The 54,282-nt window shown below is 70.7% G+C and carries 56 protein-coding genes, 1 tRNA gene and 1 riboswitch (2 of these 58 only partly in view); of the genes, 35 read left to right on the top strand and 22 right to left on the bottom strand.

All coding sequences use genetic code 11. The annotated features are described in order from the left end of the window. The 3 genes from ACK4TT_RS03745 to ACK4TT_RS03735 form a co-directional block, all read right to left on the bottom strand. A tRNA-Val gene (locus ACK4TT_RS03745) sits at nt 1–15 on the bottom strand; it reaches 60 nt to the left of the window's first position. Nucleotides 16–72: 57 nt separating this feature from the next. Continuing rightward, nucleotides 73–768 carry a phosphoglycolate phosphatase gene (gph, locus tag ACK4TT_RS03740; protein WP_410212473.1) on the bottom strand — a complete coding sequence of 232 codons (696 nt, stop codon included), beginning with the start codon at nt 766–768 and terminating at the stop codon, nt 73–75. After that, a complete protein-coding gene (locus tag ACK4TT_RS03735; protein WP_409641516.1) occupies nt 758–3,022 on the bottom strand; it encodes a transferrin receptor-like dimerization domain-containing protein in 2,265 nt (754 codons plus the stop codon). Before ACK4TT_RS03735 ends, gph begins: the two co-directional genes overlap by 11 nt. Before the next feature lie 109 nt (nt 3,023–3,131). Here ACK4TT_RS03735 and glmU point away from each other — a divergent pair, with 109 nt between their 5' ends. The 6 genes from glmU (at nt 3,132) to ACK4TT_RS03705 (ending at nt 10,761) form a co-directional block, all read left to right on the top strand. Continuing rightward, complete coding sequence (gene glmU / locus ACK4TT_RS03730; protein WP_409641513.1) at nt 3,132–4,490, top strand: bifunctional UDP-N-acetylglucosamine diphosphorylase/glucosamine-1-phosphate N-acetyltransferase GlmU; 1,359 nt, start codon at nt 3,132–3,134, stop codon at nt 4,488–4,490. After that, nucleotides 4,487–5,173, top strand: a complete 687-nt coding sequence (gene rpiA / locus ACK4TT_RS03725; protein ID WP_409641509.1) for a ribose-5-phosphate isomerase RpiA — start codon at nt 4,487–4,489, stop codon at nt 5,171–5,173. Before glmU ends, rpiA begins: the two co-directional genes overlap by 4 nt. Before the next feature lie 15 nt (nt 5,174–5,188). Then, nucleotides 5,189–6,574 carry a glutathione-disulfide reductase gene (gene gor / locus ACK4TT_RS03720; RefSeq protein ID WP_410212472.1) on the top strand — a complete coding sequence of 462 codons (1,386 nt, stop codon included), beginning with the start codon at nt 5,189–5,191 and terminating at the stop codon, nt 6,572–6,574. A gap of 56 nt (nt 6,575–6,630) precedes the next feature. Further along, nucleotides 6,631–7,848: an O-antigen ligase family protein gene (locus tag ACK4TT_RS03715; protein WP_410212471.1), complete on the top strand. Its 1,218-nt coding sequence runs from the start codon at nt 6,631–6,633 to the stop codon at nt 7,846–7,848. A 51-nt stretch (nt 7,849–7,899) separates the two neighbouring features. Continuing rightward, on the top strand, nt 7,900–9,285 hold the full coding sequence (locus ACK4TT_RS03710; protein WP_409641501.1) for a class II 3-deoxy-7-phosphoheptulonate synthase: 1,386 nt from the start codon (nt 7,900–7,902) through the stop codon (nt 9,283–9,285). A gap of 120 nt (nt 9,286–9,405) precedes the next feature. Further along, nucleotides 9,406–10,761: an MATE family efflux transporter gene (locus tag ACK4TT_RS03705; protein ID WP_409641498.1), complete on the top strand. Its 1,356-nt coding sequence runs from the start codon at nt 9,406–9,408 to the stop codon at nt 10,759–10,761. A gap of 152 nt (nt 10,762–10,913) precedes the next feature. Here the strand turns inward: ACK4TT_RS03705 and ACK4TT_RS03700 are convergent, their stop codons facing one another. Together ACK4TT_RS03700 and ACK4TT_RS03695 are read right to left on the bottom strand one after the other, a co-directional pair. Then, nucleotides 10,914–11,816 carry a cobalamin biosynthesis protein CbiG gene (locus ACK4TT_RS03700; protein WP_409641495.1) on the bottom strand — a complete coding sequence of 301 codons (903 nt, stop codon included), beginning with the start codon at nt 11,814–11,816 and terminating at the stop codon, nt 10,914–10,916. 64 nt (nt 11,817–11,880) lie between these two features. Further along, nucleotides 11,881–12,882 (bottom strand): NADP-dependent oxidoreductase, encoded by a 1,002-nt coding sequence (locus tag ACK4TT_RS03695; RefSeq protein ID WP_410212470.1) that lies wholly within the window; start codon nt 12,880–12,882, stop codon nt 11,881–11,883. A gap of 107 nt (nt 12,883–12,989) precedes the next feature. Between ACK4TT_RS03695 and ACK4TT_RS03690 the strand changes: the two genes are divergently transcribed. Beyond that, nucleotides 12,990–13,913 (top strand): Gfo/Idh/MocA family protein, encoded by a 924-nt coding sequence (locus ACK4TT_RS03690; RefSeq protein WP_409641489.1) that lies wholly within the window; start codon nt 12,990–12,992, stop codon nt 13,911–13,913. A 38-nt stretch (nt 13,914–13,951) separates the two neighbouring features. Beyond that, a complete protein-coding gene (locus tag ACK4TT_RS03685; protein WP_410212469.1) occupies nt 13,952–14,353 on the top strand; it encodes a globin in 402 nt (133 codons plus the stop codon). A 69-nt stretch (nt 14,354–14,422) separates the two neighbouring features. Here ACK4TT_RS03685 and ACK4TT_RS03680 read toward each other — a convergent pair whose 3' ends face one another. Next, on the bottom strand, nt 14,423–17,119 hold the full coding sequence (locus ACK4TT_RS03680; protein ID WP_410212468.1) for a TonB-dependent receptor: 2,697 nt from the start codon (nt 17,117–17,119) through the stop codon (nt 14,423–14,425). Between the two features lie 473 nt (nt 17,120–17,592). On the opposite strand from ACK4TT_RS03680, the gene ACK4TT_RS03675 reads away from it, so the two are divergent. Continuing rightward, nucleotides 17,593–18,282, top strand: a complete 690-nt coding sequence (locus ACK4TT_RS03675; RefSeq protein ID WP_410212467.1) for an aspartate/glutamate racemase family protein — start codon at nt 17,593–17,595, stop codon at nt 18,280–18,282. A gap of 8 nt (nt 18,283–18,290) precedes the next feature. Here the strand turns inward: ACK4TT_RS03675 and ACK4TT_RS03670 are convergent, their stop codons facing one another. Genes ACK4TT_RS03670 through xth form a run of 3 tightly spaced genes read right to left on the bottom strand, consistent with a single transcriptional unit; the run spans nt 18,291 to nt 20,572 of the window. Further along, complete coding sequence (locus tag ACK4TT_RS03670) at nt 18,291–18,983, bottom strand: NnrU family protein (RefSeq protein WP_409641476.1); 693 nt, start codon at nt 18,981–18,983, stop codon at nt 18,291–18,293. 47 nt (nt 18,984–19,030) lie between these two features. Beyond that, on the bottom strand, nt 19,031–19,747 hold the full coding sequence (locus ACK4TT_RS03665) for a hypothetical protein (RefSeq protein ID WP_409641473.1): 717 nt from the start codon (nt 19,745–19,747) through the stop codon (nt 19,031–19,033). Nucleotides 19,748–19,792: 45 nt separating this feature from the next. Then, the gene (gene xth / locus ACK4TT_RS03660; RefSeq protein ID WP_409641470.1) at nt 19,793–20,572 is read right to left on the bottom strand and encodes an exodeoxyribonuclease III; all 780 of its coding nucleotides are present in this window, start codon (nt 20,570–20,572) and stop codon (nt 19,793–19,795) included. Between the two features lie 117 nt (nt 20,573–20,689). On the opposite strand from xth, the gene ACK4TT_RS03655 reads away from it, so the two are divergent. The 3 genes from ACK4TT_RS03655 to ACK4TT_RS03645 are packed head-to-tail and all read left to right on the top strand — an operon-like array spanning nt 20,690 to nt 22,121. Beyond that, on the top strand, nt 20,690–21,343 hold the full coding sequence (locus ACK4TT_RS03655; protein ID WP_410212466.1) for a glutathione S-transferase family protein: 654 nt from the start codon (nt 20,690–20,692) through the stop codon (nt 21,341–21,343). Beyond that, nucleotides 21,340–21,669, top strand: a complete 330-nt coding sequence (locus ACK4TT_RS03650) for an ArsR/SmtB family transcription factor (RefSeq protein WP_409641464.1) — start codon at nt 21,340–21,342, stop codon at nt 21,667–21,669. The genes ACK4TT_RS03655 and ACK4TT_RS03650 overlap by 4 nt, the downstream gene beginning before the upstream one ends. Beyond that, nucleotides 21,666–22,121 (top strand): SRPBCC family protein, encoded by a 456-nt coding sequence (locus ACK4TT_RS03645; RefSeq protein WP_410212465.1) that lies wholly within the window; start codon nt 21,666–21,668, stop codon nt 22,119–22,121. The genes ACK4TT_RS03650 and ACK4TT_RS03645 overlap by 4 nt, the downstream gene beginning before the upstream one ends. Before the next feature lie 22 nt (nt 22,122–22,143). Here the strand turns inward: ACK4TT_RS03645 and ACK4TT_RS03640 are convergent, their stop codons facing one another. Next, nucleotides 22,144–22,806, bottom strand: a complete 663-nt coding sequence (locus ACK4TT_RS03640) for a PAS domain-containing protein (RefSeq protein ID WP_409641458.1) — start codon at nt 22,804–22,806, stop codon at nt 22,144–22,146. Between the two features lie 130 nt (nt 22,807–22,936). Further along, a complete protein-coding gene (erpA, locus tag ACK4TT_RS03635) occupies nt 22,937–23,269 on the bottom strand; it encodes an iron-sulfur cluster insertion protein ErpA (protein WP_409641455.1) in 333 nt (110 codons plus the stop codon). 83 nt (nt 23,270–23,352) lie between these two features. Between erpA and ACK4TT_RS03630 the strand changes: the two genes are divergently transcribed. The 12 genes from ACK4TT_RS03630 to ACK4TT_RS03575 all read left to right on the top strand — a co-directional run bounded on the left by ACK4TT_RS03630 (nt 23,353) and on the right by ACK4TT_RS03575 (nt 34,078). Beyond that, nucleotides 23,353–24,546 carry a deoxyguanosinetriphosphate triphosphohydrolase gene (locus ACK4TT_RS03630; RefSeq protein ID WP_409641452.1) on the top strand — a complete coding sequence of 398 codons (1,194 nt, stop codon included), beginning with the start codon at nt 23,353–23,355 and terminating at the stop codon, nt 24,544–24,546. A gap of 143 nt (nt 24,547–24,689) precedes the next feature. Continuing rightward, nucleotides 24,690–25,529, top strand: coding sequence for an SPOR domain-containing protein (locus tag ACK4TT_RS03625; RefSeq protein WP_409641449.1), 840 nt, complete (start codon nt 24,690–24,692; stop codon nt 25,527–25,529). Beyond that, nucleotides 25,526–26,542: a beta-N-acetylhexosaminidase gene (gene nagZ / locus ACK4TT_RS03620; protein WP_409641445.1), complete on the top strand. Its 1,017-nt coding sequence runs from the start codon at nt 25,526–25,528 to the stop codon at nt 26,540–26,542. The genes ACK4TT_RS03625 and nagZ overlap by 4 nt, the downstream gene beginning before the upstream one ends. Continuing rightward, nucleotides 26,539–27,360: a segregation and condensation protein A gene (locus ACK4TT_RS03615; RefSeq protein ID WP_409641442.1), complete on the top strand. Its 822-nt coding sequence runs from the start codon at nt 26,539–26,541 to the stop codon at nt 27,358–27,360. Before nagZ ends, ACK4TT_RS03615 begins: the two co-directional genes overlap by 4 nt. Continuing rightward, nucleotides 27,353–28,003 carry an SMC-Scp complex subunit ScpB gene (scpB, locus tag ACK4TT_RS03610; protein ID WP_409641439.1) on the top strand — a complete coding sequence of 217 codons (651 nt, stop codon included), beginning with the start codon at nt 27,353–27,355 and terminating at the stop codon, nt 28,001–28,003. Before ACK4TT_RS03615 ends, scpB begins: the two co-directional genes overlap by 8 nt. A gap of 89 nt (nt 28,004–28,092) precedes the next feature. Next, nucleotides 28,093–28,305, top strand: coding sequence for a twin-arginine translocase TatA/TatE family subunit (locus tag ACK4TT_RS03605; protein ID WP_410212464.1), 213 nt, complete (start codon nt 28,093–28,095; stop codon nt 28,303–28,305). Between the two features lie 74 nt (nt 28,306–28,379). After that, nucleotides 28,380–28,871 (top strand): Sec-independent protein translocase protein TatB, encoded by a 492-nt coding sequence (tatB, locus tag ACK4TT_RS03600; protein ID WP_410212463.1) that lies wholly within the window; start codon nt 28,380–28,382, stop codon nt 28,869–28,871. Next, a complete protein-coding gene (gene tatC, locus ACK4TT_RS03595) occupies nt 28,868–29,767 on the top strand; it encodes a twin-arginine translocase subunit TatC (RefSeq protein WP_409641430.1) in 900 nt (299 codons plus the stop codon). Before tatB ends, tatC begins: the two co-directional genes overlap by 4 nt. A 63-nt stretch (nt 29,768–29,830) precedes the next feature. After that, nucleotides 29,831–31,111, top strand: coding sequence for a serine--tRNA ligase (gene serS / locus ACK4TT_RS03590; RefSeq protein ID WP_410212462.1), 1,281 nt, complete (start codon nt 29,831–29,833; stop codon nt 31,109–31,111). After that, nucleotides 31,108–31,881, top strand: a complete 774-nt coding sequence (gene surE / locus ACK4TT_RS03585) for a 5'/3'-nucleotidase SurE (RefSeq protein WP_410212461.1) — start codon at nt 31,108–31,110, stop codon at nt 31,879–31,881. Before serS ends, surE begins: the two co-directional genes overlap by 4 nt. Before the next feature lie 3 nt (nt 31,882–31,884). After that, the gene (locus ACK4TT_RS03580; RefSeq protein ID WP_409641422.1) at nt 31,885–32,538 is read left to right on the top strand and encodes a protein-L-isoaspartate(D-aspartate) O-methyltransferase; all 654 of its coding nucleotides are present in this window, start codon (nt 31,885–31,887) and stop codon (nt 32,536–32,538) included. Nucleotides 32,539–32,650: 112 nt separating this feature from the next. Beyond that, a complete protein-coding gene (locus tag ACK4TT_RS03575) occupies nt 32,651–34,078 on the top strand; it encodes a peptidoglycan DD-metalloendopeptidase family protein (protein WP_410212460.1) in 1,428 nt (475 codons plus the stop codon). A gap of 143 nt (nt 34,079–34,221) precedes the next feature. On the opposite strand, the gene ACK4TT_RS03570 is transcribed toward ACK4TT_RS03575, so the two are convergent. Further along, on the bottom strand, nt 34,222–35,061 hold the full coding sequence (locus ACK4TT_RS03570) for an ATP-binding protein (protein ID WP_410212459.1): 840 nt from the start codon (nt 35,059–35,061) through the stop codon (nt 34,222–34,224). A 117-nt stretch (nt 35,062–35,178) separates the two neighbouring features. Here ACK4TT_RS03570 and yajC point away from each other — a divergent pair, with 117 nt between their 5' ends. From yajC to ACK4TT_RS03540, 6 genes are all read left to right on the top strand, one after another. Beyond that, complete coding sequence (gene yajC, locus ACK4TT_RS03565) at nt 35,179–35,526, top strand: preprotein translocase subunit YajC (protein WP_409642384.1); 348 nt, start codon at nt 35,179–35,181, stop codon at nt 35,524–35,526. 18 nt (nt 35,527–35,544) lie between these two features. Next, complete coding sequence (secD, locus tag ACK4TT_RS03560) at nt 35,545–37,149, top strand: protein translocase subunit SecD (protein ID WP_409642381.1); 1,605 nt, start codon at nt 35,545–35,547, stop codon at nt 37,147–37,149. A gap of 12 nt (nt 37,150–37,161) precedes the next feature. Further along, complete coding sequence (gene secF / locus ACK4TT_RS03555) at nt 37,162–38,124, top strand: protein translocase subunit SecF (RefSeq protein ID WP_409642378.1); 963 nt, start codon at nt 37,162–37,164, stop codon at nt 38,122–38,124. 18 nt (nt 38,125–38,142) lie between these two features. Next, entirely contained in the window at nt 38,143–38,502 is a 360-nt protein-coding gene (locus tag ACK4TT_RS03550; protein WP_409642375.1) for an Mth938-like domain-containing protein, read from the top strand. A 91-nt stretch (nt 38,503–38,593) separates the two neighbouring features. Beyond that, on the top strand, nt 38,594–39,199 hold the full coding sequence (locus ACK4TT_RS03545) for a urate hydroxylase PuuD (RefSeq protein WP_409642372.1): 606 nt from the start codon (nt 38,594–38,596) through the stop codon (nt 39,197–39,199). Between the two features lie 64 nt (nt 39,200–39,263). Next, nucleotides 39,264–39,926 carry a squalene/phytoene synthase family protein gene (locus tag ACK4TT_RS03540; RefSeq protein WP_409642369.1) on the top strand — a complete coding sequence of 221 codons (663 nt, stop codon included), beginning with the start codon at nt 39,264–39,266 and terminating at the stop codon, nt 39,924–39,926. A 156-nt stretch (nt 39,927–40,082) separates the two neighbouring features. On the opposite strand, the gene trmFO is transcribed toward ACK4TT_RS03540, so the two are convergent. Then, entirely contained in the window at nt 40,083–41,483 is a 1,401-nt protein-coding gene (gene trmFO, locus ACK4TT_RS03535; protein WP_409642366.1) for a methylenetetrahydrofolate--tRNA-(uracil(54)-C(5))-methyltransferase (FADH(2)-oxidizing) TrmFO, read from the bottom strand. Nucleotides 41,484–41,614: 131 nt separating this feature from the next. Here trmFO and ACK4TT_RS03530 point away from each other — a divergent pair, with 131 nt between their 5' ends. After that, nucleotides 41,615–42,520, top strand: coding sequence for a hypothetical protein (locus ACK4TT_RS03530; RefSeq protein WP_410212458.1), 906 nt, complete (start codon nt 41,615–41,617; stop codon nt 42,518–42,520). Here ACK4TT_RS03530 and ACK4TT_RS03525 read toward each other — a convergent pair. Together ACK4TT_RS03525 and uvrA are read right to left on the bottom strand one after the other, a co-directional pair. Then, nucleotides 42,517–43,128 carry a glutathione S-transferase family protein gene (locus ACK4TT_RS03525; protein WP_409642360.1) on the bottom strand — a complete coding sequence of 204 codons (612 nt, stop codon included), beginning with the start codon at nt 43,126–43,128 and terminating at the stop codon, nt 42,517–42,519. The genes ACK4TT_RS03530 and ACK4TT_RS03525 overlap by 4 nt on opposite strands. A 40-nt stretch (nt 43,129–43,168) precedes the next feature. Further along, the gene (gene uvrA, locus ACK4TT_RS03520; protein ID WP_410212457.1) at nt 43,169–46,069 is read right to left on the bottom strand and encodes an excinuclease ABC subunit UvrA; all 2,901 of its coding nucleotides are present in this window, start codon (nt 46,067–46,069) and stop codon (nt 43,169–43,171) included. A 217-nt stretch (nt 46,070–46,286) separates the two neighbouring features. On the opposite strand from uvrA, the gene ACK4TT_RS03515 reads away from it, so the two are divergent. The 3 genes from ACK4TT_RS03515 (at nt 46,287) to ACK4TT_RS03505 (ending at nt 49,339) form a co-directional block, all read left to right on the top strand. Continuing rightward, nucleotides 46,287–46,937 carry a hypothetical protein gene (locus tag ACK4TT_RS03515; RefSeq protein WP_410212456.1) on the top strand — a complete coding sequence of 217 codons (651 nt, stop codon included), beginning with the start codon at nt 46,287–46,289 and terminating at the stop codon, nt 46,935–46,937. A 78-nt stretch (nt 46,938–47,015) separates the two neighbouring features. After that, nucleotides 47,016–48,272, top strand: coding sequence for a hypothetical protein (locus tag ACK4TT_RS03510; protein ID WP_410212455.1), 1,257 nt, complete (start codon nt 47,016–47,018; stop codon nt 48,270–48,272). Nucleotides 48,273–48,274: 2 nt separating this feature from the next. Next, the gene (locus ACK4TT_RS03505) at nt 48,275–49,339 is read left to right on the top strand and encodes a hypothetical protein (protein ID WP_410212454.1); all 1,065 of its coding nucleotides are present in this window, start codon (nt 48,275–48,277) and stop codon (nt 49,337–49,339) included. Nucleotides 49,340–49,349: 10 nt separating this feature from the next. On the opposite strand, the gene ACK4TT_RS03500 is transcribed toward ACK4TT_RS03505, so the two are convergent. The 3 genes from ACK4TT_RS03500 to ACK4TT_RS03490 all read right to left on the bottom strand — a co-directional run bounded on the left by ACK4TT_RS03500 (nt 49,350) and on the right by ACK4TT_RS03490 (nt 50,907). After that, nucleotides 49,350–49,655 carry a hypothetical protein gene (locus ACK4TT_RS03500; RefSeq protein WP_409642344.1) on the bottom strand — a complete coding sequence of 102 codons (306 nt, stop codon included), beginning with the start codon at nt 49,653–49,655 and terminating at the stop codon, nt 49,350–49,352. Nucleotides 49,656–49,719: 64 nt separating this feature from the next. Continuing rightward, complete coding sequence (locus ACK4TT_RS03495) at nt 49,720–50,190, bottom strand: DUF1203 domain-containing protein (protein WP_410212453.1); 471 nt, start codon at nt 50,188–50,190, stop codon at nt 49,720–49,722. Between the two features lie 27 nt (nt 50,191–50,217). Further along, complete coding sequence (locus tag ACK4TT_RS03490) at nt 50,218–50,907, bottom strand: 2OG-Fe(II) oxygenase (protein WP_410212452.1); 690 nt, start codon at nt 50,905–50,907, stop codon at nt 50,218–50,220. A gap of 191 nt (nt 50,908–51,098) precedes the next feature. Here ACK4TT_RS03490 and ACK4TT_RS03485 point away from each other — a divergent pair, with 191 nt between their 5' ends. Beyond that, nucleotides 51,099–52,679: an ABC-F family ATP-binding cassette domain-containing protein gene (locus tag ACK4TT_RS03485; RefSeq protein ID WP_410212451.1), complete on the top strand. Its 1,581-nt coding sequence runs from the start codon at nt 51,099–51,101 to the stop codon at nt 52,677–52,679. Here the strand turns inward: ACK4TT_RS03485 and ACK4TT_RS03480 are convergent. The 4 genes from ACK4TT_RS03480 to ACK4TT_RS03465 all read right to left on the bottom strand — a co-directional run. Continuing rightward, the gene (locus tag ACK4TT_RS03480; protein WP_410212450.1) at nt 52,676–52,963 is read right to left on the bottom strand and encodes a DUF1330 domain-containing protein; all 288 of its coding nucleotides are present in this window, start codon (nt 52,961–52,963) and stop codon (nt 52,676–52,678) included. The genes ACK4TT_RS03485 and ACK4TT_RS03480 overlap by 4 nt on opposite strands. After that, the gene (locus ACK4TT_RS03475; protein WP_409641275.1) at nt 52,960–53,382 is read right to left on the bottom strand and encodes a PaaI family thioesterase; all 423 of its coding nucleotides are present in this window, start codon (nt 53,380–53,382) and stop codon (nt 52,960–52,962) included. Before ACK4TT_RS03475 ends, ACK4TT_RS03480 begins: the two co-directional genes overlap by 4 nt. Next, complete coding sequence (locus tag ACK4TT_RS03470) at nt 53,382–53,888, bottom strand: 6,7-dimethyl-8-ribityllumazine synthase (protein ID WP_409641272.1); 507 nt, start codon at nt 53,886–53,888, stop codon at nt 53,382–53,384. The genes ACK4TT_RS03475 and ACK4TT_RS03470 overlap by 1 nt, the downstream gene beginning before the upstream one ends. A gap of 86 nt (nt 53,889–53,974) precedes the next feature. Continuing rightward, nucleotides 53,975–54,147, bottom strand: a riboswitch (FMN riboswitch). Between the two features lie 68 nt (nt 54,148–54,215). Then, nucleotides 54,216–54,282, bottom strand: partial view of a hypothetical protein gene (locus ACK4TT_RS03465; protein WP_410212449.1) — the 3' portion only. The gene runs 116 nt beyond the window's last position; only the last 67 of its 183 coding nucleotides appear in the window; its start codon lies beyond the right edge, outside the window; the stop codon is at nt 54,216–54,218.

Raw genomic sequence — 54,282 nt, 5'->3', positions numbered from 1 at the left:
CTGAGCTACGCATCCGCCGGAAGGCGCGTCCCGAAGGTCGCGCGGGAAGGACGCGGCGTATAGCCGGAAGGCTCACGCGCCGCAAGCGCCGAGGAGCCTGGAAACGGCCTCGGGCAGTTCGTCGAAGTGGTGGATCAGGACGTCCGGGTCGAGCTCGGCCGCGGGAACCTCGGTGTAGCCGAAGCTGACCAGGATCAGGCCCGCGCCGGCCGCCCGGGCGGCGCCGGCGTCGGTGGCCGCATCGCCCACCAGGACCGTGCGGCCCATCTCCCCCCCCACGGCGTCCACGGCGGCGGCCAGATGGCGGGGATCGGGCTTGATGGCGGGCGCCGCGTCGGCCCCCACGATCACCTCGAACCGGTCGGCGAGGCCCAGCGCGCCCAGCAGCGAGGCCGAGAGGCCGGTGAGCTTGTTGGTGCAGACCGCCAGCTTGGCGCCGGCGTCCTTAAGGGCGTCCAGGGCCTCGACGCAGCCGGGGAAGGGCCGGCTCTCGTCGGCGATGTGCTCCAGGTAGCGGGCGATGAACCGGTCGAAGAGGGCCGGGACCTGCTCGGGCGCCAGCGGCGCGCCGGCCTCGGCGAAGCCGCGCTCGATCAGCCAGCGCGCGCCCTTGCCGATGAAGGGCCTCGCCTGATCGAGCGGGAACGGCTGCACCCCTTCCTCGGCCAGCAGCACGTTGAGCGTGCCGATCAGGTCGGGGGCGGTGTCGACCAGGGTGCCGTCGAGATCGAACGCGACGACGGCGCCTTGCAGGGAACTATCGGCCATTGATCACCGCGGTCGCCTCATCCAGTCCGGCCGAATAGTCGTTCAAAGCCTCGGCCGTGAGCCCGATATAGGTGGTCGCGTCGGCGAAGCGACGTTCCTCGATGGCCTCGCGCACGCCCGGCAGGGTCTTGGCCCCGTAGCCGGTGAAGCGGCCAGGCGCGTAGATCATGTTCTTGTACCAGGGCCGGAAGGGCAGGCCCTTCTCGCGCAGCAGCCGCTGCTCGAGGGTGAGCAGCACGGCGTCCAGGCGGGCCTTCTGGGCGGAGGACAGCGTCGCGCCCTTGGCCGCCAGGGCCTGGTCGAAGCCGCCGGCCGAGGTCTTGAGCCGGGCCGTCGCCGCGTCCAGCGGGCCGAAGTCCAGGGCGGGCGACGGGGCCAGCGGCGCCGGGTCCGCGCGGGGCAGGGTGGGGTCGTCGGCCAGCTTGTAGGCGCCGGCGGCCAGCAGGCGTCCTTGCGTCTGCGCCTCGGCGCGCTTGGCCTCGGCCAGCTTCTTCACCTCGTCCACATAGCCCGACACCGTGTCGGCGAAGTCCCCGTAGCGCTGCACCGGCAGGTCGGCGTCGGCGATGCGGATCACCATCCGGCCGATGGTGTCGGCGAGCGCGCCGGCATAGGCGTGGCCGGGGTCCACGAAGCGGCTGTGGTGCTCATAGGTGTCGTAGGCCGAGTGATAGACGCCGCCGGATTCGCCCTCGTCGCCGTAGCCGATGTTGAGCGAGGCCAGGCCCAGGTTCTGCAGGAAGGCCGAATAGTCCGAGCCCGACCCCAGCGGCGAGATCGGCAGGTCGCGGGCCGGGTCGGCGGCGATCCTGCCCAGCGCCTTGGCCTGCTCGCTGGCGCCGGGACTGGCGGCGGTCACGCCCATGCGGGCGCGCAGGCGTTCGACGACCGAGACGCCGGTCTGCGGGTCCTTCACATCTGCGCCGACCTGGTTGACGAAGTGCTGGAAGGAATGGCTGCCGCCCGCGCCCAGGAAGCCGCGCGCGTTGGAATCCGAGTTGATGTAGACGACGGCCTTCTTCTTCAGCTCGGCGGCATGGGCCTCGGCCCATTCGGTGGAGCCCAGCAGCATGGGCTCCTCGGCGTCCCAGCTCGCGTAGACGATGGTCCGCTTAGGCTTCCAGCCTGCCTTGGAGAGCGCGCCGAGCGCCTTGGCCTCGCCCATCATCGCCACGTGGCCAGACAGGGGATCGGTGGCCCCGAACACCCAGCCGTCGCGGTGGTTGCCGCGCACCACCCACTGGTCGGGCTTCTCGGCGCCCTTCAGCGTGGCGATGACGTTGTAGACGGGCTTCAGGCTCCAGTCGGACTCCACCTTCAGGTGGACCTGGCCGGCCCCGGCGCCGCCCACGTGGTAGGTGATCGGCAGGCTCCCGCGGAACGACGGCGGGGCCACCGGGCCGTCCAGCGACTTCAGCAGCACCTGGGCGTCGCCGTACGAGATCGGCAGGGTGGGGATCTTCAGGATGGTCTCGGCCTGCTCGCGCGGCACGCGCTTGGCGTTCTTCGTCGAGGCGTAACCGGGGGTGGTCGGATCGCCCGGGAAGGTGGTCATGTCGGCCACCGAGCCGCGCTGGAAGCCCCGCGGCGGACGCGCCGCGCCTTGCGGATAGACGTCGTCCACGGCGTAGCCGTCGTCGCGCGGGTCGGAATAGATGATCGCGCCCACGGCGCCGTGTTCCTGGGCGAGCTTGGGCTTCAGCCCCCGCCAGCCCTGGCCATAGCGGGCGATGACGATCTTGCCCTTCACCGACACGCCCATGCGCTCCAGGGCGTCGTAGTCGGCGGGCATTCCGTAGTTCACGTAGACGAGGGGGGCGGTGACGTCGCCGTCGCCCTGGAAGGCCACATAGGCCGGCAGGCCGCCCTGCTGGCGGGCCGAGCTCTCGTCGCCGGGGATCGGGGGTTCGGTCAGCGTGGCCTTGAACGGGGCTCCGGGTCCGCCGACGAGTTCCAGGGCCACCTCCTGCGGCGTGGGGTAGAGCACCCAGAACGTCTCGATCCGGGCGTCCCAGCCCCATTCCCTGAACTGGGCCAGCGTCATCTCGGCGTTGGCCTTGTTGTGCGGCGCGCCCACGTGGTTGGGTTCGGCGGCCATGGTCTTCAGCCAGCCGCCCATCTCGGCGGGATCAAGCATGGCGGCGAAGCGGCCCTCGAGGTCGCGGTCGGGCGCGGCCTGGACGGCGGGCGCGGCGGCGAGGGCCGAGATGGCGCAGGCAGCCAGCAGGGCGGCGAGACGCTGGGACGTTTTCATGGAAGCTCCCCCGGGAAGGTGCGGGACGCTAGCCTGTTGTCGCGCCGGGCCACAAGGCTTGCTAAGGCGTTCCCCTGACGATGACTCGCGCGCACCGGAGCCCTGCTGAATGACTGCTCGCGCCGCCGTAATCATGGCCGCCGGCCAGGGCACGCGGATGAAGTCGCCGCTTCCCAAGCTCCAGCACACCGTGGGCGGCCGGACCCTGCTGGACCGGGTGATCGACACGGTGCAGGCGGCCGGCTGCGACCGCATCCACGTGATCGTGGGGAACCACAGCCCCGGCGTCCGGGAGATCGCCGTGAAGCGCCTGGGCGAGGCCGCCGCGGTCCTCCAGGATCCGCCGCTGGGCACTGGCCATGCCGTGCTGTGCGCCGCCGACGCCCTGGCCGATTACGAGGGGGACGTGCTGGTCGTGAACGGCGACTGCCCGCTGCTGACCGCCCAGGACCTTGAGCCGCTGTTCGCCTTGCGCGACGGGGGCGCGGCCCTGGCGATCATGGGCTTCGAGCCCGCCGACCAGCTCCTCTACGGGCGCCTGATCCGCGGCGCCGACGGCCACGTCATGCGGATCGTCGAGCCCAGCCAGTGCACCGAGGAAGAGAAGGCGGTCCGCGCCTGCAACGCGGGCATGTATGTGGCGGGCCGCGCCGACCTGTTCCGGTGGCTCTCCCGGATCACCAACGACAATCCCAAGGGCGAATACTTCCTGACCGGCATCGTGGCCGAGGCCAACGCCGAGGAGCTGACCGTCCGCGCCCACATCGCCCCCGAGACGGCGGTCATGGGCGCCGACACCCAGATGCAGCTTTCCCAGGCCGAGGCGGTGTTCCAGCAGCGGGCGAGGGCGCGCTTCCTGGCCGAGGGCGTGCGGATGCCCGCGCCCGAGACGGTGCACTTCTCCTGGGACACCGAGATCGCCGCAGGCGCCATGGTCGAGCCGTTCGTGGTCTTCGCGCCGGGCGTGAAGGTCGAGACCGGCGCGGTGATCCGGGCGTTCAGCCACCTGGAGGGCGCGGTGGTGCGGGCAGGCGCCCTGGTCGGCCCCTATGCGCGCCTGCGGCCCGGCGCCGACATCGGCGAGGATGCCCACATCGGCAACTTCGTCGAGGTGAAGAAGGTCGCGGTGGGCAAGGGGGCCAAGGCCAACCACCTGTCCTACCTGGGCGATGGCACGGTGGGGGCGGGGGCGAACATCGGCGCCGGCACGATCTTCTGCAACTACGACGGCTTCTTCAAACACGACACCCACGTGGGCGAGGGGGCTTTCATCGGCTCGAACACCGCCCTGGTGGCGCCCGTCACGGTGGGCCAGGGCGCCATGACGGGTTCCGGTTCGGTCATCACCAAGGACGTGGCCCCTGACGCGCTCGCCGTGGCGCGTCCGCCGCAGGCCGAGAAGCCCGGCTGGGCCGCTCGCTTCCGCAAGCTGAAATCCGCCGAAAAGGCCGCGAAGACGAAGACATGAGCGACGCCGAATCCCAGAAGCAGGCCGCGGGCGAAGCCGCCGCGGCGCTCGTCGAAGACGGCATGGTGGTCGGCCTGGGGACCGGCTCGACCGCCGCCTGGTTCGTCAAGGCCCTGGCCGCGCGCGGGCTGGACATCGTGGGCGTGCCCACCTCCCAGGCCACGGCCGATCTGGCGACCAGCCTGGGGATCAAGGTCGCGGAACTGGGCGAGACCCGCGAGATCGACCTGACCGTGGACGGCGCCGACGAGATCGGCCCCGGCCTGTCCCTCATCAAGGGCGGCGGGGCGGCCCTGCTGCGCGAGAAGCTGGTGTGGGAGGCCTCCAGGCGCTGCGTCGTCATCGCCGACGCCGCCAAGCATGTGCCGGTGCTCGGCAAGTTCCCGCTGCCGATCGAGGTGGTGGCCTTCGGGCACAAGACCACGGCGCTCAGGATCTGCGACGCCCTGGCCGAATGCGACATCGGAATCGCACCCCGTCTGCGCCTCAAGGATGGCCAACCCGTGCGAACCGACGGCGGAAACCTCATCTATGACGCAGCCTGCGGGCGGATCGAGGAACCGGCGGTCCTGGCGGCGGCGCTGAAAAGCGTCACCGGCGTCGTGGATCACGGCCTGTTCCTGGACCTGGCCGACAAGGCGTTGATCGGCGGGCCGGGCGGCGTGACGACGCTCGAGCCCTGATTGAAGGAGCCCCAGGTGGCGGACCACGACTTCGACCTCTTCGTGATCGGCGCGGGTTCGGGCGGCGTGCGCGCGGCCCGGGTGGCGGCGCTCTCGGGCGCCAAGGTGGGCGTGGCCGAGGAGCACCGCGCCGGCGGCACCTGCGTGATCCGGGGCTGCGTGCCCAAGAAGCTGATGGTCTACGCCTCGGAGTTCGCCCATCACTTCGAGGTGGCCGAGGGCTACGGCTGGACGGTGGGCGAGAGCGCCTTCGACTGGGCGAAGTTCATCGCCGAGAAGGACAAGGAGATCGCCCGGCTCTCGGGAATCTACGTCCGCAACCTGCAGAACGCCGGAGCCGAGCTGTTCCACGGCAAGGCGCGCCTCAAGGACCGCCACACGGTCGAGATCGACGGCCACGGGACCGTGACCGCCGCCAAGATCCTCATCGCCACCGGCGGCCGTCCCTGGATGCCGCACGAGCTGCCCGGCGTGGAGCACGCGATCAGCTCCAACGAGGTCTTCCACCTGCCCGAGCTGCCGAAACGGATGGTGATCGCCGGCGGCGGCTACATCGCCGTGGAGTTCGCCGGCATCTTCAACGGCCTGGGCGTCGAGACGACCCTGGTCCACCGGGGCCCCAACATCCTGCGCGGCTTCGACGACGACGTGCGCTCGCACGTGACCGAGGAAATCGAGAAGCGGGGCGTGACGGTCCTGCTGGGCTGCCAGCACGCGGCCATCGAGAAGACCGCCACCGGCTTCCTCAGCCGGCTGACCAATGGCCATGCAGTCGAGAGCGACGTCGTCCTCTTCGCCCTGGGGCGGGAGCCCTATGTGGAGGGCCTGGGGCTCGAGGCCGCCGGCGTGGAGCTGGACGCCCGGGGCGCGGTGAAGGTGGACGAGTACTCCCGCACCAGCGTCGACAACATCTGGGCCGTGGGCGACGTCACCGACCGGATCAACCTGACGCCGGTGGCGATCCGCGAGGGCCACGCCTTCGCCGACACCGAGTTCGGCAGCCGGCCCACCAGCTTCGACCACGAGATGGTCGCCTCGGCCGTGTTCTCGCAGCCGCCGATCGGCTCGGTGGGCCTGTCCGAGGCCGAGGCCCGCCACAAGCACGGGGGAAGGGTGGACATCTACCTCTCGCGTTTCCGCCCGATGAAGTACGCCTTCACCGGCGGCGAGGAGCGTTGCCTCATCAAGCTCGTGGTGGAGCAGGGGAGCGAGAAGATCCTCGGCTGCCACGTGGTCGGCCCCGACGCGCCAGAGATCATCCAGATGGCCGCCATCGCGCTGAAGATGGGCGTGACCAAGCCGCAGTGGGATTCCACCTGCGCCGTGCACCCGACGCTGGCCGAGGAGCTGGTCACCATGCGCGAGAAACACGTTCCCCCGGCGCTGGGCCAGGCGGCTTGATCCTGCCTCGCCAAGGCTCCACGCGACCGGCCCTTCGAAGCGCCCACTCCGGGCGCGTGGAAGGATGGTGCGGCTGGGTGATGGTGGGCGCGGCCGTGCTCACGCCGCCGCTGGCCTGGGTCGGGCCGCTGGGCTTCGCGCCGCTGCTGGGGCTCGTGGGTCTCCTGTGCCTCCCGGCGTTCCGCCTGACGGACGAGGATCGGCCGATCGCCGTCGTCCTGCTGGCGGTTCTGGTCTGGGCCGCCGTGACCACGGCCTGGAGTCCCTACCGGCCCGACGATCTCGACCGCAGCGTGGCGTTGAAGCTCGCGCTGCAGCTTCCCCTCTACTGGAGCGCCTGGTGCGGGGCCCGCAGGGCGGCCCCGGCCCTGCGGCGCCTGGCGCTGTCGGTCCTGGCCTGGGGCCTGGCGATCGTGGGGGTTGTAATGCTGGCCGAGGCGGCCACCGGCGGGGCGATCTACCAGGCGCTGAGGGCCGCCATCGGCGATCCGACCCGTCCGGACCTGGCGGGCAAGAACCTGGCCCAGGGGACCTTCGTCCTGGCCGTCCTGTGGCCCGTGGCGGCGGCCGGCGGCGTGCGGGCGGGACGGCCCTGGGCCCTGGGCCTGCCCATGGTCCTCGGGACGGCGACGGCGGCCCTGGTGTTCCTGGCCGACGCGCCGGTGCTGGCCGTGGGCCTCAGCCTGCTCGTGGGCGCCGCGGCCTGGACCTGGCCCCGCTCGGCGCCTCGCGGCCTGGGCGTCGCGGCCGCGGCCTATGTCCTGCTCGCGCCCGCCGTCACCCTGGGGATGCGCGCCCTGGGGCGAGGCTTCGGCCTGCACGTCGAGGCGCCGGCCTCCTGGGCGCAGCGGATGGACTACTGGAGCCATGCGGTGGATTTCATCGCCGAGCATCCCCTGCGCGGCTGGGGCCTCGACGCCAGCCGCGCCTTCAGCCCGGCCATCCAGCTCCATCCGCACAACGGCTCGCTGCAGATCTGGCTGGAGCTCGGCGCGCCGGGGGCCATCCTGGCGGCGCTCGTCTGGCTTTTCGTGCTGCGGCGGCTGTCGCGCGAGACCCCCGACCTGGCGGCCACGGCCGGCGCCGCCTCGGCGACCGCCTACCTGGTCTTCGCGGCCGTCAACTTCGGGGTCTGGCAGGAATGGTGGCTGGCGCTCGGCGGCCTGGCCGCGGTCGTCGTCGGCCTGATGGACGGGGCAGATTTGACCCCCGCGCGCGCCGCCGATCGCCGCAGCGCAGCAAAATCATCGACCTCGGCGGGGTTCTCGGGGTAGAAGCCGCTTCCGCCACGGGCCCGAGCCCGCCCCTGGCGCGGAGTTGGATTGATGACCGAGCACTGGACGCCTGCATCCTGGAGATCGAAGCCCGCCAAGCACCTGCCGACCGACTATCCGGATCCGGCCGAGCTTGCGCGCGTGGAGCAATCGCTTCGGAAGATGCCGCCGTTGGTGTTCGCGGGCGAGGCGCGCCGGCTCAAGAGCCTGCTGGCCGACGTCTCCGAGGGGCGCGCCTTCCTGCTGCAGGGCGGCGACTGCGCCGAGAGTTTCAAGGAGTTCCACGCGGACAACATCCGCGACACCTTCCGCCTGATCCTGCAGATGGCGGTGGTGCTGACCTTCGCCGGCGGCAAGCCGGTGGTGAAGGTGGGCCGAATGGCCGGCCAGTTCGGCAAGCCGCGGTCCTCGCCGGTCGAGAAGGTCGGCGACGTGGAACTGCCCAGCTACCGCGGCGACAACATCAACGGCATGGAATTCACCCCCGAAGCGCGGACGCCCGACCCGCAGCGGCTGGTCCAGGCCTACGCCCAGTCGTCCTCGACGCTGAACCTGCTGCGCGCCTTCGCGGGCGGCGGCTACGCCGACCTCTACAATATCCACCGCTGGACCCTGGGCTTCGTGAACGACAGCCCGCAGGGGGCGCGCTACCGCGAGCTGTCCGAGAAGATCTCCGAGGCCCTGACCTTCATGGCCGCCATCGGGGTGACGCCCGAGACGCACCCTGAGATGCACCGGGTGGAGTTCTTCACGTCCCACGAAGGCCTCCTGCTGGGCTTCGAGGAGGCGATGACGCGCGTCGATAGCACCTCGGGCGAGTGGTACGACACCTCGGCCCACCTGCTGTGGATCGGCGAACGCACCCGCCAGCTCGACCACGCCCACGTCGAGTTCTTCCGGGGCATCAAGAACCCCATCGGCGTGAAGGTCGGCCCGACCATGGAGCCCGACGAGCTGCTGCGTCTGGTCGACGCCCTCAACCCGAAGAACGAGGCCGGGCGGCTCACGCTGTACGGCCGCTTCGGCTACGACAAGATCGAGGACCGCCTGCCGCGCCTGCTGCGGGCGACGAAGTCCGGCGGCCGCAACGTGGTCTGGGCGATCGATCCGATGCACGGCAACACCCTGACGGCGGCGACTGGCTACAAGACCCGCCCGTTCGACCGCATCCTCTCGGAGGTCCGCAGCTTCGTGGACACCTGCAAGGCCGAGGGCGTTCATCCCGGCGGCGTGCACCTGGAGATGACCGGCCAGAACGTCACCGAGTGCCTGGGCGGCGCCCGCGCGCTGGCCGAGGGCGACCTGGCCGACCGCTATCACACCCACTGCGACCCGCGCCTGAACGGGGAGCAGGCGCTGGAGCTGGCCTTCCTGGTGGCCGAGAAGCTCAAGGAAGACCGGGTGGACCTGTCCAAGCGGGCGGCCGTCAACATCTGATCGCGTGGCCGAAGGGCCACGCGGCGGCCCCGATCACCGCGCCGGGCCAAGCTTCGCTTGCCCGGTCGCGGGCGGCGGCGCACTGTCCGCGGCCTCTTTGAAACCTCGGATCACACGCCCATGGACCGCCCGGCGGCCCAGAACCCTTCGCTCGTCCGCGCCGACCTGGCCCAGCTCCTGAAGCTGTCGTGGCCGGTGGTGCTCGCGCGCCTGGGGATCATGACCATGGGTCTGACCGACGCCGTGGTCGTGGGGCGCTTCTCCGCCCAACAGCTCGGCTACCACGCCCTCGGCTGGGCGCCGACCAGCGTGGTGCTGACAGCGGTGGTCGGCCTGCTCTCGGGCGTCCAGGTGATGACCGCGCGCGCCATCGGCGAGGGGCGGCGGCACGAAACCGGCGCGGTGCTGCGGCGCGGCCTGGGCTACGGCTTCTGGATCGGGGTCGCCTCGACGGTCTTCCTGGCCATCGCGGGGCCGCCCTTCCTGCACGTGATCGGCCTGGAGAAGGACCTGGCGGACGGGGCGACCCGCGCCCTGCTGGTCTTCTCCCTCTCGCTGACCGGCTATGCGGTCAGCGTCGTGGCGAGCTTCTGGCTGGAGGGCCTGGGGCGGCCGGGACCGGCGGCGGCCGCCATGTGGGCGGCCAATGTCGTGAACCTCGCCCTCGTGCTGCTGTTCGTGCCCGGAACCCTGGGCCTGCCGGCCATGGGGGCGGTGGGCGCGGCCTGGGGCACCTTCGGGGCGCGCACGTTCCTGGCGCTGACCACCCTGGGCTACATCTTCCTCATGCCCGAGGCCCGCGCGCTCGGCGTCTTCGACAAGCCGGAGCGGAACCGGGCGGCCGAGGCCGAGCAGCGCCGCATCGGCTATGGGGCGGGAATCTCCAACTTCCTGGAGGTCTCGGCCTTCGCCAGCATGAACGTCATCGCCGGCTGGATGGGCGGCCTGGCCGTCGCGGCCTGGGCCATCGTGCTGAACGTCGCGGCCATCGTCTTCATGGTCCCCCTGGGACTGGCCACCGGCGCGGCGGTGCTCGTGGGCCGGGCCTATGGGGCGCGCGACCCCGCGGGCGTGGCGCGAGCGGGGGCCGTGTCGTTCGCGGTCACGGCGGTCTTCGGCCTGGTGATATCGCTCGCCATCTGGCCCACGGCCCACATGATCTCCGGGGGCTATACGCGCGACGCCGCCACCATCGCCATGGCCGCGCCGGCGCTGGCGCTCTCGTGCCTGTTCTTCTTCCCCGACGCCCTGCAGGTGGTGGCCGCCCAGTCGCTACGGGCCCGGGGCGATGTCTGGCTGCCGACCTGCACCCATCTGGCCAGCTATATCGCGGTGATGATCCCCATGGCCTATTGGCTGGCGATCCCGATGGGCCAGGGGATCGACGGCATCGTCTGGGCGGTGATCGTGGCGAGCTTCGTCTCGGGCGCCCTGCTGCTCGGCCGGTTCTGGATGCTGAGCCGGCGGGGGCTTTGACTCCCCTCCCTTAATGGGGAGGGACAGCCCGCCGGAGGCGGGCAGGGTGGGGAGTTTTGGCCGGGCTCGGCGCTTGACGATAGGCTTCCCCACCCGTCTCCCCCGGACCAAGTCCGGGGTCGCCACCCTCCCCATGAAGGGGAGGGAAAGACCTAGGCTCCCGCCCCCAGGATCCAGCCTTCCTCGCGCTCGGCGTCGAGCACGGCGTCGGGGGGCGTCCCCTTCGGTGGGCCGAACAGGGCGCCCAGCTTGTTCTGCTCGTCCAGCCTGGCGAAATGTTCAGCCGTGGCGCGCACTTGCGCCAGGTCCTTCACCTCGCCGGCGGCGGGCTGGACCTTCAGCAGCGACGGATAGACCTCGGCGGCCACCACATCGACGCCCGCGAGGTCGGACTCGGTCAGCGCCTTGAAGCCGGTTTCGAAGGGCCACGTCTTGAACGCCTCGCCGCGGGCCAGCTTCAACCGGCGGACGAGGGGGATGCCCAGGATCGCCTGACCGCCGACCGAGCCGTTGTAGTAGAGCTTCCAGATCGAGGCCGCGCCCTTGGCCGCGAGGTCGGCATGGCGGAACTCGGGCAGGTCGTCCGGCCCGTGCGCGCGGGTGCGCTTGGGTTGCAGGGTGGTCAGCGCGTCCTTGGGCGGGCAACCCCAGAAGGGGAAGGGGCCGCCGGTCAGGCGCCGGTTGATCTCGGAGCCCACGCCGAACCGGTTGTTGGTGTTGTCGGCCTTGTCCTTGACCATCCTGTCGAGCTGGTCCCACGTCGCGCGCCAGGGCTGCTCGCCGGGCAGTTTCAGCGCCTCGGCGAAGCCGCGCGGGAAGCCCAGCGGGAAGTCGAAGCCCAGCAGGGCGCGCTCGTTCCGCTTCTTCAGGTCGTCGAGGATGGCGGCGAGCCGCGTCTCGGCCTCGGCCCGGGTCGGCGGATTGTAGCTTTCGAACGCCAGGCGGAAGCGCACGTCGCGCTTCAGCACGCCGATCCAGACGGAATCCGCCCCGGTGGTCGGCTTGGCGGCCGCGCTCCAGTCGACGATCACATAGGCGCTGAACAGGCGCGGCACGGGCGGCTCCGGAGGCTCGGGGGACGAGAGGCTATTTAGCCCCTCATTCCCCGCGAACCAACGGTCAGGCCAGCTTGACCAGCATCTTCCCCAGGTTTTCGCCCGTGAAGAGGCCCAGGAAGGCGTCCGGCGCGCGCTCGATCCCCTCGAACACGGTTTCCTTCCACTTCACCTTGCCCTCGCGCACCCAGCCGGCCAGGTCGCGCTGGAAGTCGGCCAGCATGTCGGCGTGGCTGGAAACGATGAAGCCCTGGATGCGGATCTGCTTGCCCACGACCTGGACGATGTTGCGCGGGCCGGGCGGCAGCTCGGTGGAGTTGTACATCGAGATCATCCCGCACTCGGCGAAGCGGGCGAACGGGCGGGCGGCCTCCAGCGCGGCTTCCAGGTGCGCGCCGCCCACATTGTCGAAGTAGACGTCGATGCCCTTGGGCGCGGCGCGCAGCAGGGCGGCGGTCAGGTCGGGCTCGGCCTTGTAGTCGATGGCCGCGTCGACGCCGATCTCCTTCAGGAACGCGACCTTCTTGGCGCCGCCCGCCGAACCGATGACGGTATGACCCTTGGCCTTGGCGATCTGGCAGACGAGCGAACCCACCGCGCCCGCCGCGCCCGAGACGAACACCACGTCGCCATCCTTCAGGCCCGCCACGCGCAGCAGGCCCGCATAGGCGGTCAGGCCCGGCATGCCGGCCACGCCCAGGAACGCCTGCGGCGGCAGGCCCTGGGGGTCGATCTTCTGGAGCGCGCCCGCCGGGGCGTTGAACGCCTCGCGCCAGCCGAACATCGACTGGACGAGGTCGCCGGGCTTCAGGGCCGGGTCGTTCGAGGCCGTCACCTCGCCGACGGCCCCGCCCTGCAGCGCCTCGCCGAGCTGGAACGGCGGGACGTAGCTCTTGGCGTCGTTCATGCGGCCGCGCATGTAGGGATCGACGGTCATCCAGAGGTTCTTAACCTGGACCTCGCCCGCGCCAGGGGCGGGGAGTTCGACGCTCGCCAGCTCGAAGTTGTCGTGCGTCGGAACGCCCGAAGGGCGGCTCTTCAGCCGGATTTCGCGCGACACAGTCATGGCAGTCCTCCCGGGGTCGTTGTTCAAACAACTGTTTAGCCGGCGCCCCGGGTGGCGTCGAGGGCGCGGAGCGTGCTAGGCGGGCCGCGCCCACCGGAAGGAAGTCCATGCCTGAGGTCTTGAGAGGCGGCGTGATCGGCGCCGGCGTCTTCGGCGGCTATCACGCCCGCCAGTACGCGCGCCTGCCGGGCGTCGTGCTGTCGGCGGTCCTGGATGCGCATCCCGACCGCGCGGCCCAGGTCGCGCTGCCGCTGGGCGGCCGGGCCTTCCGCGAGATGGACGCCTTCCTGGACGCCGTGGACGTCGTGACCGTGGCCTCGCCGGCAACCTTTCACGCCGAGCATGCGCTGGCCGCCATCGCGGCCGGCAAGCCGGTCTATGTTGAGAAGCCCATCGCCGTCTCGGTGGCCGACGCCGAGAAGATCCGGGCCCAGGCGGCCGCCAGGGGGCTGGTGGTCGCCTGCGGCCACCAGGAGCGGGTGGTTTTCCGGGCCATGGGCCTGCTGGACGCCCCCGAGCAGCCGCTGCTGCTGGAGGCCCTGCGCCACGGCCCGCCGTCCGAGCGCAGCCGCGACGTCTCGGCCGTCCTGGACCTGATGGTGCACGACCTTGACCTGGCGCTCTCGATCGCCACGGCCGAGCCCGTGACAGCGGAAGGCGAGGGGGCGATCGGCCCCAGCGGCTCCTGGGACCAGGCCCGCGCCGAGGTGAGCTTCGATTCCGGCTTCACCGCACGCTTCGACGTCTCGCGCATGGCCGGGGGCCGCAAGCGCACCATGCGGGTGGTCTATCCCTCCGGCGAGGTGGAGATCGACTTCGTGGCCAGGACCTTCCGCAACACCACGCCCTTCGATCTCAATGCCGACTTCGCCGACACCCCGGCGGCGACGGATCCGCTGGGGGCCAGCGTGGAGGGCTTCCTCCAGGCCGTGCGCGGCGAGGCGCCTCGCCCGATCGTGAACGCCGAGGAGGCCATCCGGGCCCTCGACCTGGCGATCGCCGTCGAACGGGCGTTGGAGGACGCCGCGTAACGCAGCTACCCTGCGGCCACCATTGATGGAGGCAGGCCGTGACGTCCGCAGAGGACCCCGTCACCCGATCCCTGGATCTGGTGGCCGAGCGCGTGGGCGATCCCGCGCCGCTGGTCTATGGCCGCCTGTTCCGGGACTATCCCGAGACCGAGCCGCTGTTCTGGCGCGACACCCAAGGCGCGGTGCGCGGCGAGATGCTGGCGCGGGCCTTCGAATGCCTGCTCGACCTCGACGGGGCCTATGCCCAGAACATGATCCGGGCCGAGCGCGTGAATCACGTGGACCTGGGCGTGCCCGCCGAAGCGTTCGCCAACTTCTTCCGCGTGATCCGGGACGCGTGCCGGGATGTCCTGGCCGGCGACTGGACGGCCGAGACGGACGCCGCCTGGGACCGGTTGCTTGTGCGCCTGGATGGCCTCGTTTCGACCGTTCCCGCCTAGATCCGAAAAAAGGAGGGGCGCTTCGCCACCCCGGCGAAGCGCCCCGAAGATACCGCTTCCGACTCCCCCCTAGAAGAAGCGGTACTGAAGCTCGATCCCGTAGGTGCGGGGCGGGGTGATGGGATAGGTGGTGGAGATGCCCTGCGAGACCGGGATCACCGTCACCGGCGTTCCGGGCGCCGAGGCCGTGGCCGGGCCGACGTAGCCCTCGCGCCGCGAGGCGGTGGCGCCGCCTTCGTAGCCCACGTCGTCCAGCAGGTTCTTCACGAACAGGATGACCGTGTACTTGTCGTTGTTCGGCTTGTAGCTGATCCGCGCGTCCACCTGGTCCCAGGACGGCGAGCGCGTGTACGAGCGGTTGAAGATGCTGCCGTACTGGGCCGCCCGCCAGCTGTAGCTGACCGAGCCCGTGATCGAGGCCGCGTCCAACTCCCAGGTGTAGTTCACGTTGACCGCGATCTTGTGCTTGGGCGCGTTGGGCAGCTTCTGGCCCTTCAGGTCCTGGCCGAGCTGGAACCCGCCGCCCTGCAGCAGCGAGAAGAGGTCGGCGGCGCAGTTGTCGGCGGGGTTGGCGTTGGCCTGCCGCGCCGCGCAGTCGGCGAGCGAGCCGATCGGATTGGCGTCGGGATCGAGCGCCGCCGGGTCGGCCGGGTCGACCGGTCCGCGGGCCGAGGTGATGTGGGAGTCGAGGTACGAGTAGTTGGCCAGGATCTGCAGGTTGTTGATCGGCTGCCAGATGGTCTCGATCTCGACCCCGCGGGAGACCGCCTTGGGCACGTTGTAGAAGACCGAGTTGGCCTGGACGAGGCCGCCCGAGGTGTCCACGACCGTCAGCGGGATCTGGGCGTTCTTGTACCAGTAGTTGAAGAAGGCGACGTTGGCCTGGAAGTTCCCGAAGGTCTTCTTCACGCCGACCTCGATGTCGTCCAGAGTCTCCTTGTCGGTGTAGGGATTGGCCGTCAGCGCCGTGTCCACGCCGATCCGGAAGCCGCCGGGCTTGTAGCCCTTGGAGTAGCGGAGATAGGCGTTGGTGTCGCTGTCGGGCTCCCACTGGAAGCCCGCGCTTCCCGTCACCTGATCCCACTTGCCGTCGTACTCGCGCCGGGCCCGGCCCGTCGCCGGATCGAAGGTGAAGTCGCTCGACACGCCCTGGGGCGGCGTCGCCCGCGGGATGAACAGCGACTGGGTGATGTCCACCGCCGGCGTGAAGATGCTGAGCTGCTCGGGATAGAACCCGGGGGTGCAGGCGAAGAAGGCGAAGCAGATGACGCGGGCCTCTTCCGAGCCCTTCTTGGTGTCCTCTGAGTACCGGACGCCTGCCGTGAACTTCAGCGTGTCGGTGATCGCGTAGTCGACCTGGCCGTAGACGGCCTTGGACTGGATGTGGAACCGGGGCTCGTCATAGGTCCGCTGGAGCAGCGGGTTGGGCGGGCAGACGTTCCCGAACCGCGGGCAGCTCGAGCCGGTCGGGTTGGCGATCTGGCTCTGCTGGAAGAGATAGGTCGAGGTCGGCTGCTCGTAGTGCTCGTTCCAGTAGTAGACGCCGGCCAGCCATTGCAGCGGCCCGTCATGGGTCGAGCTCAGCGTGAGCTCGTGGCTCCACCACTCCTCGCGCTCCTGGTAGTTGTAGAGCTGCTGCGGGAAGATCGTTAGCCCGCCCGGCAGGGTGAAGCGCTCCACCGGCGCCACGTTGTCGTTCGGCGGCCGGTTCAGGTTGTAGTGGTAGCGCGCGCCGCCGGTCGTGTACTTCACGTCGAAGTTCGAGGCGTGCCACGTCCATTCGCTGGCGAAGATCAGCGTGTCGTCCAGCTTGACCTGGAAGGGCACCGTGGACGCGATCTTGCGCGGATCGTCGAGCTGCGGATTGGTGCAGCCCAGCGGCGATCGGTTCAGCACATTGGTCGTCCGGCCGCTGCAGCCGTAGCCCGGGTCGTTGGTGGTCGCCGCGTTGGCCACCTGGAAGGTCGAGTAGGGCGCGGGCGTCCAGGTGCCGCGCGAGCCCGGTCCCCCGCCGCCGTTGCGCCAGACGATGGTGGTCAGCTTCGCCCAGCCCTCGAAGTTGTCGTTGAAGTCGAACCTGAGCTGGCCCTCGACGATGTTGGTGTCGATGACGTTGCCCTCGTCGGGCATGCCCGGGACGATGTTGTCGTACCAGCCCTTGGTCTGCTTCTCCCAGTTGGCGGTCAGCCGGAAGAGGACGCCGGGGATCGCGGTCGGGCCCGAGACGGCGCCTTCGATCAGGTGGCGGTTGTAGTTGGCGTAGGTGGCCCGCGCCTCGGCGTACCACTCCTCGGTCGGACGCCTGGAGATCAGGTTGATGGCGCCGGCGATGGCGTTGCGCCCGTAGAGCGTCGCCTGGGGCCCGCGCAGGATCTCGGTGCGGTCGAGGAAGAGGGGCGTCTTGCCGGCCTCCACCGTCGAGGTGGTGTAGATGCCGTCCGAATAGACCGAGACCGAGGGGTCGGCGGCGTGCACGTTGGTGGTCCGGCCCACGCCCCGCAGGCTCACCCGGTCGAGCTGGCTGGAATACTGCAGCCCCGGCGTGAAGTTGGTCATGTCCTGGACGGACGTGATGCCGATCAGGTCCCGCCCCTCGGACGTGAAGGCCGATATGGCGACCGGCACGTCCTGCAGGCTCTGCTCGCGGCGTTCCGCCGTGACGACCAGTTCCTCGATGACGTTGGGACCGCCCTGCGCGTGGGCGGATGTCGCGATGACGGCGGCCAGCACGGCGCTGGTCGCCAGTAGGCGATGCCTGAATTCCATGAACTGCCTCCCCGCAGCCTTATCGAGCGCTTATGCCTGCGCTTGCTTGCAAAGCTGAAACACGCAAGGCTGGCCGTCAATCCAAATGAGGCGAATGAATGGCGATAACTGAATGCCCGTAAGCTGACGGCGGCGTTCGGTCCGGCCAAGGGGTTGTCGTTGTTCGACATCTGGAGGAAAGTCGGGGTCTCTCGTATTTTGTTCTTCCCGATTAACAACCTGAGGGCGCGCGGACCGCGCGCCTTCTTTGTTTGTCGTGCGGGGTCAGGCGTTTTGCATCGCAACATTCTTGCCCCAAGGGCGTTGCAAGGTCTTACCGGCCAAGGAATACCGACCGCTCAAATCCACCGGTCGGGCCTGGCGCGCGCCGCATTGCAGCGCGCGTCCAGGTAGAGCGCCGCGGGCGGGAAACTGGACCTTCCGCCCGGCCCGCCCCGCGCCTAGACCAGCCGCAACGAGTCGGAGCCCTGACCATGCGCACCCTCGGACTTCTCGGCGGCATGAGCGCCGAGAGCACGGCGATCTACTATCGAGAGCTCAACCGCCTGGTCCGCGAGCGGCTGGGCGGGCTTCACTCGGCCGACCTCCTGCTGTGGTCCGTGGACTTCGCCGGGATCGCCGAACTGCAGGCGCAGGGTCGCTGGGACGAGACGGGCCGGATCCTGGCCGACGGCGCGCGGCGGCTGCAGGACGCGGGCGCGCGGGCCATCCTGCTGTGCACCAACACCATGCACCTCAACGCGCCCGCCATCGCGGCGGCCATCGAGGTTCCCTTCCTGCACATCGGCGACGCCACGGCGGCGGCGCTGAAGGCCCGGGGCGTGAAGCGGCCGCTGCTGCTCGCGACCCGCTTCACCATGGAGCAGGCATTCTATCGCGACCGGCTGGCGGCGGCCGGGCTGGACTGCCTGATCCCCGGCGAGGCCGACCGGGGCCGGCTGCACGCCATCATCTACGACGAACTCTGCCAGGGCGTCGTCAGCCCCGCCTCCAAGGCCCGGGCGCTGGAGATGGTCGCCAGGGCGCGCGCCGAAGGGGCGGACGGCGTGATCTTGGGCTGCACCGAGGTGGGGATGCTGCTGGCCCAGGACGATCTGGACGTGCCGGCCGTGGACACCAGCCTCGTGCACTGCGAGGCCGCCGTGGATTTCGCCCTGGGGTAGAGGCGAGCCTAGAGCAGGGCCGTGACGCCCGTGAAGTACGGGTGGGCCCAGGCGAGCGCCGCCCAGACCAGCAGGGCGAGCGCGAAGCGCCACCAGCCGATCTCCCCCAGGCGGAGCTTCTGCCGCCCCTGGACGATGGCCGCGAACGGGACGTTGGAGGTTTGGGCGGCGAAGGCGTCCCACTTGGCCCCCAGCGCGCGACGCCGCTTGGCGTCGATGCTGGCCGTCCCGAACAGCGCCAGCGCCAGCAGCGAGCCGAACAGGATCAGGCTGGCCACGTCCCCGTTCACGATCAGGTGGCCGACGGCCCAGATCGCCACGCCCCACAGGAACGGATGCCGGGTGACACGCAGCATGCCGCGCACCAGGTCCGGCCGATCCAGCGCGCCCTCCTGGCGGACGCTGGTGGGGTTGGGGGTGGAGAGGCCGATGACGATGAAGGCGACCGCGACGAGTTGGAGCGCGAGCTGAAGGTGACGCGTCCCGGTGCTCAGGCCCCAGAAGACCTCGTTCCCGGGCGCGGAGCGGGCCTGGACGAAGCCGAAACCCAGCCAGATGAGCCCGACCCACGACAGGACCACGAACAGGCCCATGTAGGGCCCGCCCCCGATCCGCGCGACGAGCCCGTCGCGGACGCGCGTGCCCGAGATCAGCAGGTGGATCAGGACGAAGAAGGCGGCGGCGGCGATCAGGTTGGTCATGGCGTGAGCCTCCTTTGCGCCGAGCGTGGCTCGATAGATTTACAGCGTCAAGTCATGGCGCGGGGGGCGTCCCGGTCGTCGGGCTCATCCACGTCGAAGGACGCCTCCGGGTTGAAGGGGGCATCCTCGTCGGGCGCGGGCGCTTCGGCGATCGGAGATGGCGGGGCGGCGGCGGGAGCGGGCGCGGCCGGGGCGGGCGCCTGCGGGGCGGCTTCGCTGATCGTCGCGCCGCGACGGGGGACCGGCCGGCGAAGCAGGGATTCCATCCGAGCGATCCAGCGGTTGCCCTCCTGCAGGGCCTCGGCGGGCGTCTGGGACTTGCGCCGTCCGGCGTCGTCGGCGGTCCACAGGTCGAGCGCGAAATCGGGATAGGCTGGGTCGTCGAACACGAACCGGAGGCGCACCTGCTCCTCGGCGCCTGAGATCTGGTCGAGCGCCCGGCGCGCCTCGCCGCGGTGGGTGCGGGCCACCACCTGGCCGTCGCGGATCAGCTCGGCGCCCATCAGCTCGTCCACCCTGTAGAGCAGGCACCAGCCGCCGGATTCCCAGGTGACCGCCACGCTGTTCGATCCGAAGTCGAAGCCGACGCCCGTGCCGCTGCCCCGGGCCAGCAGGAGCGCGTGGGGCTCTCCGCCCAGCATCTTCTTCAGGCTGCGCCGCATGCGGCGGCCCTCGTCAAGATACCAGACGAACGCCCCGCCCAGCAGGGTGAGCGCGCCGCCGGTGAAGGCCATCAGCAGGATCAGGCGTGCGACCTCGTCCATCCCGTCAGCCTACGCCCGTTCTTCTGAGTCGGCCTATGGTGGAGCTCAGGCCTCCAGTTCCACCACGAGCGGCGCGTGGTCGGAGGGTTTGTCCCAGCCGCGCACGTCGCGGTGGATGGTGACCCCGCGCAGCAGGTCGGCGGCCTGGGGCGAGAGCAGGGCGTGGTCGATGCGGATGCCGTTGTTCCGCTGCCAGGCGCCGGCCTGGTAGTCCCAGAATGTATAGGCGCCGGGCGCGCCGTCCGCCTGGAGATAGGCTTCGGTGAGGCCCAGGTTCTTCAGCGCCCGGAACGCCGCCCGGCTCTCCGGCTGGAAGAGGGCGTCGCCTTCCCAGTTCTTGGGAAACTCGGCGTCGCGGGGCTCGGGGATGACGTTGTAGTCCCCGGCCAGGACGAACGGCTCCTCCAGGGCGAGCAGGGTCTGGGCGTGGCGGTGCAGCCGGCCCATCCAGTCGAGCTTGTACGCGAACTTCTCGGTCCCGACGGGATTGCCGTTCGGCAGGTAGATGGAAGCGACCCGCACCGGCTGGGGTCCGGAAACCACGGCCTCAATGTAGCGGGCCTGGTCGTCGCCGTCGCCTTCCGGCAGGCCGCGCGTCACGTCCTCCAGCGGCCGCTTCGAGAGCAGGGCCACGCCGTTGTAGGTCTTCTGGCCATGGATCGCGAGATTATAGCCAAGCCGTTCAAAGGGTTCGGCGGGGAACTTCTCGTCGACGCACTTGATCTCCTGCAGGCAGGCGACGTCCGGCTGGGCGGCCTCGAACCAGCGCAGCACCGTCTCCAGACGCGCATTGATCGAGTTCACGTTCCAGGTGGCGATGCGCATCGGGGGGCTCCGGCGAGGCTTGGACGCGGAAGCTAGTGGGGCCCGCGCTCATGCTCAATGGCTTGCGCGGCCCGTCGCGCGCTGATACTTAAGAAATAACTTAAGTGAAGGTGAGCCATGACCCTGATCCTCCACGAGCACCCCCTGTCGTCCTATTGCTGGAAGGCGAAGGTCGCGCTCTACGAGGCGGGCCTGCCGTTCGAGACGCGGCTCATAGAGCCCTACGACGAGGCCTCGCGCGCGGCCCACTACGCCCGCTGGCCGCTCGGCAAGATGCCGGTGCTGGAAGACGCCGGGCGTAGGCGGATCGTCCCCGAGACCAGCGTGATCATCGAATACCTCCAGGTCTTCCACGCACCCTCGGCCGGACTGATCCCGGCGGACCCCGAGGCCGCGCTTCAGGTCCGGACGCTGGACCGGGTGTTCGATAACTACGTCATGGAGCCCATGTCCCGGATCGTCGCCGAGAACTTCCGGGGCGGCGAGGATCCCGTGGGCGTGGCCCAGGCGGACGCCCTGCTCACCAAGGCGTACGGCTGGCTGGAGGGCGAGCTGGCCGGCCGCGCCTGGGCGGCGGGCGAGGGCTTCACCCTGGCCGACTGCGCCGCGGCCCCGGCTCTGTATTACGCCGACAAGGTCCTGCCGTTCCGCGCCACGCATCCCACGCTGGGCGCCTATCTCGGCCGGCTGGAGGCGAGGCCGTCGTTCGCCCGCACGTTGAAAGAGGCCCAGCCGGTCTGGCACATGTTCCCCGGCCGCAAGGCGGCATGAGCGGCGATCTCGACATCCTGTTCCAGGCGCTGGCCGACCCCACGCGGCGGGCCATCGTCGAGCGCCTGAGCCGCGGCCCCGCCTCGGTCAGCGACCTCGCCCGACCGTTCGACATGAGCCTGCCCGCCGTGGTCCAGCACCTGGGCGTGCTGGAGGCGGCCGGCGTGGTCGCCTCGGAGAAGGTCGGCCGCGTCCGCACCTGCCGCATCGAACCGGCCGCGCTCAGCCTGGCCGAGCAGTGGATCCACGAGCGCCGCACGGCCTGGGAGCTGCGCCTGGACCGCCTCGGCGCCTATCTCGCCGCCAACCCCGAGGAGTCCTCATGACCGACCGCAACGTGGTCCACGCGACCTTCCATATCGAGCGGACCTATCCCGTTCCGCCGGCGCGTGTCTTCGCCGCCTGGGCCACGCCCGAGGCCAAGGCCCGGTGGTTCGACGGACCCGAGGGGACGGAGATCTACGAGCGCTCGATGGACTTCCGGCCGGGTGGGTCGGAACGCCTGTGGGGCAAGCACCCCGGCGGCAAGGTCTCGGACTTCCAGGCCCGCTACTTCGAGGTCATCCCCGACGAGCGGATCATCTACGCCTACGACATGTGGCAGGACGGCGTGAAGCTCTCGGTCTCGCTGGCGACGATCGAGTTCCACGCCGCCGGGGCCGGCACGCGCCTCGTGATGACCGAGCAGGGCGCATTCCTCGACGGCTACGACGACGCCGGCGGGCGGGAGGAGGGGACGCGCTGGCTGCTGGAGAAGCTGGGTGCGGCGCTCGGCTAGACCGCGGACGCGCGTCGGGCGCTTACAGAGGGATCAGGGCCGGCATGGCGACCGTGAACCCGTCGGCCGGACATGGCGCCCTCGCCGTCGCGGGAGCCTTGATCTCCTCGCAGCTCTGCAGGATGTAGGCTAGGCGCCGGTGCTCGTCGAAGAGCGGCGCGTTCACCGGCCGCCACCAGCGTTCAACCCATTCCCCATCGGCGCCTCGTACGTCATAGCGCAGGGCGTCCATGGCGTGCGGCCGGCTGGTTTCCAGGACGACCTTCAGGGAGTCGTAGAGGATCTGGACACCCGACGCGTCCGGCTCGTCCGGATTGTCGGGGAAGGCCTCGAAGAGGGGTTTGCCCACGATGTCTTCGCGCCTCACGCCGGTGACCTCGACGAAGCGGCGGTTGATGTCGACGATGTGCAGCCCCGGACCGTGGTCGAGGAGCATGAGCATCTGGTGGGAGGCGTGGAATTCGGTCCGGAACGCGGAGAGTTCCGGCGAGTCCCAGAGCGACGGGCCGGCCGGCTTCGGACAAGGGCCGGGATGTGCGCCGTAGAGTTCGGCCTCGGCGATCGCCAGCTCGCGCTCGGCGTCCCGGAGCAGGCCCTGCAGCGTCCGCTGGGCGCTGGGGTCCGTTTCGACGGCCAGGCGCTCGCGGAAACGGGCGATGTTATGCTGCAGAATGAAGCGGCGCATGTCCCGCACTCCCTCAAGCGGGAAGGGAAGTCTGCGCCTGAGACAACTGGGCGGCAAGAAGCCAGGCGGCCTGCCTCCTCATTTCGGGTAACGAGGCAAGTTGTCGGCGATTTTGGGGAGATTCGGCCGTCTAGATCGAGAAGCTGACGCCGCAGCCGCAACTGGACTTGGCGTTGGGGTTCCTCACCCTGAACTCGGCGCCGGCCAGTTCATCTACGAAATCGATCTCCGAACCCTTGAGCAAGGCCAACGAAACCACGTCGACCAGGGCCGCGGCGCCGTCGCGCTCGACCTTCAGGTCGTCGGGCTGGGCCTCGTCCACCAGGTCGAACTGGTACTGGAAGCCGGAACAGCCCCCGCCCTCGACGGCCACCCGCAGCATGACCGGCCGGCCCTCGGTTTCCCCGATGGCGCGGATGCGCTGGGCGGCGGCGGGGGAAAGCGTGACGTCGGTGGTGGTCATGGTCTGTTAAATGAAATGACGGCGTGAACTATATGAGGGCCTGAGCGGCTTCGACCAAGGGGCCAGACGAGAAGACCGGTTCGATGCCCGCCCAAGACACCCAGACCTTCGTCGCCGCCCGCGCGGCCTTCGCCGAGGACGCCGCCCGCTCCCGAGGGCGCAAGGTCGCCGAGGCCGAGAGCCGCACGCGCACCGCCTTCGCCCGCGACCGCGACCGGATCATCCACACCAGCGCCTTCCGCCGCCTGAAGGAGAAGACCCAGGTCTTCGTCGCCCACGAGGGCGACCACTTCCGCACCCGCCTGACCCACTCGCTGGAAGTGGCCCAGATCGCCCGCTCGGTGGCCACGGCGCTCGGGCTGGACGCCGACCTCGCCGAGACCATCGCGCTCGCCCACGACCTGGGTCACCCGCCGTTCGGCCACGCCGGCGAGGACGAACTGCAGATCCAGATGCGAAATTTCGGCGGCTTCGACCACAACGTGCAGACGTTCCGGGTCGTGACCAAGCTCGAGCGCCGCTACCCGCGCTTCGACGGGCTGAATCTGACCTGGGAGACGCTGGAAGGCGTCATCAAGCACAACGGGCCGGTGACCGACAAGCTGACCCGGCCCTCGTGGAGCGCCATCGCCGAGTTCGACGCCGAATACGACCTGCGCCTATCGGGCTGGGCGTCGGCCGAGGCCCAGGTCGCTGCGCTGGCCGACGACATCGCCTACAACAACCACGACGTGGACGACGGCGTGTCGGCCGGCCTGTTCTTCCTGAAAGAGCTTCTGGACGTGCCCCTGATCGGGCCGCACGTCCATTCGGCGCTCGCGGACTATCCCGACTGCGACCAGCAGATCATCCGCCTGGAGGCCGTGCGCCGGATGATCGGGGCCATGGTCGACGATGTCATGGCCGAGACCCGCCGCCGGGCCGAAGACGGCAAGGTCGACAGCGCCGAGGACGTCCGCAACCTGGGCCACGCGCTCGTGGCCTTCTCGCGCGACATGGCCGAGGACCTGGCCCAGCTCCGCGCCTTCCTGATGGAGCGGATGTACCGCCACTGGAAGGTCAACCGCACCCGCAGCCAGGCCCGCCGCATCCTGGCCGAGATGTTCCAGCTCTTCATGGCCGAGCCCGACGTCATGCCCACCGAATGGCAGGCCAAGACCCACGGCCGCGACGAGGCCGGCCGGGCGCGGGTGGTCTGCGACTACATCGCCGGGATGACCGACCGCTTCGCGATCGAAGAGCACCGCAAGCTGTTCCACCTCGACGTCTGGGGTTGAGGGCGCGCGGCTTCGCCGCATTCCCGCCCCGGATCACCCACAGAAAATGCCGCGCGCGGGCGCTGGCGGGCCGCAGGCTTCGCTAGACTGCGCCTGAACACGCGCGATTCGCGCCCAGCGTGCCTATCCACGGAGCTCTCGCGATGTCCGACCATGAGCGCGGCGCCTACACGCCCCCGACCGACGCGCCGCTGTCGTTCGACGCCCGCCAGCCCGTGCGCGGCGCCCGGCCGATCCCCATCACGCTCATCATCAGCGTCCTGGTGCTGGCCGGCCTGGTGGCGGCGATCTTCGTCTTCTACCGCTCGGGCGTCCGCCAGGCCGGCGACGCGCCCCAGGCCGTTGGCGCGCCCGTGACGGGCATGAAGGAGGCCGCGCCGCCCGAGGCCCAGCCCCAGGACCCGGCCGCGGGCCTGCAGATCTACCGCTCGGATGCGCCCGGCGCTCCGGTGGAGACCACGCCGCAGTTCACGCCCGGCCCGGAACAGCCGCAGCCGCGCCCGGCGCCCACGACGCCCGTCGTGGTGACCCAGCCCGCCGCGCCCGCCGCGCCGCCGCCTCAGCAGGTCGCCGCCGTCCCGGCGCTGCGGCCCGCCCTGCCGGCCCAGGCGCCCGCGCAGCCGCCGCCGGTCCAGAAGACCGCCCCGGCCCCGGTGGCCAAGGCGCCGGCCGCGCCCGTTCCGAAGGCGCCCGAGCCCAAGGCCCCGGCCCCCACGGCTCCTGCGCCGAAGCCCGCGGCGTCCGGTTCGGTGGCCGTCCAGGTGGGCGCCGTCTCGACGCCGGCGCTGGCCGACAAGACCTGGAGCGAGGCCGTCGCCGCCGCGCCGGGCCTCGCCGCCGGCAAGGGCAAGAGCGTCGAGAAGATCGAGCGCAACGGCGCCACGCTCTACCGCACGGCCGTCACCGGCTTCGACAGCCGGGAGGAGGCCTCCGCGTTCTGCGCCAGGCTGAAGGCCGCCGGGAAGGCCTGCTTCGTCCGGTGAGCGCCACGGCGGCCATCCTGGGCTGCTCGGGCCCCCGGCTGACGGCGGAGGAGGCCGCGTTCTTCCGCGACGTGCGGCCCTGGGGCTTCATCCTGTTCGCGCGCAACATCGAGACCCCGGACCAGGTCCGCCGCCTGACGACCGCCCTGCGCGAGACGGTGGGCCGCGGCGATGCGCCCATCCTGATCGACCAGGAGGGCGGCCGGGTGCAGCGCCTGGGGCCGCCGCAGTGGCGGGCCTATCCGCCCGGCCGGGCCTACGGCGATCTGCCCGCCGCCGAGCGGCGCGAGGTCACTCGCCTGGGCGCCCGCCTGATCGCCCACGACCTGGCGGGGCTGGGGATCAACGTGGACTGCGTGCCGGTGCTGGACGTGCCCGATCCCGAGGGTCACGAGATCATCGGCGACCGCGCCTACGGCGATACGCCCGACGACGTGGCGCTGCTGGGCCGGGCGGCCTGCGAGGGCCTGATCGCCGGCGGCGTCCTGCCCATCGTCAAGCACATCCCCGGCCACGGCCGGGCGAAGGCAGACAGCCACCTGGAGCTGCCGGTGGTGGAGGCGTCCTGGGCCGACCTCGACGCCCGCGACTTCGCCCCCTTCCGGGCGCTGTCCGACATGCCGATGGCGATGACGGCGCACGTGATCTACGCCAGTGTGGACGCCGAGCGTTCGGCCACCACGTCCGAGATCATCTTCGAGCGGGTGATCCGCGGCGCCATCGGCTTCGACGGGCTGGTGATGAGCGACGACCTGTCCATGCAGGCGCTGACGGGAAGCTTCGCGGAGCGCGCGGCGGAATCGCTGGCCGCCGGCTGCGACGTGGTCCTGCACTGCAACGGCGACATGGCCGAGATGCGCGCCGTGATCGACGGCGCGGGCGAGCTTTCCGGCCGCGCGGCCGAGCGGGCGAGTGCGGCCCTGTCCCGCGTTCCCGGGACGCCGGAGCCGCTGGATGTGGCCGAGGCCGTCGCCCGGTTCGAGGCGGCGTTCCAGGGACGTTGGGCGGCATGAGCGGCGGTTTCCAGCCCTCCCTCGACTTCGCCGCCGCGGCTGTCGCCGCCGAGGACGGCGAGGCCCTGATCGTCGATATCGAGGGCTACGAAGGCCCGCTGCACGTGCTCCTGGCCCTGGCCCGCAGCCAGAAGGTGGACCTGCTGAAGCTGTCCGTCCTGAAGCTGGCCGAGCAGTACCTGGCCTTCGTCCAGGAGGCGCGCCGCCGCCGCTTCTCACTGGCCGCCGACTACCTCGTGATGGCGGCCTGGCTGGCCTATCTGAAATCCCGCCTGCTGCTGCCCAAGCCGGACCGGCCCAAGGCCGAGGAGCCGCCGGCCGAGGAGATGGCCGCCCGGCTCGCCTTCCGCCTCGCCAAGCTGGAGGCCATGCGCAACGCCGCCGAGGCGCTGAAGAACCGCCCGCAGCTCGGCCAGGAGGTCTTTGGCCGCGGCGACCCCGAGGCCATCAAGGTCGTGCCGTCGGGCCGCATCGAGGGCGACCTCTACGAGCTGATGAGCGCCTACATCGGCCAGCGCAAGCGCGAGGCCGATCGCCACTACACGCCCCGTCCGCCCCAGGCCTATCCGCTGGAGGAGGCGCGCGAGCGCCTGCGCCGGCTGCTGCCCGACCTCGACCGCTGGACGCCGCTCACCGGCGTGGCGCCGTTCGGCCACGGGACGGGCCCGAGCCGGGCGTCCTACGTCGCTTCCACGTTGTCGGCGTCTCTGGAGCTCGTGAAGGAAGGCGCGCTCGAGGCCCGCCAGCTCGAAGCCTTCGCCGACATCTACCTGCGGTCCAAGCGTCCTCCCCAGAAGGGTAGGGAAGACCATGTCTGACCGGATGGAGACCGCCCGCGAGGTCGAGGCCCTGCTGTTCGCCGCCGCCGGGCCGCTGACCGAGGAGGACCTGGCCGGACGGCTGCCCGAGGGCGCCGACGTGGCCGGGGCGCTGGAGGAACTCGCCGCCCGCTACGAGGGGCGCGGCGTGGTGCTGGCCAAGGTCGCCGGCGCCTGGCGCTTCCAGACGGCCGAGGACCTGGCCTGGCTGATGACCGAGGAGCGGAACGAGCCGCGCCGCCTGTCCAAGGCCGCCCAGGAGACCCTGGCCATCATCGCCTACCATCAGCCGGTGACCCGGGCCGAGATCGAGGCCGTGCGCGGCGTGCAGGCCAGCAAGGGGACGCTGGACGTGCTGCTGGAGCTGGGGCTGGTGCGGATGCGGGGACGCCGGCGCACGCCGGGCCGGCCCGTCACCTACGGCACCACGGACGCCTTCCTGGAACACTACGGGCTCGCCAGCCTCGCCGACCTGCCCGGCATGGCCGAGATGCGGGCCGCCGGCCTGCTGTCGCTGGACCTGCCCGCCGACTTCACCGTGCCCACGCCGGGCGAAGGCGCGCCCGAGGAGGACGCGCTGGAACTGGGCGAAGCGCCGGAATTCCATATGGATTTCCTGGGCGAGGACGGCGAACGGGAGTAGGGCGCTTCGTCGCCGTGGCGCGCCTCGCATCCCCGGACTATATAGGCCCCTGACGTCTCGCCGGGGGGACGCACAAGGAGTTTGGCCTCATGGGCTCTTTTTCCATCTGGCACTGGTTGATCGTTCTGGTCGTGGTGGCGCTGCTGTTCGGCGGCCGCGGCCGGCTGTCGAGCATCATGGGCGACGCCGCCAAGGGCATCCGCGCCTTCCGCGACGGCCTGAAGGGCGAGGGCGAGCAGGCGGAGGACACGACCGCCAAGCCGCTTCCCAAGGAGAGCGAAAAGGACAAGGCCCGCGGCTGAGGCCGCCGCGCTTTCGGCATCCGGCGCGCCGGTCCGCTTGATCGCGGCCGGCGCTTGCGTTTAGGCGGTCAGCCATGCTTCCCGAGATCGGCGCCACAGAGCTCCTGGTCATCGCCGCCGTGGCGCTGATCGTGGTGGGGCCCAAGGACCTGCCGTTGCTGATGCGGCGGATCGGCCAGTTCATGGCCAGGATCCGGGGCATGGCCGCCGAGTTCCGCGCCAGCTTCGACGACATGGCCCGCCAGTCCGAGCTGGACGACCTGCGCCGGGAGGTCGAGGCCATGCGCCGGGAGCAGGTGGCCGACCTGTCGATCACCGACGGGGCCATGAGCGAGGCCGCCAGCGATATCGAAAGGAGCCTGTCGGACGTCGGCGTCCAGCTCCATCCGCCGATGAGCCATCAGTACGCCGAGCCCGGGCCGTCGCCGGCGCCTGAACCCATCGCCCAACCGGCCAAGGCCCCCCGCAAGCCGCGGGCGACGGCTGCGAAGCCCAAGGCGGCGTCCGCCAAGGCCGCGACGCCGAAGGCGCCCGCCAGGGGGCGCGCCAAGAAGGTCGTGGAATGAGCCGCTACGACGATGACGACGCCGAGATCGAGGCCTCGCGGGCCCCGCTGCTCGACCACCTGATCGAGCTGCGCAAGCGGCTGATCGTCTGCGTGGCGGCCATCGTGGTGGGCTTCGTGGTCTGTTTCGGGTTCTCGACCACCATCTACGCGGCCCTGCTGCACCCGTTCGAGATGGCCGCGCGCCTGTTCGCGGCCCAGCGGGCGGGGCATTCCAGCGGCCCCTTCGACCTGCTGCTGGTGCTGGCCGGCCTGAAGGAGGTCCCCCAGCTCCAGGGCGAGAACCTGAGGCTCGTCTTCACCGCGCCGCTGGAATTCTTCTTCACCAAGCTGAAGCTCGCGGGCTTCGGGGCGGTGGTGCTGACCTTCCCGGTGCTGGCCTGGCAGGTCTACGCCTTCGTCGCGCCGGGCCTCTACAAGCGCGAGCGCCGCGCCTTCCTGCCGTTCCTGGTGGCGGCGCCCAGCCTGTTCCTGCTCGGCGCGGCGCTGGTCTACTTCGTCATCCTGCCGTTCGTGCTGTGGTTCTCGCTCAGCCAGCAGATCGTGGGCACGGGCGCGATCTCGGTGGAGCTGCTGCCCAAGGTCTCGGACTACCTGACGCTGGTCACCACCCTGCTGCTGGCCTTCGGCCTGTGCTTCCAGCTCCCGGTGGTGCTGACCCTGCTGGGCATGGCCGGCCTGGTGAACTCGGAGATGCTGCGGACCGGCCGGCGCTACGCCATCGTCGGCGTCTTCGTCGTGGCCGCGGTCGTCACGCCGCCCGACCCGATCAGCCAGACCCTGCTCGCCCTGCCGATCATCCTGCTCTACGAAATCTCGATCTGGTGCGTGGTGATCATCGAGCGTCGCCGGCGTCGGGAGGAGGCCGAGGCGGGGACGGACGTCGTCGCGACCTGACGCCCGCTTGGCGCCCCCGCCGACGCGCACTAGAGAGAGCCCCTCTAGCGACAAGCGGTCCCCATGCACGACATCCGAGCCATTCGCGAAAACCCCGAGCTTTACGAGAAAGCCTGGGCGGCGAAGGGCTCGTCCGGCAAGGTCGAGGATATCCTGGCGCTGGACGCCCGGCTGCGCGCCGCCCAGACCGCTCTGCAGTCGGCCCAGGCCGAGCGCAACGACGCCTCCAAGAAGATCGGCCAGGCCAAGGCCCGGAAGGACGAGGCGGAAGCCGCCCGCCTGATGGCCCACGTCGAGGCGCTGAAGAAGACGCTGGAGGAGCAGGGCGAGGTCGAGCGCGCGGCCGGCGATGAGCTCAAGGCCATCCTGTCCAGCCTGCCCAACATCCCGGCGCCCGAGGTCCCGGACGGCGCCGACGAGCACGACAACGTCGAGGTCCGCCGCTGGGGCGAGCCCTTCGCCATCGGGCAGGCGAAGGACCACGCCACCCTCGGCGAGGCCATGGGGCTGATGGACTTCGAGGCCGCCGCGCGCATGAGCGGCGCCCGTTTCGTGGTGCTGAAGGGCCAGCTCGCGCGGCTGGAGCGGGCCATCGGCCAGTTCATGCTGGACCTCCAGACGCAGGAGCATGGCTACACCGAGGTCAACCCGCCGCTGCTGGTCAACGATGCGGCGGCCTATGGCACCGACAAGCTGCCGAAGTTCGCCGAGGACCTGTTCCAGACGACGGACGGCCGCTGGCTGATCCCGACGGCGGAGGTGCCACTCACCAGCCTCGTGATGGGCCAGATCGTCGCCGAGGAGGAGCTGCCGCTGCGCTTCACGGCGCTGACGCCATGCTTCCGCTCGGAGGCGGGCGCCTCGGGCCGCGACACCCGCGGCATGATCCGCCAGCACCAGTTCAACAAGGTCGAGCTCGTCTCGGTCACCACGCCCGAGGAGTCGGAGGCCGAGCACGAGCGCATGGTCGCCTGCGCCGAGGCGGTGCTGAAGCGGCTGGAGCTGCCGTTCCGCACCATGCTGCTGTGCCGGGGCGACATGGGCTTCGGCGCCCGCAAGACCTACGACCTCGAGGTCTGGCTGCCGAGCCAGGAGAAGTACCGCGAGATCAGCTCGTGCTCGAACTGCGGGGACTTCCAGGCCCGCCGCATGGACGCGCGGACCAAGAAGGCCGGCGAGAAGGGCACGCGCTACGTCCACACCCTCAACGGCTCGGGCCTGGCCGTGGGCCGCACGCTCGTCGCCGTGCTGGAGAACTACCAGGACGAGGGCGGCCGGATCGCCATTCCCCAGGCGCTGCAGCCATACATGGGCGGGCTCACCCACATCGGGGGCGAGCGTTGAGGATTCTCATCACCAACGACGACGGCATCCACGCCGACGGCCTGGCCGCGCTGGAGCGGATCGCGGCCCAGCTCTCGGACGACGTATGGGTCTGCGCGCCCGAGTACGAGCAGTCGGGCGCGAGCCGGGCGCTGACGCTCGCTGAGCCGCTGCGGGTCCGCACGCTGGGCGAGCGCCGCTTCGCCACCACCGGCACGCCCACCGACTGCGTGATGCTGGGCGTCCACGAGCTGGTGAAGGGCAGGAAGCCGGACCTGGTGCTCTCGGGCGTGAACCGGGGCGCGAACCTCGCCGAGGACGTCACCATGTCGGGCACGGTGGCCGGCGCCATCGAGGGCATGGCCCTGGGGGTGCCCTCGATCGCGCTTTCCCAGATGGGGTTCTACGAGCCTGGCGAGAGCTTCGAGCCGGCCGAGGTCTTCGGGCCGGGGATCATCAAACGGCTGGTCGAGCTGGGCTGGCCCTCGGACGTGGTGCTCAACATCAACTTCCCCAATCGCCCGGTGTCCGAGATCACCGAGGTGGAGGTCACCCGCCAGGGCTTCCGCGACGTGCACGTCCGCCACGCCGAAAGACGGACCGACCTGCGGGGCAAGGAGTATTACTGGATCGGTTTCCGCAACGCGCGGTCCAGCCCGCCCGAGGGCACCGACCTTCGTGCGCTCTACGAGGGCAAGATCTCGGTGACGCCGCTCCATATCGACCTGACCCACCAGCCGGCCGTGTACGACCTGAAGGGCAAGCTGGGCGGGCCGCCGCCGAAGATCTGACGCATGGCCGAGCCGGACACGCCCGAGACCCGCATGGCCAGGCTGATCCTGGCGCTCCGCTCCCAGGGGGTGAGCGACCCCAAGGTGCTGAACGCCATCGAGAAGACGCCGCGCGAGCTCTTCACGCCCGAGCTGTTCAAGGAGCGGGCTTTCGAGGATTCGGCCCTGCCCATCGCCTGCGGCCAGACGATCAGCCAGCCGTTCATCGTGGGCCTGATGAGCCAGGCGCTGAAGGTCGACAGGCGCGACCGGGTGCTCGAGATCGGCACCGGCAGCGGCTACCAGACGGCGATCCTCTCGAAGCTCGCCCGTCTGGTTTATACGGTCGAACGCTATCGCACGCTGATGCGGGAGGCGGAGGGACGGTTCAAGGCGCTGGGCCTGACCAACGTCATCACCCGCTTCGGCGACGGCGGGGAGGGGTGGCCCGAGCAGGCGCCTTTCGACCGCATTATGGTCACGGCGGCGGCGCCGGGCGAGCCTAAGGCCTTGTTATCGCAGTTGAAGCCGAACGGGATCCTGGTGGCGCCGATCGGCAAGGGGCCGGTGCAGAGCCTTCGCCGCTACGTCGGCGACGGCAAGGGCGGGTTCGAGGTCGAGGACCTCATCGACGTCCGTTTCGTGCCCCTTCTCGAAGGCGTGGCCAAGGAGCTTTGAGGCCGCGAGGCCTCGGCTGCGTCGGTTTGCGGGTTGGCGGGGGCGCCGGCCCGCCGCCATGATCCCCCCCTACGCCCCGATGATTCTCTTTGACCTCCACCCCGGAGCGGCGATGACGCATTTCCCCACGCGCCCGATCCTGATCCTGCTGGCCGCCAGCGCGCTGACGGCGTGCGCGACGCCGAACTTCCCGATCGAGCCGCCGGTGATCCAGCCGCCGCCGCCCGCGGCCCGGCCCCAGACCCCGCCGCCCGCGGCCGCGCGCGTCGAGGAGCCGCCGCCCGAGGCGCCGCGCGCCGCCGCGCCCGTGGAATCGCGCCCGCTCGACGCTCCCCTGCCGGCCGCCCGTCCCCCAGAGGCCCGGCCCGAGGCTCCGCCGCCTGCCGTCCAGGCCCCGCCGCCCGCGCCGGTCTACAAGACCGTCACGACCCGCAGCGTGACTGGCAAGGTCGTGGACGTCGACGGCCCGCCCAAGATCTATGAGGTGAAGTCCGGCGACAATCTGGAGCGGATCGCCAAGAAGCTCGACACCACGGTCGAGCAGCTCAAGAAGGACAACAAGCTCAAGTCGGACGTCATCCGGCCCGGTCAGGAGCTTAAGGGACCCAGCAGCGACGCCAGGGCCTATGTCGTCGGGTCCGGCGACACCCTCTATGCGATCTCACGGCGCTTCGGGGTCTCCGCCAGCGCCATCGCCGAGGAGAATGAGCTTACGCTGAGCTCGACCCTGCGGCCGGGCCAGCGCCTGCGCCTGCCCGACGGATTCAAGGACAAGGGTCCGATCGTCACGACCGAGCGCGTGCAGGTCGAGGCGCCGCCGCCTCCCGTGCAGCGTCCGGCCCCGGTGTCGACTCCAGCCCCGGTCCGGACGGCCGAGGCGAGCCCGCCGCCGACGCCCGTCCGCACCGAACCGCCCGCGCCGCGCGCCGAGGAGCCGCCCCCGCGCCTGCCCTCGCAGCCCCAGCCCTACACGGGCCGGGCCCAGCCACCGCCGGCCCCGGCGCGCACTGCGCCCCCGCCGGCCCAGGCCGCGCCCCAGGTTGCGTCCCGGCCGACGCCGCCGCCATCCGGCCCGACGCCCACGATCACCGGGGCGCCGGTCGCCTCGGCCCCGCCCAGCGACGCCCAGGTCTCGCAGATGGGCCGCGGCCGCTTCGTCTGGCCGGTGCGGGGCGACATCCTGTCGGGCTTCGGCCCCAAGGGACCGAGCCAGCGCAACGACGGGGTCAATATCCGCGCCAGCACCGGCGACCCGGTGCGGGCCGCCGCGGCCGGCGACGTGGTCTATGCCGGCGACCAGGTGCCGGGCTTCGGGAACCTGGTGCTGATCAAGCACGCGGACGGCTGGGTCACGGCTTACGGCCACCTGGCCCGCGTGGACGTGAAGATGCAGCAGAAGGTCACCCAGGGCCAGCAGATCGGCCAGGTGGGCTCCACAGGCGGCGTCACAGAGCCGCAGTTGCACTTCGAGGTCCGCTACGCGCCCAATCCCGAGGAACGCGCCCGGCCGATCGACCCGGCGCTGGTGCTGCCGAGATGATTTCCCTCCCTTAATGGGGAGGGACAGGCCGCGTGAGCGGCCAGGGTGGGGGAGTGGCGACCGGACTGGGGGTCTGCCGCCTGATCAGCACCTCCCCACCCGTCTTGCTGCGCTCGCCACCCTCCCCACGAGGGGGAGGGAAATCAGAGCGGCAGGCTTTTCCCCAGCTCGCCGGCGAGGTCGCGGATGAACTGCCAGGCGACGCGGCCCGAGCGGCCGCCGCGCATCTGGGCCCACTGGAGGGCGCGGCGCTCCAGGTCGGGGACTGTCAGGCCGTAGCGCTTCGCATAGCCCGCCACGGCGGCGAGGTAGGTCGGCTGGTCCATGGGCGGGAAGCCGATCCACAGGCCGAAGCGGTCCGAGACGCTGACCTCCTCCTCGGCGTCCTCGTGGGCGGCGACCATGCCGCGGTCCTCGACATTGGTGCGCGGCATCAGGTGGCGGCGGTTGGAGGTCGCCACGAAGAGGACGTTGGCCGGCGGGCCCGAGACGCCGCCTTCCAGGGCCGACTTCAGCGCCTTGGCGGCGGCCGCGCCTTCCTCGAACGACAGATCGTCGCATAGCACAACGAAGCGCTCGGGCCGGGTCCTGAGGTCGTCGAACAGGCCGGGGAGGGCGGTCACCTGGTCGCGGTCCACCTCGACGAGCTTCAGCGCGGCGTCGTCGGCGGCGACCGCCATGAAGGCGGCCTTGGCGATCGAGCTCTTGCCGGCGCCGCGCACGCCCCAGAGCAGGACGTGGTTGTAGGGCAGGCCCGCGGCGAACCGCTCGAGGTTCTCCAACACCCGGGCCTTCTGGCGGTCCACGCCCATCAGGCTGTCCAGGGGCAGAGGATAGTCGGGCGCGGGGTGGAAGGCGCCGGTGTCGGGATCGTGCCGGAACAGGCGTGCGCCGGCGAACGTCGTTTCGGTGCGGGGCGGGGGCGCCAGGCGTTCGAGGGCCTGCGCGATGCGTTCCAGGAGGGGTTTCAGCTCGGCGTCCATGGCGCGACGGCTTAACCGGCCCCAGGTTCCATTGCAAAAGGCTGACGCTGCGCATAGCTTCCGCCGACTTTCGAACGGGGCCGCTTGGGGCCGCCCCGCCCGCAATCCGGAGAGGCCATGTTCGCCACCCCTGCCTACGCCCAAGCCGCCGGCGGCGCCGCCGCCGGTCCCGAGGCCATGCTGATCCAGTTCCTGCCGCTGATCGCCCTGGTCGCGCTGTTCTACTTCCTGATGATCCGGCCGCAGCAGAAGCGGATGAAGCAGCACCAGCAGATGCTGAGCGCGCTGAAGCGCGGCGACACCGTCGTCCTTTCCTCGGGCATGATCGGCAAGATCGTCCGCGTCGAGGACAAGGAAGTGGGGGTCGAGGTCGCCACCGGCGTCACGGTGAAGGTGGTCAAGTCGATGATCGCCGACGTCCGCGCCAAAGGCGAGCCGGCCGCGGCGAACGACGCCAAGGCCTAAGCGAAAAGCCGCCTTCCGATGCTCAACCTTTCGCGCTGGAAGGTTCTCCTCGTCGTCCTGTCGGTGGCGCTCGGCGTGCTCTTCGCTCTGCCGAACGTGCTGCCGCCGGAGACCCGGGCGAACCTGCCGGGCTTCCTGCCTAAGAAGACGCTCAATCTCGGCCTGGACCTCCAGGGCGGTTCGTACCTCCTGCTGGAGGTGGACACGGCCGCGCTGCGCGCCGAACGCCTGACCAACACGGTCGAGGATGTCCGCACCCAGCTTCGCGAGGAGCAGATCGCCTTCACCGACCTCGGCGTCGTGAACGGCGCCGTGTCGGTGCGCATCACCGACCCGGCGCAGATCCAGGCGGCCCAGAAGCTGCTGCGCAACACGCTCGGCGCCCCGCTGGCCGGTGTGGCCGGCGGGCGCGACGTGACCGTTTCGACCGAGGCCGACCAGCGCATCCGCATCGCCTTCGTGCCCGAGGCCCTTCAGTCCGAGGCCGCGCGGGCGGTGGAGCAGTCCATCGAGATCATCCGCCGCCGCATCGACGAACTGGGCACGCGCGAGCCCACCATCATCCGCCAGGGCGCCGACCGCATCGTGGTCCAGGCTCCGGGCGAGAGCGATCCCGAGCGCCTGAAGAACGTCATCGGCCAGACCGCCAAGCTGACCTTCCAGATGGTCGACGAGACGGCCGACCTCAACGAGGCCGCGGCCGGCCGGGTGCCGCCCGGCTCCGAGCTGCTGCCCAGCGAGGACGGCGTGACGCCCTTCGTGGTGGTCAAGCGCCGCGCGGTGGTCACCGGCGAGATGCTGACGACCGCCAACCAGGCGTTCCACCCCCAGACCGGCCAGCCGATCGTCGAGTTCCGCTTCAACGGCCAGGGCGCCCGCCGCTTCGGCGACGCCACGACCCAGAACATCGGCAAGCGCTTCGCCATCGTCCTCGACAAGAAGGTGATCTCGGCCCCGGTCATCAATTCGGCCATCACCGGCGGCTCGGGCTACATCGAGGGCAACTTCACCCCCCAGAGCGCCAACGACCTGGCCGTGCTGCTGCGGGCCGGCGCGCTGCCGGCGCCGCTGAACGTCGAGGAGCAGCGCACGGTGGGCGCCGAACTCGGCGCCGACGCCATCAAGGCCGGCCAGATCTCCACGGCGGTGGGCTTCGCCGCCATCGTGGTCTTCATGCTGCTGGCCTACGGCTTCCTGTTCGGCGGCATCTCGATCGTCGCCCTGCTGGTCAACGGCCTCCTGATCATCGCCGTCATGAGCCTGACCCAGGCCACGCTGACGCTGCCGGGGATCGCCGGCCTGATCCTCACGCTCGCGGTGGCCGTGGACGCCAACGTGCTGATCTACGAGCGCATGCGCGACGAGATTCGCGCGGGCCGCTCGGTGATCGCCTCGATGGACGCGGGCTTTTCCCGGGCCATGAGCACGATCGTCGACGCCAACGTCACGACCATCCTGGCGGCGCTGATCATGTTCCAGTTCGGCGCGGGCCCCGTGAAGGGCTTCGCCTGGACGCTCTCGATCGGCGTCGTGACCTCGGTCTTCTCCGCCGTCCTCATCACCCAGGTGCTTCTGGCCTGGTGGTTCCGCGCCACCCGCCCGAAGTCCCTGCCGATCGCTTAGGAAGGCCCCGCCATGTGGCCCCTGATCAAGATCCTGCCGGTCAAGACGAACTTCGCGTTCGTCCGCTTCGCCAAGTTCGCGGCGGTGCTGTCGATCGTCATGGTGCTGGCCTCGCTCGGCCGGTCGCTGTTCCCGTTCGCGCCGCCCTGCGGCGGCCTGTCGTGCGGCATCGACTTCAAGGGCGGCACGGTGCTCGAACTCTCGACGGCGCCCAAGGCCGTCGACCTGGCGACGGTGCGCGGCACGCTGGAGCGGATGAACCTGGGCGACGTCCAGGTGCAGGCTTTCGGCGCCGACACCTCGGCCCTGGTGCGCTTCCAGACCCCGGAAGGCGCGAGCCCGGCCCAGACCGCCGACCGCGTGAAGGCGGCCCTGACCCAGACCCTCGGCCAGGTGACGTTCGCCCGCGCCGACGTGGTGGGCCCCAAGGTCTCGGGCGAGCTCTTCCGGAGCGGCCTGATGGCGCTGGGCCTCGCGATCGGCCTGATGCTCGTCTACATCTGGTTCCGCTTCGAGCTGCAGTTCGGCGTCGGCGCCGTCGTGGCCCTGTTCCACGACGTGATCCTGACCTTCGGCATCATCGCCTTCGCGGGCTTCGAGTTCAGCCTGACGACGGTGGCGGCGATCCTGACCATCATCGGCTACTCGATGAACGACACCGTCGTGGTGTTCGACCGCCTGCGGGAGAACCTGCGCAAGTACAAGCGCATGCCGCTTCGCGAGGTCATCGACCTGTCCATCAACGAGACGCTGTCGCGGACGGTGATCACCGGCCTGACGGCGATCCTGGCCCTGGGCGGCCTGGCCGTGTTCGGCGGCTCCAGCCTCTACAGCATGTCGCTCATCCTGATGTTCGGCATCATCATCGGCACCTATTCGTCGATCTACGTCGCGGCCCCGGTGATCCTGCTGTGGGGCGTGAAACGGAACGACGAGGAGGCCGAGCCGCTCAAGCCGGCCAAGGTCCAGCCCTAAGGCCAAAGGAGCGGCCGCATGGCCCGCAACGCCCCCACGGTCGACGCCTACGGCGACGGCGGCTTCCGCCTCTCGGGCGAGCGCCATGAGGGCTCGGTGCTGATCCTGGGCGATGAACCGCGCGCCTGGGCCGTCGCGAGCCTCGCCGACCTCACGGTCGAGGCGCTCGCGCCGGTGCTGGAAGCCGGCCGCGCCCAGGTGGAGTTCGTGCTGCTGGGGGTCGGCGCGCGCAACGCGCTTCCGCCCCGGCCCGTGCGGGAAGCCCTGCAGCGGGCCGGCATCGGCCTGGAGTTCATGGACACGCCGGCCGCAGCCCGCCTCTACAACGTGCTCACCGCCGAGGGCCGCCGGCTGGCCGCGGCCCTGATCGCCGTCTGACCCCCCCAAGAGGCTCCTCCAGCGTCGCCTTTCAGCCTGCGGCGAAACGCCCTATACGAGTCCCCTGGGGAACGACTTCGGAGGGCAAGTCATGGCTGGACTACTCGCTAATCTTCGCAACACGCTGATCGTCAGCTTCATCCTGGCGCTGATCATCGTCGCCGGTTACGGCATGCACAACGCCGCCTGGGACCAGATCTTCTGGCAGGGCGTGTTCCGCTGGCTGCACGTGGTGTTCGGCATCCTGTGGATCGGCCTGCTGTACTATTTCAACTTCGTGCAGATCCGGAAGATGCCGGAGATCCCGGCCGAGCTTAAGCCGGCGGTTTCGAAGTACATCGCGCCCGAGGCGCTGTTCTGGTTCCGCTGGGCGGCGCTGGCCACCTGGGTCATGGGGGTGATCCTGGCGTGGAACCGCGGCTACCTGGTCGAGGCCTTCACCCTGGGCGCCATGGACGGCTTCCAGGCGCCGCAGCACACCTTCATCGGCCTGGGCATGTGGCTGGCGACGGTGATGTTCGTCAACGTCTGGGCGTTCATCTGGCCGGCCCAGAAGATCGCCCTGGGCATCGTCGAGGGCGACGCCGACGCCAAGGCGGCGGCCGGCCGCAAGGCCATGCTGTTCTCCCGCATCAACACCCTGCTGTCGGTGCCGATGCTGGCGACCATGACCATGAACCAGACGATCTTCGGCTGACGCCGAGCCCGATCTCTGCGAGAAGGCCCGCCCATCGCGGCGGGCCTTTTTTCGCATCCGGACCATGAGCGACGACCTCGACGACCTGATCCGCCGGATCGATCCGGACCGCTGGCTCTCCAGCCGGTTCATCGGCGACGCCCAGGCGCGCGCCGACGTGATCGTCCTCTACGCCTACGACCACGAGCTCGCCCGGGCCCCTAGGGTGGCCTCCAACGCCCTGCTTGGGGAGATCCGCCTGACGTGGTGGCGCGAGGCGCTGGACGAGATCTACGACGGCCATCCGCCCCGACGGCATCCCACGGTCCAGGCCCTGGCCGACGTGGTGCGCCGGCGCGGCCTGCCCAAGGCGCCGCTGGAGACGATGATCGACGCCCGCTACCGCGAGCTCGACACCGCGCCGATGAAGCCCAACGAGGCGCTGGAGTGGGCGCGGGACACCGGGGGCCTGGCCGCCGAGCTGGCCGCCATGATCCTCGCGCCGGGGGCCGGGACGGGACCCGCCCGGGCGGCCGGGACCGCCTGGTCGCTGGCCCGCCGCGCCGCCGATCAGCCCCGGCTGGCGGGGACGTCCGCCCGGACGCTGGAGGGCGCCCGCCAGGCGGTGCGGTCGCTGCCGGCGGCGGCCTTCCCGGCCGTGGCGCACGCGGCGCTCGCGGGGCGTCGGCGGTCGGCCGTGCTGGACCGCCTGCGGATGATCTGGGCGGTGGCGCGGGGACGGATCTAGCTTCCCTCCCTTAATGGGGAGGGAAATGCTCGTCGCAGACGAGCGAGGGTGGGGCAGTGTGCACCGGGCGCCGGGATCGGCCGGTGACGCGCCTGGTCGACACCTCCCCACCCTGGCCGCTTCGCGGCCTGTCCCTCCCCAGACGGGGAGGGAAGGTTATTCCGCCGCGACCGCCTGGGCTTCGCCCAGCCAGGCGTCGAGGTCGGAGAGCGCGCGTTCGCCGACCATGCGCTTCTTCAGCCGGGTCTTCTCCTTGGCCCCCAGACGGCGGCCCTCGGCGTCGCGCTTGGGCGGCTCCATGGGCGGGATCAGGCCGTAGTTGATGTTCATGGGCTGGAAGGAGCCGCTACCGGCCTCCAGGTGGCCGCCGGTGATGTGGCCGATCAGCCCGCCCAGGGCCGTGGTCGGCGGCGGCGGGACCACGGGACGGCCCAGCCGCTCGGCGGCGGCGAAGCGGCCGGCCAGCAGGCCCACGGCGGCGCTCTCCACATAGCCCTCGACGCCGGTCACCTGGCCCGCGAAGCGCAGGCGCGGCTGGGCCTTCAGGCGCAGGGCCCGATCCAGCAGGCGCGGGCTGTTGATGAAGGTGTTGCGGTGCAGGCCGCCCAGCCGGGCGAAGACGGCCTTTTCCAGGCCGGGGATCATCCGGAAGACCTCGGTCTGGGCGCCGTGCTTCAGCTTGGTCTGGAAGCCCACCATGTTCCACAGCGTGCCGAGCGCATTGTCCTGGCGAAGCTGCACGACGGCCCAGGGCTTCTCGTCGGGCCTGTGGGCGTTGGTCAGGCCGACCGGCTTCATGGGGCCGTGACGCAGGGTCTCGCGGCCGCGCTCGGCCATCACCTCGATGGGCAGGCAGCCGTCGAAGTAGGGGACGTGCTCCCACTCCTTGAACTCGGACTTGGGGCTCTTGAGCAGGGCGTCGATGAAGGCCTCGTACTGCGCCTGGTTCATCGGGCAGTTGATGTAGGCGGCCGCGTCGCCGCCGGGGCCTTCCTTGTCATAGCGCGACTGGCGCCAGGCCACGTCCATGTCGATGGACTCCAAGGTCACGATCGGCGCGATGGCGTCGAAGAACGAGAGCTGGTCCTCGCCGGTAAGCTTGAGGATCGCCTCGGCCAGCGCGGGCGAGGTGAGGGGGCCGGTGGCCAGGATGACGCTGTCCCAGTCGCGCGGCGGCAGGCCGGCGACCTCCTCGCGGGCGATGGTGACCAGCGGATGGGACTCCAGCCGCTCGGTGACGGCCTGGGAGAAGCCTTCGCGGTCCACGGCGAGCGCGCCGCCGGCCGGCACCTGGTGGGCGTCGCCCGCGGCCATGATGATCGAGCCCAACCGGCGCATCTCGGCGTGCAGCAGGCCCACGGCGTTGCCGGTCCAGTCGTCGGCGCGGAACGAGTTGGAGCAGACGAGCTCGGCCAGCTTGTCGGTTTGGTGGGCGTCGGTGCCGCGCACCGGGCGCATCTCGTGCAGCACGACGGGCACGCCGGCCTGGGCGATCTGCCAGGCGGCCTCGGAGCCGGCCAGGCCGCCGCCCACGACATGGATAGGGGTCATCGACATGCGTGGCTAACTAGCAACGATCGGTGTGGATCGCGAGCGGGGCCTTGCGCGCTTGGCAGGGTGCGCGCCAATTACGCATCTGAAGGAGCGGCTCGAATCGCGCCGTCAAGGCGTCGGGCCAAGGGACGAGAATGGCTGGGTTTTCGGCGACGGACGCCGCGCTTGAAGGGTTTCGGATCGCCAGGGAGCGTCCGCGGAAGCTCCTGGCCGCCAGCATCTTCATGTTCCTGGTCAGCGTCCTTCAGGTCGTCATCGAGGTGAACATGCCCGACGAGGCCCGCGCCGCGCTCGCGGCCCTGGGCGGGCAGGAGACGCTGGAGGCCGGGCCGTTCTTCGAGGCCCTGACCATCCTGTCGCCGCTCTTGTTCTTCAGCCTGCTGGTGCAGTGCATGATGGCGGCGGCCATCTACCGCGTCCTGCTGCGGGGCCAGACGGGCTCGATCCGCCTGTTCCGCGTCGGGCCCGTCGAGTTCCGGCTGATGGCTCTGGCCCTGATCTACGTCGTGCTCTTCGCCCTCTTCATGGCCGCGATCACCCTGGTCGGCATGATCCTGGTCATGCTGGTGTCGGGCCTGGGCGAAGGCGTCGCCATGTTCGTCGGCACGCTGGCCTGGCTCTGCGCGGTGGGCCTCACCGTCTTCGTCGGGGTCCGCCTGTCGCTGGCTCCGGTCATAACCTTCGACCGCGAGAAGCTGGCCCTCTTCGATTCCTGGACCGTGACGCGCGGCCAGTTCTGGCGCCTCGCCGGCGCCTATGTGCTGACGCTGTCGCTGATCGTGGTGGTCGCCCTGGTGGCGATCCTGGTCTTCCTGCCGGCGGCGGGCATCGCGGTGATGGTCTCGGGCGGCAGCCTGGCCGACGTGTGGCAGACCTTCGCCCTGCCCGAGGAACAGACCCTGTCGGCCTACTTCCAGCCGATCCGCGTGGCCTACATGCTGGTCTCCAGTGTGTTCAGCGCCTTCTGGTACGCGGTGATCGCCGCCCCCGGGGCCTACGCCTACCGGGCGCTGACCAGCCAGCCGCCGCCGGCGGCCTAGGCGCTGGCGCTGGGCCGTGCGGCGACCCGGTCGCGCCAGGCCCGCAGGTTGGCGGCCTCCTCCAGGAGCGGCAGGCCGATCCACTCGGCGAAGTCCACCGTCGTCAGCAGGCAGATGTCGGCGATGGTGAAGTCGTCGCCCGTCAGGTGGGGCCGGTCCGCCAGCTCGCGATCCAGCCACCGCTGCGCGGCCGTGTAACCCTCGCGGTTCGACTCGCCGTAATCCTTGAACTGGGTGATCAGCCGGGCCGTCAGGGGATGGGCGTGCCGCCAGAACGCGCCGACGGGCGCCATCACCGTGAACTCCACGCGGCGCACCCACATGTCGACCAGCGCCTTCTCAACCGCCGTGCGTCCGAACAACGGCGGCTCGGGCCGCACCTCCTCGAAGTAGCGGCAGATGGCGACCGTCTCCGAGATGCAGGTCCCGTCGTCCAGCTCCAGCGTCGGGACCTGGCCCAGGCTGTTGCGCGCCCGATGGTCGGGCGACTTGTGCTCGCCCTTCATCAGGCTGACCGGCGTCTCTGGCAGGTCGACGCCCTTCTCGGCGAGGAAGATCCGCACCCGCCTGGGGTTCGGCGCCGGCTTCGGCGCGCCATAGAGCTTCAAGGCCTTCCCTCCCGATGGTTTCCGGCAAGGTAACCGGACTTCAGGCGCCGACCAGCGCCTTCTTGCGGACGCCCGCGCGCTGGCGGTGGCGCTCCAGCAGCTCGGCGAGGTAGCGGCCGGTCCAGCTCCGCGGATTGGCGGCCACCTCTTCGGGGCTTCCCGCCGCCACGATCTCCCCGCCGCCGTCGCCGCCCTCGGGTCCGAAGTCGACGATCCAGTCGGCGGTCTTCACGACGTCGAGGTTGTGCTCGATCACCACCACGGTGTTGCCCTGGTCGGCCAGCTCGTGGAGCACCTCCAGCAGCTTCTTCACGTCCTCGAAGTGCAGGCCCGTTGTGGGCTCGTCGAGGATGTAGAGCGTCTTGCCGGTGGCCCGGCGCGACAGCTCCTTCGACAGCTTCACCCGCTGGGCCTCGCCGCCGGAGAGCGTGGTCGCCTGCTGGCCGACCTTCACGTAGCTGAGGCCGACGCGCTTCAGCGTCTCCATCTTCTCGCGGATCGGCGGCACCGCCTTGAAGAAGTCGGCGGCCTCCTCGACGGTCATGTCGAGGACGTCGGCGATGTTCTTGCCCTTGAACATGATCTCGAGCGTTTCGCGGTTGTACCGGCGGCCGTGGCAGACGTCGCAGGTGACGTACACGTCCGGCAGGAAGTGCATCTCGATCTTGATCAGGCCGTCGCCCTGGCAGGCCTCGCAGCGGCCGCCCTTCACGTTGAAGCTGAAGCGCCCGGGGCCGTAGCCGCGGGCCTTGGCCTCGGGGAGGCCGGCGAACCAGTCCCGGATCGGCTGGAAGGCGCCGGTGTAGGTGGCCGGGTTCGAGCGCGGGGTGCGCCCGATCGGCGACTGGTCGATGTCGATGACCTTGTCGAAGTGCTCCAGCCCCTCGATCCGCTCGTGGGGGGCCGGCGCGTCCGAGGCGTTGTGCAGCCGGCGCGCGGCGGCCTTGTAGAGCGTCTCGATGGTGAAGGTGGACTTGCCGCCGCCCGAGACGCCGGTGATGCAGGTGAAGGTCCCGACGGGGATCTCGCCGGTGATGGTCTTCAGGTTGTTGCCGTGCGCGCCGACGACGCGCAGCACCTTCTTCCTGGAGATGGGGCGCCGCTGCTCGGGCACGGCGATCTCGCGGGCGCCCGAGAGGTACTGGCCGGTGAGGCTGGCCGGGTTGGCCATGATGTCGGCGGGAGTCCCCTGGGCGATGATCTCGCCGCCGTGGACGCCGGCGGCCGGGCCCATGTCGATGACGTGGTCGGCGGTCAGGATCGCCTCCTCGTCATGCTCGACGACCAGGACGGAGTTGCCGAGGTCGCGCAGGCCCTTCAGCGAGGTGAGCAGGCGGGTGTTGTCGCGCTGGTGCAGGCCGATGGACGGCTCGTCCAGCACGTAGAGCACGCCGGTCAGGCCCGAGCCGATCTGGCTGGCCAGGCGGATGCGCTGGCTCTCGCCGCCCGACAGCGTGCCCGAGGCGCGGCTGAGGTTCAGATAGTCGAGGCCGACGTTCACCAGGAACCGCAGGCGGTCGTTGATCTCCTTCAGGATCCGCCGGGCGATCTCCATCTGCTTGTCGGTGAGCTGGCCCTCCAGGCTCTCGAACCATTCCTGGGCATGGCGGATGGACAGCCGCGAGGCCTGGCCGATGTGCTGGCCGGCGATCTTCACCGCCAGGGCCTCGGGTTTCAGGCGATAGCCCTCGCAGGCCTCGCAGGGCGTCTCGGACTGGTAGCGGCCCAGTTCCTCGCGCACCCACGCCGAGTCCGTCTCGCGCCAGCGGCGCTCCAGGTTCGGCAGCACGCCCTCGAAGGTCTTGTTGACCTCGTACTTGCGCGCGTTGTCGTCGTAGATGAAGCGGATCTTCTCGTCGCCCGAGCCGTAGAGGATCACCTTGCGGGCCTGTTCCGGCAGCTTCCAGAACGGCTCGTCCATCGAGAAGCCATAGTGGCGCGACAGCGCCTGGAGCGTCTGGGTGTAGAGCGGCGAGGGCCCCTTGGCCCAAGGGGCGATGGCGCCCTTGTGCAGGCTGCGGTCCTTGTCCGGCACGACCATGTCGGCGTCGAAGGCGAGCTTGGCGCCCAGGCCGTCGCAGACCGGGCACGCGCCGTAGGGATTGTTGAACGAGAAGAGGCGCGGCTCGATCTCGCTGATCGTGAAACCCGAGACGGGGCACGCGAACTTCTCGGAGAAGATCAGCCGCCTGGGCTCGGTCTGGCCGGGCTCTAGGTCCGCCCATTCGGCGACCGCGATGCCGTCGGCCAGGCGCAGCGCCGTCTCCAGGCTGTCGGCGTAGCGGCCCTCCAGGCCGGGCTTGGCGACCAGCCGGTCCACGACCACGTCGATGTCGTGCTTGAGCTTCTTGTCGAGGGCGGGCGCGTCCTCGATCGGATAGAACTCACCGTCGATCTTGAGGCGCTGGAAGCCCGCCTTCTGCCACTCGGCGATCTCCTTGCGGTACTCGCCCTTGCGGCCGCGCACGACGGGCGCCAGCAGGTAGAGGCGGGTCCCCTCGTCGATGGCCGCCAGCTTGTCGACCATCTGGCTGACGGTCTGGCTCTCGATGGGCAGGCCCGTGGCCGGCGAATAGGGCACGCCCACCCGCGCCCAGAGCAGGCGCATGTAGTCATGGATCTCGGTGACCGTGCCGACCGTCGAGCGCGGATTGCGGCTGGTGGTCTTCTGCTCGATGGAAATGGCCGGCGACAGGCCCTCGATGAGGTCCACGTCGGGCTTGCTCATCAGCTCCAGGAACTGGCGGGCGTAGGCCGACAGGCTCTCGACGTAGCGCCGCTGCCCTTCCGCGTAGATGGTGTCGAAGGCGAGCGAGCTCTTGCCCGAGCCCGACAGGCCGGTCAGCACGACCAGCTCCCCGCGCGGGATGTCGACGTTGACGTCCTTCAGATTGTGCTCACGCGCCCCGCGCACGCGGATGAAGTTCTGGTGGTCGGCCATCTTGTCCCGGAAACACTCTTGGCGCCGTGGAAGCTCCCCCGCGGCGAGACCGCCTAATGTAGGGAACGCGAGTCAGGCGTAACACGGGAACACAAAAGGAACAAAGGCTCGGCGCGGCCTGCGCCGCAGGCCTGCTGACACCATGGTGGCAACAGGACGCCGGATTGCCGCCGCGGCCCCGCCGTGGCTTGTTTGCGGGGGCAGGAAGGAGACGGGCATGACGATCGTCCGCGGGAGCCGGATCGCCGCGTTGGGCGCGGTCCTGACGCTGATGGCGACCCCGGCGCCGGCCGCGGCGGCGGAAGCGGCCGTTCCGGATGCGGCCAGGCCCTTCCGCTGTCCCACCGCCCGTCTCGACGGCCTGACGCCGGCGCAGGCCGAGGCCGCCGGCGCGGCGCTCAAGGACGTCTGCGCGATCCTGGCCTCGGATGCGTTCCAGGCCCGGCTGCGGGCCGGGACGTGGCTGACGGGGTGCCCGGTCGCGCCGTGGTCCCGCGCCAACCGGATCGGCGGCGGTGAAGGCCTCGCCCGGCTCAGCGAGGGTGTGCCCGACTTCACGCTCCAGGCGGAGAAGGCCGGCTGGAGCTCCACCATCGCCATGACCGACGTCGCGAACCGCACCATGCGGATTCGGCCGGGGTGGTTCGATCACGCCGCCTCGCCCGACCGGGCCGTCCGGGCCCTGTTCCTCAACACCCTGGCCCACGAGATGACCCACCTGGTCTCGCCCCCCGGCCGGCCGGGCGCCTACCAGTTCACCGACAGCCGCTACTGGCTGCCCTGGTGCGGCCGCGACCGCATGTTCAGCTACGGCGTGGGGGACCTGGTGGCGGCCGCCTGGCTCGAGGCGAGCGGTCGCGCAGATTGACCCCTTCCTCTTTTCAACCACTGCGGTAGTCTTCCCCTTGGGGTAGGGCGCCGGCGCGCGGCATGGGGGGACGGCGCCTTGAACAGACGGCAGATGATGACCGCCCTGGCGGCGGGCCTGGGGGGCGCGATCGGCGCGGGTCCGCGCTCCAGCGTGGCGGCGGTCGATCCCATGACCGTGGCGATGATCGCCAGCACGTCGATCGGCCTGATCCAGGGCTTCGTGAAAAAGGGCGACGGCGGGCTGTCGGCCATGCTGCGCGCCCAGTTCGAACTGCTCACCGTGGTGATCGGCCAGCTCGAACAGGTGCAGGCGAGCCTTGGGCGCATCGAGGAGGCGATCGCCGACCTGCCGGCCCAGGTGCGCGAGATCGTGCGGCGCCAGTACGGCGACCAGCTCATCGCCCAGATCCGCGGCGGGGCCGGGGACTACAACTCGTTCCTCAGGGCCTATGTCGCCTCGCCCTCGGTCCTGGAGAGCGAGCCGGTGCGTCGCCAGCTCGCCGATATCCTGAGCCGGGCGGCCGACCGCCGCTCGACGCTGACGGTGCTGGACTACGGGCGCGGGCCCGAGGCGGCCATGGTGCTGCCCATCAGCATGGCGCTGGAGATCGCCTGCCTGTCGCACCTGCGGTTTCCGACGCCGATCATCCGTTCGCGCCTGGTCGACTACTCGAACTGGATCGACCTGATGATGCGCCCCGGCCTGGCGGGCTCCATTCCCACCCGGCGGGCCGAGGCGGTCGCCGCGCACGACAGCCTCATCGAGGCCGCGATCCAGTCGAACCCGCTGGCCGCGAAGATGGACCTGGGCAGGATGAAGCTCTCGGCCGCCCAGCGCGTCGACGAGGTCGACGTGTCGCCCTGCGCCTTTCTCTGCGTCATGGACGTGATCACCGAGGGCGGGCAGAACGGCCCGACCAGCATCGGCGCCCGCCGCCTCCTGGGATCGATCTGCCCGGGCGGCTACATGGGCTCGCGGTCGGTCAAGCTGGTCGAGAACCCCACCCTCGGCGTGTTCCTGTTCGAACAGGTCGAGCTGGACATGGCGACCACGCGCTCTTCGGCCAGCCTGGGTCCGCCTGCCGGGCGCAAATGCGACATCCGCCGCATTCCGTCCCAGGGCGGCATCTCGGAACTGCCGGCCGCGCGGACCTACCAGTACGTCGAGCAGGCCTATCCGTTCCTCCAGGACCAGCACAAGTCGGCGCTGGGCGTCGCCCTGGCGAAGGCCAACGAACAGCGGGCCCAGATCGCGCTGACGCTGCACGCCGAGGCCCTGCTGGACCATACCCGCCGCCAGTTGGCGGACTTCCGAGCGACCCTGGGGGGCTGACGATGCGCAACCTGATCCTGGCCGTGCTGCTGGTCCTGGGGGTCGCCGGGGCGGCCGCCGCCCAGCCGCTGCCCCAACCCTGGACGCCGCAGTTCGACGGCGATCTCGGCGACGTCATCGAATACTACAACCAGCGCCTCACGGACCTGGCCGACCGCAAGCGGATGCGCGACGAGGTGGTGACCAACCGCAAGGCCATGGAGGCCGCGCTCAAGTGGAGCGGCCAGCGTGGCTTCCTGATCGAGCAGCGGGTCCAGAAGACGGCCGGGCCGACCGGATGGCAGCGCCGTCCGCTGGGCGGGCCGGTGATGCACGGCGTGGGCGCCACGCCCGCCGACGCCTACGCGGCCAGCACGCTCCGCACCAGCCTCGAGGCGCCCTTGCCGACCTTTCAGTTCGACCCGGACTCGTCCTTCTTCATCTGGGTCGAACCGCACCGCACATGGACCGGCGCCCTGAAGCTGCGGCCAGCCGAGATCCCGCCGGGCGAGGGGTTCGCCGGCACCGTCCGTCAGGAGGCGCTGGCCCAGCTCGCCGACGTAGCCGTCGCCCGCGCCAGCCTCGAGGACCACCGGGCCCGCGTGCTCGAAGGCATGGTCAAGCAGCTCAGGCGCGAGACGGCCAACGCCGAGCGGCGCGAACGGCTCGACCGCCAATACCTCCAGTACCGCCAGCAGCGCGACAAGGTGCGGGAGATCCAGACCCGCCTGGACCAGGAGCTGCGCCGCGCCCAGCGGGTCGATGGCCTGATGAACACGCTGAACGTGCTGCGCGGCGTGGCCACCGTCGCCACCATGGTGATGCAGGTGGAGGCCGCGCTGGACAATCCGCCGACCCAGCAGCTTCGCGACGCCCGCACGCCGGACGATGTGATCCGCATCACGGACGAGTACCGCCGGCAGACCGGCGACCGGGTCGAGGCCTATCGGCGCGAGATGACCGTGGAGGGGCCGAGGGCGCGGGACCTGCAGCTCGAGCTTGGAGAGATGCTGCGCCAGGGAAACGCCCCTCCGGCGCTGCAGAACAGGCTGTTCCTCTGCCCCACGGACCATCCCGGCTGCCCGTGAGGGCGCGGCGTCAGAACCGGCGCGTGTAGGCGACCTTCGCGGCGCGGATCTGGAAGCCCTCGTCGTCGGTCCAGGCGTCCTTCACGGGGATGTCGACGTTCGGGACCTCGCGATCGGCGCGGATCACCAGGCGGATCGGCCGGGCCCGCTGGACCGTCGCCGACGGCTTCGGTGACGCTGGGCGTTCGGCCCGCACGGCCTTCGCCGGCCGGACCTCCGGCCCCGTCCCCGGCTGGGCCAGGGCGGGCAGGGGCGCGGCCCCAGCCCCGGCTCCCAAGGCGGCGATTACCCCCAGAACCTTAAGCGAAACGGCCACGTCCTTTGGTCTCCTCCGTCGAACAGGACGGCGAAACCCGTTTCGCGAACGTTGGTTGCGATCCTCACATTCTTTCGATCCGGGCGGCGTAACAGCCGCGACCGGCGTAATGGGCATGGAGGTAGGCGACGCCCGGCTGTTCCAGCATCCGCTCGACGGCCGCCTTCAGCTCGGCGACCGGGATCAACTGGCCATCGGTCATCATGCCGTCGGCGTCGAAGGCGCGCAGGGACGTGAAGGGCCGCGCCGTCAGCACCGGCGGCAGTTCGTCCACGTAGCGGCGGGTCTCGGGCGCCTGTTCCCCGACGAAGATCGCGTGCGAGGCGCGGAACGGCGTGTCGGCCGGCTGGTGCTCGTAGTTCATGAGGAGCACCGTGTCGCCCACGGGACGGTCCTCCAGCGTGATGCGGCAGGGGAAGCCGACCGGCGAGGTCACCGCCATCCGCTGGACGCCGCCCGCGGCGAGTTCCGCGTCCGAGAGGCCGAACAGGGGGCGGAAGTCCTCGATGGGCAGGCCGGTGACGACGAACGGCATGGGCGGGTCTCCTGGGGCTCGGGGTGGTCAGGCGGCGTCGTGGAAAATGACGCCCAGGGTGTGGCGGCGGCCGGCGCGCAGGCGGCTCACGCCATGGCGCAGGTTGACGCGATAGACGCCGCGCGCGCCGCGCACCGGGCGGTGATGGACGGCGAAGACGAGGGCGTCGCCCTGGCGCAGGGGCGCGACCTCGGCGCGGGACTGCATGCGCGGGCGCTGCTCGGTCAGCACGAACTCGCCGCCCTCGAAATCGCGGCCCGGCTCGGACAGCAGCACGGCGACCTGCAGCGGGAAGACGTGCTCGCCGTAGAGGTCCTGGTGCAGGCAGTTGTAGTCGCCGGCGCCGTAGCGCAGCAGCAGCGGCGTGGGCCGCGTCTGGCCGGCGGCGTGGCAGCGGGCGAGGAAGTCCGCATGCTCGGCCGGGAAGCGCGCGGGCAGGCCCATGGCCGCGTTCCAGCGGTTCGCGATGGCGGCCAGCGGCGGATAGAGGTCCGTGCGCAGCGCCTGCACGCGCGGCGGCAGGTCGTAGCGGAAGTAGCGGTACTCGCCGCGCCCGAAGCCGTGCCGGGCCATGACGACCGTGCTGCGGAACAGCTCGGGCCGGTCGTACCAGCCGGCGATCTCGGCGCAGGCGTCCGCGTCCAGCAGGCGGGGGATCAGGGCGCAGCCGTGGGCGTCGAGTTCGGCTTCGATGCGGGACCAGTCCGGGGCGTTCATGCGGCCTAGGTCGGCGATGCGGCCCCCGACCTCAAGGCGCCGCGCGAATGGCGGGTCCGAAAGCCGCGAATCCGGAAGCCTTGGCTCCGGCGGGGTCCGCGCCTAGATGAGGGGCCAGCGAAGGAGATCGCCCATGCGCCTGACGACGGACATCCGCTCCGCCCGCCACGTCCTCGCGCACACGGTCGACCATGCCCGCCTTCCTGACCCTCGATTCCCTGAACTACGCCGCCCCTGACGGCCGGCGTCTCCTCGACAACCTGACCCTCGCCTTCGGGGCCGAACGCACCGGCCTCGTGGGGCGCAACGGCGTGGGCAAGACCACGCTCGTCCGCCTGATCCTGGGCGAGCTTCAGCCCTCGGGCGGAAGCGTGAGCGTGCGCGGGCGGCTTGGCGTGCTGCGACAGGCCCTGGCCCCGCCGCCCGGGGCGGCCGTGGCCGATCTGCTGGGCGTGGCCGAGGCGCTGGCCCGGCTCCGCCGCGTCGAGGCCGGGCAGGGGACGGACGACGACCTCGCCCAGGCCGATTGGACGCTCGAACCGCGGCTGGAGGCCGCCCTGGCCGACGTGGGGCTTCCAGGCCTCGACCCCGACCGCCCGGCGGCGACCCTGAGCGGAGGACAGGCGACGCGGGCGGCGCTGGCGGGCCTGATCGCCGCCGAGCCGGACCTGCTGATCCTGGACGAGCCGACCAACAACCTGGACGCCGAGGCCCGCGTCCTGGTCGCCGAGGTGCTGGGCCGTTGGAAGGGGGGCGCGATCGTGGTCAGCCACGACCGGGCGCTGCTGCGCCGGATGGATCGCATCGTGGAGCTGACCGGCCTGGGCGCCGAGGTCCACGGCGGCGGCTACGACCTCTACGCCGAGCGAAGGGCCGAGGCCGAGGCGGCCGCCCGGCGCGCGCTGGCCGACGCCGAGAAGGACCTGGCCCGCGTGGCCCGCGAGGCCCAGGTCGCCGCCGAGCGGAAGGCGCGGCGCGACGCGGCCGGGCGGCGGTCCCGGATGGGCTCCAGCGATCCGAAGATCCTTCTCGATTTCCGCGCCGAGCGGGCCGAGGCCAGCGGCGGGCGCCAGGCGCGCCTGGCCGAGCGGCTGAAGGCCAACGCCGCCCAGGCTCTCCAGGCGGCCGAGGCGCGGGTGGAGCGCGTGCGGCGCCTGGCCTTCGATCCGCCGCCGTCGGGCCTGGCGGCCGGCAGGACCGTGCTGGCCTTCGAGGATGTCGGCTTCGCCTGGCCGGGCGGGACGCCGGTGTTCTCCGGCCTGTCGTTCAGGATCGCAGGCCCCGAGCGGATGGCGGTGACCGGTCCCAATGGCTCGGGCAAGACGACGCTGATCCGGCTGGCGGCCGGCGACCTGGAGCCCACGGCCGGCCGCGTCGTGCGGGGCGTCCCCGCCGCCTTCCTCGACCAGAAGACGGCGTTGCTGCGCGGCGAGGAGATGCTGGTCGAGGCCTTCCGCAGGCTCAATCCCCGCGCCACCGAGAACGCCGCGCGGGCGGCTCTGGCGCGTTTCCTGTTCCGCAACGTGGCGGCGGACAAGACCGTCTCGGCGCTGAGCGGCGGCGAGCGGCTGCGCGCGGCGCTCGCCTGCGTGCTGTTGGGCGACCGGCCGCCCGGCCTGCTGATCCTGGACGAGCCCACGAACCATCTCGACCTGGACAGCATCGGCGCCGTCGAGGCGGCCTTGCGGGGCTACGACGGCGCCTTGCTGGTGGTGAGCCACGACGCCGACTTCCTGGAGGCCGTCGGCGTCGTGCGCGAGGTGCGGCTCTAGAGCTCCTCCGACAGCACCACGATGGCTTCCGAGCCGGCGATGCGGTCTTCGGCGATTTTCCGGTACTCCGGCGAACCTGCCCAGGTCAGGGCCGCCTCCCGGCTCTCGAAGGCCATGAGGACGAGCTTGCGGCCGTCCCACGGGCCCTCCAGCACCTCCGGCGTCTCGTTGGAGACGAGGAGGCGTCCGCCGTACTGCCTCAGCACCGGCATGAAGGCTGCGGCGTAGCGGCCGTAGGGCTCCCGGTCGTGGATCGCCACCCGGGCCATGACGTAACAGGTCATCCTTGCATCCTCCGCACCACGCGGAACACGCCGTTGGCCCGCGCGCAGGGCTGGCCGTCGGCGGTGACGAACGCCTGGGCGAAGCAGAGCGTCGAGCCCGGCCGCACGAACACGGTGTCGAACTCCAGCCACTGGCCGACCAGGGCGCTCCCGAGGAAGTCCACGTTGAGGTTCACCGTCACGAGGCTCGCCACGCCGCCCAGCCGGCGGGCGCAGGAGAGGCCCATGGCGTTGTCGGCGAGGGCCCCGATCAGCCCGCCGTGGACGAAGCCGCGGCTGTTGGTGTGGGCCGATCCCGCCCGCAGGCCGAGGATCACGGTGTCGCCGGCCGTGCGGCTGAAGAGCGGCTCCCACGGCTCGGTGAGCGGGCTCCCGCGGTCGTGGGGCGAAAACCCCGCCGGGATGTCGAGCACGTCCATCACGCCGCTCCCGCGATGCGGGCGAGGCTCTCCAGCGCGCCCTGGCAGGCCCGGGCGGCCTCGGCGCCCTTCACCCGGAAATGGCCGTGGAAGAAGCGCTGGTGGACGTCGTGCTCGTGGAAGTGATGCGGCGTGAGCACGACCGAGAAGACCGGCGTTTCCGTGGCAAGCTGCACCTGCATCAGGGCCCGGATCACCGTCTCGGCCACGAACTCGTGGCGGTAGATGCCGCCGTCCACCACGAAGCCCGCCGCCACGATGGCGGCGTACCGGCCGGTGCGGGCAAGCGTCTGGGCGTGCAGCGGAATCTCGAAGGCGCCGGGCGTCTCGAAGACGTCGATGGCGCCGGGCGGGAAGCCCAGGGCCTCCATCTCCTCGCGGAAGCCGGCGAGGGCTTCGCGCACGATCTCCCCGTGCCAGAGGGAATGGACGAAGGCGACGCGCGCGGCGCGGAAGGCGCCGTTGGCGGTGGGGTACTCGTGGGGAACGTGCTGGATTTGGGTCATGGTCTTCTCCCTGACCGGGTCTGAAGGAACCACGACTCAGGGAGAGGCCGCGCACGCGCGCGGACGGATTCCGCCCGCGACGACGCGACCGTTCTCATAACCGGACTATACCGTCGGCCCCGGGATCGCACCGGGTCTGCTCGTCCCTGGAACCTTCCTATGGCGAAGGCCCAGGCGCCCGCGGGCTCGTCCCTCCTTCGCCGAGGCTTCGGAGGGCATTACCGCCGGTGGGGAATCTCACCCCGCCCTGAGAACGCAGGCCGCCGGAACATCCGACGGCCCGCACAAGGTAGCCCCGTTACGCCGGGGCAAACAAGCGTTTGACGTTCAGGCGGCCTTCGCGCGGCCCAGGACGTCGTCGCGGACGCTCTCGGCGATGTTCGCGACTTCGCCG

The organism is Phenylobacterium sp., assembly GCF_046463815.1.
Taxonomy (GTDB): Bacteria; Pseudomonadota; Alphaproteobacteria; order Caulobacterales; family Caulobacteraceae; genus Phenylobacterium.
The sequence above is the reverse complement of the archived record's forward strand: the minus strand, read 5'-3'. Positions and strand labels throughout refer to the sequence as shown.

Coding starts and splice junctions, on each gene's coding strand:
- ACK4TT_RS03650 (WP_409641464.1), top strand. CDS start 21,340: ATGAGCGGCGATCTCGACATCCTGTTCCAGGCGCTGGCCGACCCCACG.
- ACK4TT_RS03540 (WP_409642369.1), top strand. CDS start 39,264: ATGAGCGACGACCTCGACGACCTGATCCGCCGGATCGATCCGGACCGC.
- ACK4TT_RS03680 (WP_410212468.1), bottom strand. CDS start 17,119: ATGGAATTCAGGCATCGCCTACTGGCGACCAGCGCCGTGCTGGCCGCC.
- ACK4TT_RS03570 (WP_410212459.1), bottom strand. CDS start 35,061: ATGGACGCCGAGCTGAAACCCCTCCTGGAACGCATCGCGCAGGCCCTC.
- ACK4TT_RS03550 (WP_409642375.1), top strand. CDS start 38,143: ATGGCCCGCAACGCCCCCACGGTCGACGCCTACGGCGACGGCGGCTTC.
- tatB (WP_410212463.1), top strand. CDS start 28,380: ATGCTTCCCGAGATCGGCGCCACAGAGCTCCTGGTCATCGCCGCCGTG.
- yajC (WP_409642384.1), top strand. CDS start 35,179: ATGTTCGCCACCCCTGCCTACGCCCAAGCCGCCGGCGGCGCCGCCGCC.
- tatC (WP_409641430.1), top strand. CDS start 28,868: ATGAGCCGCTACGACGATGACGACGCCGAGATCGAGGCCTCGCGGGCC.
- glmU (WP_409641513.1), top strand. CDS start 3,132: ATGACTGCTCGCGCCGCCGTAATCATGGCCGCCGGCCAGGGCACGCGG.
- gph (WP_410212473.1), bottom strand. CDS start 768: ATGGCCGATAGTTCCCTGCAAGGCGCCGTCGTCGCGTTCGATCTCGAC.
- ACK4TT_RS03480 (WP_410212450.1), bottom strand. CDS start 52,963: ATGACCTGTTACGTCATGGCCCGGGTGGCGATCCACGACCGGGAGCCC.
- erpA (WP_409641455.1), bottom strand. CDS start 23,269: ATGACCACCACCGACGTCACGCTTTCCCCCGCCGCCGCCCAGCGCATC.
- ACK4TT_RS03670 (WP_409641476.1), bottom strand. CDS start 18,983: ATGACCAACCTGATCGCCGCCGCCGCCTTCTTCGTCCTGATCCACCTG.
- ACK4TT_RS03640 (WP_409641458.1), bottom strand. CDS start 22,806: ATGCGCCGCTTCATTCTGCAGCATAACATCGCCCGTTTCCGCGAGCGC.
- xth (WP_409641470.1), bottom strand. CDS start 20,572: ATGCGCATCGCCACCTGGAACGTGAACTCGATCAATGCGCGTCTGGAG.
- uvrA (WP_410212457.1), bottom strand. CDS start 46,069: ATGGCCGACCACCAGAACTTCATCCGCGTGCGCGGGGCGCGTGAGCAC.
- ACK4TT_RS03735 (WP_409641516.1), bottom strand. CDS start 3,022: ATGAAAACGTCCCAGCGTCTCGCCGCCCTGCTGGCTGCCTGCGCCATC.
- ACK4TT_RS03575 (WP_410212460.1), top strand. CDS start 32,651: ATGACGCATTTCCCCACGCGCCCGATCCTGATCCTGCTGGCCGCCAGC.
- ACK4TT_RS03530 (WP_410212458.1), top strand. CDS start 41,615: ATGGCTGGGTTTTCGGCGACGGACGCCGCGCTTGAAGGGTTTCGGATC.
- ACK4TT_RS03645 (WP_410212465.1), top strand. CDS start 21,666: ATGACCGACCGCAACGTGGTCCACGCGACCTTCCATATCGAGCGGACC.
- ACK4TT_RS03705 (WP_409641498.1), top strand. CDS start 9,406: ATGGACCGCCCGGCGGCCCAGAACCCTTCGCTCGTCCGCGCCGACCTG.
- ACK4TT_RS03690 (WP_409641489.1), top strand. CDS start 12,990: ATGCCTGAGGTCTTGAGAGGCGGCGTGATCGGCGCCGGCGTCTTCGGC.
- ACK4TT_RS03495 (WP_410212453.1), bottom strand. CDS start 50,190: ATGCCGTTCGTCGTCACCGGCCTGCCCATCGAGGACTTCCGCCCCCTG.
- ACK4TT_RS03580 (WP_409641422.1), top strand. CDS start 31,885: ATGGCCGAGCCGGACACGCCCGAGACCCGCATGGCCAGGCTGATCCTG.
- secF (WP_409642378.1), top strand. CDS start 37,162: ATGTGGCCCCTGATCAAGATCCTGCCGGTCAAGACGAACTTCGCGTTC.
- ACK4TT_RS03655 (WP_410212466.1), top strand. CDS start 20,690: ATGACCCTGATCCTCCACGAGCACCCCCTGTCGTCCTATTGCTGGAAG.
- ACK4TT_RS03515 (WP_410212456.1), top strand. CDS start 46,287: ATGACGATCGTCCGCGGGAGCCGGATCGCCGCGTTGGGCGCGGTCCTG.
- ACK4TT_RS03545 (WP_409642372.1), top strand. CDS start 38,594: ATGGCTGGACTACTCGCTAATCTTCGCAACACGCTGATCGTCAGCTTC.
- ACK4TT_RS03665 (WP_409641473.1), bottom strand. CDS start 19,747: ATGGACGAGGTCGCACGCCTGATCCTGCTGATGGCCTTCACCGGCGGC.
- ACK4TT_RS03485 (WP_410212451.1), top strand. CDS start 51,099: ATGCCCGCCTTCCTGACCCTCGATTCCCTGAACTACGCCGCCCCTGAC.
- rpiA (WP_409641509.1), top strand. CDS start 4,487: ATGAGCGACGCCGAATCCCAGAAGCAGGCCGCGGGCGAAGCCGCCGCG.
- trmFO (WP_409642366.1), bottom strand. CDS start 41,483: ATGTCGATGACCCCTATCCATGTCGTGGGCGGCGGCCTGGCCGGCTCC.
- ACK4TT_RS03605 (WP_410212464.1), top strand. CDS start 28,093: ATGGGCTCTTTTTCCATCTGGCACTGGTTGATCGTTCTGGTCGTGGTG.
- ACK4TT_RS03630 (WP_409641452.1), top strand. CDS start 23,353: ATGCCCGCCCAAGACACCCAGACCTTCGTCGCCGCCCGCGCGGCCTTC.
- ACK4TT_RS03475 (WP_409641275.1), bottom strand. CDS start 53,382: ATGGACGTGCTCGACATCCCGGCGGGGTTTTCGCCCCACGACCGCGGG.
- ACK4TT_RS03695 (WP_410212470.1), bottom strand. CDS start 12,882: ATGACTGTGTCGCGCGAAATCCGGCTGAAGAGCCGCCCTTCGGGCGTT.
- ACK4TT_RS03615 (WP_409641442.1), top strand. CDS start 26,539: ATGAGCGGCGGTTTCCAGCCCTCCCTCGACTTCGCCGCCGCGGCTGTC.
- ACK4TT_RS03490 (WP_410212452.1), bottom strand. CDS start 50,907: ATGAACGCCCCGGACTGGTCCCGCATCGAAGCCGAACTCGACGCCCAC.
- ACK4TT_RS03470 (WP_409641272.1), bottom strand. CDS start 53,888: ATGACCCAAATCCAGCACGTTCCCCACGAGTACCCCACCGCCAACGGC.
- scpB (WP_409641439.1), top strand. CDS start 27,353: ATGTCTGACCGGATGGAGACCGCCCGCGAGGTCGAGGCCCTGCTGTTC.
- ACK4TT_RS03710 (WP_409641501.1), top strand. CDS start 7,900: ATGACCGAGCACTGGACGCCTGCATCCTGGAGATCGAAGCCCGCCAAG.
- ACK4TT_RS03625 (WP_409641449.1), top strand. CDS start 24,690: ATGTCCGACCATGAGCGCGGCGCCTACACGCCCCCGACCGACGCGCCG.
- serS (WP_410212462.1), top strand. CDS start 29,831: ATGCACGACATCCGAGCCATTCGCGAAAACCCCGAGCTTTACGAGAAA.
- secD (WP_409642381.1), top strand. CDS start 35,545: ATGCTCAACCTTTCGCGCTGGAAGGTTCTCCTCGTCGTCCTGTCGGTG.
- ACK4TT_RS03675 (WP_410212467.1), top strand. CDS start 17,593: ATGCGCACCCTCGGACTTCTCGGCGGCATGAGCGCCGAGAGCACGGCG.
- ACK4TT_RS03505 (WP_410212454.1), top strand. CDS start 48,275: ATGCGCAACCTGATCCTGGCCGTGCTGCTGGTCCTGGGGGTCGCCGGG.